The 56983-nt window shown below is 67.0% G+C and carries 51 protein-coding genes; 30 read left to right on the top strand and 21 right to left on the bottom strand.

Annotated features, from left to right (window positions below; translation table 11 throughout):
• The 8 genes from J7J50_RS17645 to J7J50_RS17680 form a co-directional block, all read left to right on the top strand.
• A partial coding sequence (locus J7J50_RS17645; RefSeq protein ID WP_215097528.1) for a hypothetical protein occupies positions 1–292 on the top strand: 292 nt, incomplete at its 5' end.
• A 31-nt stretch (positions 293–323) separates the two neighbouring features.
• Entirely contained in the window at positions 324–1934 is a 1611-nt protein-coding gene (locus J7J50_RS17650; protein ID WP_215057694.1) for a carboxyl transferase domain-containing protein, read from the top strand.
• Positions 1935–1969: 35 nt separating this feature from the next.
• Entirely contained in the window at positions 1970–3661 is a 1692-nt protein-coding gene (locus J7J50_RS17655) for a molecular chaperone HscC (RefSeq protein WP_215057695.1), read from the top strand.
• Positions 3658–4476 (top strand): J domain-containing protein, encoded by an 819-nt coding sequence (locus J7J50_RS17660; RefSeq protein ID WP_215057696.1) that lies wholly within the window; start codon positions 3658–3660, stop codon positions 4474–4476. Before J7J50_RS17655 ends, J7J50_RS17660 begins: the two co-directional genes overlap by 4 nt.
• A complete protein-coding gene (locus J7J50_RS17665) occupies positions 4473–6014 on the top strand; it encodes a J domain-containing protein (protein WP_215057697.1) in 1542 nt (513 codons plus the stop codon). Before J7J50_RS17660 ends, J7J50_RS17665 begins: the two co-directional genes overlap by 4 nt.
• A gap of 279 nt (positions 6015–6293) precedes the next feature.
• Positions 6294–6920, top strand: coding sequence for a polymer-forming cytoskeletal protein (locus tag J7J50_RS17670; protein ID WP_215057698.1), 627 nt, complete (start codon positions 6294–6296; stop codon positions 6918–6920).
• Positions 6917–7291, top strand: a complete 375-nt coding sequence (locus J7J50_RS17675; protein WP_215057699.1) for a hypothetical protein — start codon at positions 6917–6919, stop codon at positions 7289–7291. The genes J7J50_RS17670 and J7J50_RS17675 overlap by 4 nt, the downstream gene beginning before the upstream one ends.
• A gap of 40 nt (positions 7292–7331) precedes the next feature.
• Positions 7332–7871, top strand: coding sequence for a hypothetical protein (locus tag J7J50_RS17680; RefSeq protein WP_215057700.1), 540 nt, complete (start codon positions 7332–7334; stop codon positions 7869–7871).
• Between the two features lie 78 nt (positions 7872–7949).
• Here the strand turns inward: J7J50_RS17680 and J7J50_RS17685 are convergent, their stop codons facing one another.
• Genes J7J50_RS17685 through J7J50_RS17695 form a run of 3 tightly spaced genes read right to left on the bottom strand, consistent with a single transcriptional unit; the run spans position 7950 to position 10405 of the window.
• Positions 7950–8192, bottom strand: coding sequence for a DUF6587 family protein (locus J7J50_RS17685; protein ID WP_215057701.1), 243 nt, complete (start codon positions 8190–8192; stop codon positions 7950–7952).
• A 3-nt stretch (positions 8193–8195) separates the two neighbouring features.
• The gene (locus J7J50_RS17690; RefSeq protein WP_215057741.1) at positions 8196–10097 is read right to left on the bottom strand and encodes a ferrous iron transporter B; all 1902 of its coding nucleotides are present in this window, start codon (positions 10095–10097) and stop codon (positions 8196–8198) included.
• A 59-nt stretch (positions 10098–10156) separates the two neighbouring features.
• Entirely contained in the window at positions 10157–10405 is a 249-nt protein-coding gene (locus J7J50_RS17695; RefSeq protein ID WP_215057702.1) for a FeoA family protein, read from the bottom strand.
• Between the two features lie 129 nt (positions 10406–10534).
• On the opposite strand from J7J50_RS17695, the gene J7J50_RS17700 reads away from it, so the two are divergent.
• From J7J50_RS17700 to J7J50_RS17740, 9 genes are all read left to right on the top strand, one after another.
• Positions 10535–11317: an enoyl-CoA hydratase-related protein gene (locus J7J50_RS17700; protein ID WP_215057742.1), complete on the top strand. Its 783-nt coding sequence runs from the start codon at positions 10535–10537 to the stop codon at positions 11315–11317.
• Positions 11318–11513: 196 nt separating this feature from the next.
• Positions 11514–11903, top strand: a complete 390-nt coding sequence (locus J7J50_RS17705) for a VOC family protein (RefSeq protein WP_215057703.1) — start codon at positions 11514–11516, stop codon at positions 11901–11903.
• Positions 11904–12132: 229 nt separating this feature from the next.
• Positions 12133–14151, top strand: a complete 2019-nt coding sequence (locus J7J50_RS17710; protein WP_215057704.1) for an acetyl/propionyl/methylcrotonyl-CoA carboxylase subunit alpha — start codon at positions 12133–12135, stop codon at positions 14149–14151.
• 835 nt (positions 14152–14986) lie between these two features.
• Positions 14987–15727 (top strand): hypothetical protein, encoded by a 741-nt coding sequence (locus J7J50_RS17715; protein WP_215057705.1) that lies wholly within the window; start codon positions 14987–14989, stop codon positions 15725–15727.
• An 82-nt stretch (positions 15728–15809) separates the two neighbouring features.
• A complete protein-coding gene (locus tag J7J50_RS17720; protein ID WP_215057706.1) occupies positions 15810–16517 on the top strand; it encodes a hypothetical protein in 708 nt (235 codons plus the stop codon).
• Between the two features lie 9 nt (positions 16518–16526).
• Positions 16527–17186: a hypothetical protein gene (locus J7J50_RS17725; protein WP_215057707.1), complete on the top strand. Its 660-nt coding sequence runs from the start codon at positions 16527–16529 to the stop codon at positions 17184–17186.
• Positions 17183–18082: a hydroxymethylglutaryl-CoA lyase gene (locus J7J50_RS17730; RefSeq protein ID WP_215057708.1), complete on the top strand. Its 900-nt coding sequence runs from the start codon at positions 17183–17185 to the stop codon at positions 18080–18082. Before J7J50_RS17725 ends, J7J50_RS17730 begins: the two co-directional genes overlap by 4 nt.
• Positions 18079–20637, top strand: a complete 2559-nt coding sequence (locus tag J7J50_RS17735; protein ID WP_215057709.1) for an EAL domain-containing protein — start codon at positions 18079–18081, stop codon at positions 20635–20637. Before J7J50_RS17730 ends, J7J50_RS17735 begins: the two co-directional genes overlap by 4 nt.
• Positions 20638–20712: 75 nt before the next feature.
• Positions 20713–21045 (top strand): hypothetical protein, encoded by a 333-nt coding sequence (locus J7J50_RS17740; protein ID WP_215057710.1) that lies wholly within the window; start codon positions 20713–20715, stop codon positions 21043–21045.
• 28 nt (positions 21046–21073) lie between these two features.
• Here the strand turns inward: J7J50_RS17740 and J7J50_RS17745 are convergent, their stop codons facing one another.
• From J7J50_RS17745 to J7J50_RS17765, 5 genes are all read right to left on the bottom strand, one after another.
• On the bottom strand, positions 21074–21307 hold the full coding sequence (locus J7J50_RS17745; RefSeq protein ID WP_251044441.1) for a hypothetical protein: 234 nt from the start codon (positions 21305–21307) through the stop codon (positions 21074–21076).
• Entirely contained in the window at positions 21304–29892 is an 8589-nt protein-coding gene (locus tag J7J50_RS17750; protein WP_215057744.1) for a glucoamylase family protein, read from the bottom strand. The genes J7J50_RS17745 and J7J50_RS17750 overlap by 4 nt, the downstream gene beginning before the upstream one ends.
• A 294-nt stretch (positions 29893–30186) precedes the next feature.
• Positions 30187–30735: a fasciclin domain-containing protein gene (locus J7J50_RS17755; protein WP_215057711.1), complete on the bottom strand. Its 549-nt coding sequence runs from the start codon at positions 30733–30735 to the stop codon at positions 30187–30189.
• Positions 30736–30897: 162 nt separating this feature from the next.
• Positions 30898–31506, bottom strand: coding sequence for an NAD(P)H-dependent oxidoreductase (locus J7J50_RS17760; protein WP_215057712.1), 609 nt, complete (start codon positions 31504–31506; stop codon positions 30898–30900).
• A 218-nt stretch (positions 31507–31724) separates the two neighbouring features.
• Positions 31725–31925, bottom strand: a complete 201-nt coding sequence (locus tag J7J50_RS17765) for a hypothetical protein (RefSeq protein ID WP_215057713.1) — start codon at positions 31923–31925, stop codon at positions 31725–31727.
• A gap of 105 nt (positions 31926–32030) precedes the next feature.
• On the opposite strand from J7J50_RS17765, the gene gcvA reads away from it, so the two are divergent.
• Complete coding sequence (gcvA, locus tag J7J50_RS17770) at positions 32031–32954, top strand: transcriptional regulator GcvA (RefSeq protein ID WP_215057714.1); 924 nt, start codon at positions 32031–32033, stop codon at positions 32952–32954.
• Positions 32955–33145: 191 nt separating this feature from the next.
• Here gcvA and J7J50_RS17775 read toward each other — a convergent pair whose 3' ends face one another.
• The 6 genes from J7J50_RS17775 to J7J50_RS17800 all read right to left on the bottom strand — a co-directional run bounded on the left by J7J50_RS17775 (position 33146) and on the right by J7J50_RS17800 (position 37695).
• Positions 33146–33433: a hypothetical protein gene (locus tag J7J50_RS17775; protein WP_215057715.1), complete on the bottom strand. Its 288-nt coding sequence runs from the start codon at positions 33431–33433 to the stop codon at positions 33146–33148.
• Positions 33434–33547: 114 nt separating this feature from the next.
• Complete coding sequence (locus J7J50_RS17780; RefSeq protein ID WP_215057716.1) at positions 33548–34690, bottom strand: putative glycoside hydrolase; 1143 nt, start codon at positions 34688–34690, stop codon at positions 33548–33550.
• 160 nt (positions 34691–34850) lie between these two features.
• Positions 34851–35360, bottom strand: coding sequence for an Ohr family peroxiredoxin (locus J7J50_RS17785; RefSeq protein ID WP_215057717.1), 510 nt, complete (start codon positions 35358–35360; stop codon positions 34851–34853).
• Positions 35361–35456: 96 nt separating this feature from the next.
• Entirely contained in the window at positions 35457–36227 is a 771-nt protein-coding gene (locus tag J7J50_RS17790) for an SDR family oxidoreductase (RefSeq protein ID WP_215057718.1), read from the bottom strand.
• A gap of 167 nt (positions 36228–36394) precedes the next feature.
• Entirely contained in the window at positions 36395–37429 is a 1035-nt protein-coding gene (locus tag J7J50_RS17795; protein ID WP_251044445.1) for a LysR family transcriptional regulator, read from the bottom strand.
• Positions 37430–37434: 5 nt separating this feature from the next.
• Entirely contained in the window at positions 37435–37695 is a 261-nt protein-coding gene (locus tag J7J50_RS17800) for a sigma factor-like helix-turn-helix DNA-binding protein (protein WP_215057719.1), read from the bottom strand.
• Between the two features lie 182 nt (positions 37696–37877).
• Between J7J50_RS17800 and J7J50_RS17805 the strand changes: the two genes are divergently transcribed.
• From J7J50_RS17805 to J7J50_RS17820, 4 genes are all read left to right on the top strand, one after another.
• The gene (locus tag J7J50_RS17805) at positions 37878–38357 is read left to right on the top strand and encodes a carboxymuconolactone decarboxylase family protein (protein WP_215057720.1); all 480 of its coding nucleotides are present in this window, start codon (positions 37878–37880) and stop codon (positions 38355–38357) included.
• Positions 38358–38459: 102 nt separating this feature from the next.
• Complete coding sequence (locus J7J50_RS17810) at positions 38460–38876, top strand: cupin domain-containing protein (protein WP_215057721.1); 417 nt, start codon at positions 38460–38462, stop codon at positions 38874–38876.
• Positions 38877–38963: 87 nt separating this feature from the next.
• A complete protein-coding gene (locus tag J7J50_RS17815; RefSeq protein WP_215057722.1) occupies positions 38964–39854 on the top strand; it encodes an RNA polymerase sigma-70 factor in 891 nt (296 codons plus the stop codon).
• A gap of 171 nt (positions 39855–40025) precedes the next feature.
• Complete coding sequence (locus J7J50_RS17820) at positions 40026–41084, top strand: alpha/beta hydrolase (RefSeq protein ID WP_215057723.1); 1059 nt, start codon at positions 40026–40028, stop codon at positions 41082–41084.
• 23 nt (positions 41085–41107) lie between these two features.
• Here the strand turns inward: J7J50_RS17820 and J7J50_RS17825 are convergent, their stop codons facing one another.
• The gene (locus tag J7J50_RS17825; protein ID WP_215057724.1) at positions 41108–42034 is read right to left on the bottom strand and encodes a LysR family transcriptional regulator; all 927 of its coding nucleotides are present in this window, start codon (positions 42032–42034) and stop codon (positions 41108–41110) included.
• Positions 42035–42175: 141 nt separating this feature from the next.
• Here J7J50_RS17825 and J7J50_RS17830 point away from each other — a divergent pair, with 141 nt between their 5' ends.
• Both J7J50_RS17830 and J7J50_RS17835 read left to right on the top strand, forming a co-directional pair.
• Positions 42176–42574: a RidA family protein gene (locus tag J7J50_RS17830; protein ID WP_215057725.1), complete on the top strand. Its 399-nt coding sequence runs from the start codon at positions 42176–42178 to the stop codon at positions 42572–42574.
• Between the two features lie 556 nt (positions 42575–43130).
• Positions 43131–43808 carry a class I SAM-dependent methyltransferase gene (locus J7J50_RS17835; RefSeq protein WP_215057726.1) on the top strand — a complete coding sequence of 226 codons (678 nt, stop codon included), beginning with the start codon at positions 43131–43133 and terminating at the stop codon, positions 43806–43808.
• A gap of 117 nt (positions 43809–43925) precedes the next feature.
• Here the strand turns inward: J7J50_RS17835 and J7J50_RS17840 are convergent, their stop codons facing one another.
• Together J7J50_RS17840 and J7J50_RS17845 are read right to left on the bottom strand one after the other, a co-directional pair.
• Complete coding sequence (locus tag J7J50_RS17840) at positions 43926–46796, bottom strand: type 2 lanthipeptide synthetase LanM family protein (RefSeq protein ID WP_215057727.1); 2871 nt, start codon at positions 46794–46796, stop codon at positions 43926–43928.
• Positions 46797–46904: 108 nt separating this feature from the next.
• The gene (locus tag J7J50_RS17845) at positions 46905–47090 is read right to left on the bottom strand and encodes a DUF6229 family protein (RefSeq protein WP_057942542.1); all 186 of its coding nucleotides are present in this window, start codon (positions 47088–47090) and stop codon (positions 46905–46907) included.
• 386 nt (positions 47091–47476) lie between these two features.
• Between J7J50_RS17845 and J7J50_RS17850 the strand changes: the two genes are divergently transcribed.
• On the top strand, positions 47477–49489 hold the full coding sequence (locus J7J50_RS17850; protein WP_215057728.1) for a DUF262 domain-containing protein: 2013 nt from the start codon (positions 47477–47479) through the stop codon (positions 49487–49489).
• Positions 49490–49638: 149 nt separating this feature from the next.
• Here J7J50_RS17850 and J7J50_RS17855 read toward each other — a convergent pair whose 3' ends face one another.
• The 4 genes from J7J50_RS17855 to J7J50_RS17870 form a co-directional block, all read right to left on the bottom strand.
• Positions 49639–50094, bottom strand: coding sequence for a hypothetical protein (locus J7J50_RS17855; RefSeq protein WP_215057729.1), 456 nt, complete (start codon positions 50092–50094; stop codon positions 49639–49641).
• Positions 50095–50334: 240 nt separating this feature from the next.
• Positions 50335–51744 (bottom strand): hypothetical protein, encoded by a 1410-nt coding sequence (locus J7J50_RS17860; protein WP_215057730.1) that lies wholly within the window; start codon positions 51742–51744, stop codon positions 50335–50337.
• A gap of 164 nt (positions 51745–51908) precedes the next feature.
• Entirely contained in the window at positions 51909–52127 is a 219-nt protein-coding gene (locus J7J50_RS17865) for a DUF4287 domain-containing protein (RefSeq protein ID WP_215057731.1), read from the bottom strand.
• Positions 52128–52218: 91 nt separating this feature from the next.
• The gene (locus J7J50_RS17870) at positions 52219–53238 is read right to left on the bottom strand and encodes a hypothetical protein (protein WP_215057732.1); all 1020 of its coding nucleotides are present in this window, start codon (positions 53236–53238) and stop codon (positions 52219–52221) included.
• 194 nt (positions 53239–53432) lie between these two features.
• Here J7J50_RS17870 and J7J50_RS17875 point away from each other — a divergent pair, with 194 nt between their 5' ends.
• From J7J50_RS17875 to J7J50_RS17895, 5 genes are all read left to right on the top strand, one after another.
• Complete coding sequence (locus tag J7J50_RS17875) at positions 53433–54044, top strand: hypothetical protein (protein WP_215057733.1); 612 nt, start codon at positions 53433–53435, stop codon at positions 54042–54044.
• Positions 54045–54157: 113 nt separating this feature from the next.
• Positions 54158–54640, top strand: a complete 483-nt coding sequence (locus tag J7J50_RS17880) for a GNAT family N-acetyltransferase (protein WP_215057734.1) — start codon at positions 54158–54160, stop codon at positions 54638–54640.
• 178 nt (positions 54641–54818) lie between these two features.
• The gene (locus J7J50_RS17885; RefSeq protein WP_215057735.1) at positions 54819–55589 is read left to right on the top strand and encodes an SDR family NAD(P)-dependent oxidoreductase; all 771 of its coding nucleotides are present in this window, start codon (positions 54819–54821) and stop codon (positions 55587–55589) included.
• A gap of 144 nt (positions 55590–55733) precedes the next feature.
• Positions 55734–56300, top strand: coding sequence for an elongation factor P-like protein YeiP (gene yeiP / locus J7J50_RS17890; protein WP_215057736.1), 567 nt, complete (start codon positions 55734–55736; stop codon positions 56298–56300).
• Between the two features lie 165 nt (positions 56301–56465).
• Complete coding sequence (locus J7J50_RS17895; RefSeq protein ID WP_215057737.1) at positions 56466–56927, top strand: GNAT family N-acetyltransferase; 462 nt, start codon at positions 56466–56468, stop codon at positions 56925–56927.
• The last annotated feature ends 56 nt before the right edge of the window (positions 56928–56983 follow it).

Genomic DNA, 56983 nt, shown 5'->3' on the forward strand with positions numbered 1-56983 from the left:
CCCCCTCCCGCTTGCGGGAGAGGGCCGGGGTGAGGGCGCCCGCAATCTCAGCGCGATGACAGCTTCGTCGCGGCTCAATGCCCTCGCCCTCACCCTAGCCCTCTCCCGCAAGCGGGAGAGGGAACGGTTGCGAAAGCCCCTGAGTTGCCGCGCCATCGATGTTTATCGGCGCCACGACACCCGGATTTCATCGCAATCGCTCAAACAATGCCGGTTTTGTGCGCATACGCCTGCGTTCGTTGCCACACCGCCGCCAAAAGTGATTGGCCGCTCCCGGCGCTTTATGCTTTGATGCCGCGTCCAAGCCTCCGGCCGTCCCAGCAATGCCCGCGATCACTTCCCAGCTCGACCCGCGTTCGCAAGATTTCCGCGACAACCTCGCCTATCACCAGGCCCTGGTCGAAGAACTCGACGCGCGCCTGGCGCGCGCAGCGCACGGCGGCGGCGACAAGGCCCGGGCCAAGCACACCGAGCGCGGCAAACTGCTGGCACGCGACCGCATCGCCGCCCTGCTCGACCCGGGCTCGCCGTTCCTGGAAATCGCCCCGCTCGCCGCCGAAGGCATGTACGACGACGCCGCGCCGGGCGCCGGCATGGTCGCCGGCATCGGCCGCGTGCAGGGCCTGGAAGTGGTGATCGTCGCCAACGACGCCACCGTCAAGGGCGGCACCTACTTCCCGATGACGGTCAAGAAGCATCTGCGCGCGCAGGAAATCGCCCGCGAGAACCGCCTGCCGTGCATCTACCTGGTCGATTCGGGCGGCGCGTTCCTGCCGCTGCAGGACGAAGTCTTCCCCGACCGCGAACACTTCGGCCGCATCTTCTACAACCAGGCCCGGCTGAGCGCGGAAAACATTCCGCAGATCGCCGTGGTCATGGGCAGCTGCACCGCCGGCGGCGCCTACGTGCCGGCGATGTGCGACGAATCGATCATCGTCAAGGAACAAGGCACGATCTTCCTCGGCGGCCCGCCGCTGGTGAAGGCCGCCACCGGCGAAGTCGTCGACGCCGAAGCGCTCGGCGGCGCCGAAGTGCACACCACCGTGTCCGGCGTGGCCGATCACTTCGCCGAAGACGACCGCCACGCGCTGCAGATCGCGCGCGAGATCGTCGGCAACCTCAATCGCCGCAAGGTGCTGCCGGTCGCCGCGCAGCCCTCGCGCGAGCCGCTATACGCGGCCAACGAGCTGTACGGCATCGTGCCCAAGGACACGCGCCGCCCGTTCGATATCCGCGAAGTCATCGCCCGCATCGTCGACGGCAGCGATCTGCAGGAATTCAAGGCGCGCTACGCCAAGACCCTGATCACCGGCTTCGCCCACGTGCACGGCTATCCGGTCGGCATCGTCGCCAACAACGGCATCCTATTCGCCGAGAGCGCGCTCAAGGGCGCGCACTTCATCGAGCTGTGCAACCAGCGCGGCATTCCGCTGGTGTTCCTGCAGAACATCACCGGCTTCATGGTCGGCAAGAAGTACGAGAACGCCGGCATCGCCAAGGACGGGGCCAAGATGGTCACCGCGGTGGCCTGCTCGCACGTGCCCAAGTTCACCGTGGTCATCGGCGGCAGCTTCGGCGCCGGCAACTACGCCATGTGCGGCCGCGCCTACGGCGCGCGCTTCCTGTGGATGTGGCCGAACGCGCGCATCAGCGTGATGGGCGGCGAACAGGCCGCCTCCGTGCTCGCCACCGTGCGCCGCGACGGCATCGAGGCCGCCGGCAAGGTGTGGACGCCGGAGGAAGAAGAAACCTTCAAGGCGCCGATCCGCGATCAGTACGAAAGCCAGGGCAATCCGTACTACGCCAGCGCGCGGCTGTGGGACGACGGCATCATCGACCCGGCCGACACCCGCCGCGTGCTCGGCCTGGCGCTGTCGGCCAGCCTCAACGCGCCGATCGAGGAGAGAACCCGCTTCGGCGTGTTCCGCATGTAAGCTTTCGGCCAACCGCAACGGATTGTCGTTACGCCATGATCGTCGGCATCGACCTCGGCACCACCCATTCGCTGATCGGCGTCTACGGCGCCGACGGTCCGCGCCTGATCCGCAATGCCCTGGGCGAATCGCTGACGCCGTCGGTGGTCAGCGTCGGCGACGACGAACGCGTCATCGTCGGCCGCGCCGCGCGCGAGCGGCTGGTCTCGCATCCGCAGCGCAGCGTCGCCGCGTTCAAGCGCTGGATGGGCAGCGAGCGCATCACCGCGCTGGGCTCGCACCGGTTCCGGCCCGAGGAACTGTCGGCGCTGATCCTCAAATCGCTGATCGCCGACGCGGAAGCCGACCTGGGCGAAAAAGTCCTCGAAGCGGTGATCAGCGTGCCGGCGTATTTCTCCGACAGCCAGCGCAAGGCCACGCGCATCGCCGGCGAGCTGGCCGGGATCAAGGTCGAGCGCCTGATCAACGAACCCACCGCCGCGGCGCTGGCCTACGGCCTGCAGCAACGCGACGGCGGCGGCCGTTATCTGGTATTCGATCTGGGCGGCGGCACCTTCGACGTGTCGATCCTGGAATTGTTCGAAGGCGTGATGGAAGTGCACGCCAGCGCCGGCGACAACTTTCTCGGCGGCGAGGATTTCTCCGCGGCCTTGCTCAATGCGTTCTTGCACGAACACTCGCTCAGCGCCAGCCAATTGTCGCTGGGCGAGCTGGCGACCCTGGAACGCCGCATCGAATTGTTCAAGCACGAGCTGGCGCGCGGCGGCGAAATCGCCCTGGAACTGCCGCTGGCCGGACACAACCGCGCCTGGCGCCTGGACGAAGCCGGCTTCGCCCAGTTGTGCGAACCGCTGGTGCAGCGCCTGCGCGCGCCGCTGGAACGGGCGATGCGCGACGCCAAGCTCAGCCCGGGCCAGCTCAACGAAATCGTCCTGGTCGGCGGCGCCTCGCGCATGCCGCTGTGCGCGCGGCTGGTCTCGCGCATGTTCGGCCGTCTGCCGCTGCGCCACGTCAATCCGGACGAAGCCATCGGCTTCGGCGCCTGCGTCGCCGCCGGGATGAAGGCGCGCGATCAGTCGCTGGAAGAAATCATCCTCACCGACGTGTGCCCGCACACCTTGGGCGTCAACACCAGCCGCGAATCGCAGCACGGCTACACCAGCGGCGTGTTCTCGCCGATCATCCACCGCAACAGCACCGTGCCGGTGAGCCGGGTCGAGCGCTACTACCCCACCCAGGACCAGCAGCGCGCGGTCGAGATCGAGATCTACCAGGGCGAAAGCCCGCGCGTGGAAAACAACGTGCGTCTGGGGATGATCTCGATCGACCTGCCGCCCAAGCGCCGCGACGAAAATCCGATCGATGTGCGTTTCACCTACGACATCAACGGCCTGCTCCAAGTCGAAGCGGTCGCGCTGTCGACCGGGCTCAAGCGCGAAGTGGTGCTGGAAAAGAATCCCGGCGTCATGACCCAGGAGCAGATCCGCGAACGCCTGGCCGCGCTATCCGTGATCAAGGTGCATCCGCGCGAGCAGCAGGAGAACATCGTCCTGGTCGCGCGCGCCGAGCGCCTGTACGAAGAACTGCTGTGGGCACGCGAAGACCTGCAGGGCGCGCTGGTGCGGTTCCGCGGCGTCCTCGATCTGCAGGACCGCGATGTGATCGCCGAACACCGCGGCGAGTTCGCGCGCTTTCTCGACGCGATCGAAGCCCAAGGCTATACGTGAATCCGTTCGCGCGGCTGGGCCTGTCCGAGGACGCGGACCGGGCGCAGATCAAGCGCGCCTACGCGCGCGAGCTGCGGCTGGCGCGGCCCGACGAAGACCCGCAGGCGTTCCAGCAGTTGCATGAGGCGTATCTGCGATGCCTGGAACTGGCGACGCCGGAGAATGCCGGCGACTTCAACGAAGCCGACGCGCCGGCCGCCGCTTTCAACGAGGTATCGCTGCAATTCGACGCGCCGGCGCTGCAGCCGCTGGACGCGATCGATCCCCAATGGCCGGCGGCGTCGCCATCGACGCTGTGGCGCTACAGCCATCGCAGCGAAACCCACGAGCCGCCGTGCTGGCCGGCGCCTGCGATCGACATCGCGCAGGCGCCGCCCGAAGACGAGGCCGCCTTCGACCTCGATCAATTCACCCGCGAGCTGTTCCGCTACCAGGCCAGGCATTCGCCCGAGCAGTTGGATGCATGGCTGCGCGCGCATCCGGCGCTGTACAACCTCGAACGCAAGGAAGCGGTGGGCCGGTACGTGCTGGAGTTTCTCTGCGATGGGCCGACCTTGTACATGCGGCCGCTGGAAGTGATCCTGCGCTTCTTCGAACTGGACGGTCTGCACCCCGGCCGTCCGTGGATACACGCTGCCGTCGATGAATTGCGCGAACGCGCGCGTTCGACCGGCACCGACTTCAGCGAACTGCGCTTCGCACAACCCGCTCCCCAGCGCAGCAGCGAAGAACCGCCGTGGATGTGGCTGCTGGTGCTGCTGTTCGTGTGCACGACGGTGATGCGGGCATTCAAGGGCTTCAACTCCTCGTTATGAGCGCATTCGAACGGCTGGGCCTGAAACCAACGCAGGACGAGCGCGAGATCAAGCGGGCCTATGCGCGCGAGCTCAGGCGCACGCGTCCGGACGAAGACCCGGCCGGATTCCAGGCGCTCAACGAGGCCTATCGGCAGTGTCTGGCTTATGCCGAGTATCAGCGCGAGCAGGCTTCGCTCGACGATGAGCCCGAGGCGAGCGGCGGCGACGAATTCGCCGCGCCCGCGGACGAAAGCGGCGACGACGTCGATGCCGAATGGCCGTCGCGGGGCGATGACGCATCGCAGGCTGAATCCACCGCGCGATACCGACCGGCCGCCGCGGCGTCCGAGCCGGCCGGGCAAAGCTCGCTTTCCTTCGACCTGCACGCCTTCCTGGACGAACTGCTGCAACGCGCGCGCACGCAATCGCCGGCCGAACTCAAGCGTTGGTTGCTCGACCTGGAGCCGCTGTATTCGCTCGACCTCACCCGCGCGCTGCGCGGCCCGGTCGCGCAAGCCGCGAGCCAGGCCGAGCCGGCGTTGTCGCCGCAGGCGTTGGCGACGGTGTTCGACTTCTTCACGCTCAACGTGGTGGGCCCGAACGACGGCTGGCTGCTGGAACAGGCGCATCAAGCGCAGCATCGCGCCGAATCCACGCGTGCGTTCGAACTAGCGCTGGCGAAGTTGCGGTCGCCGCAGGCGCGGCCGGTCGATCGCTTGCTGCTGCGCGAATTGCTGGAACCTGAGCAACTGGGCCGGCGTCTGATCATCGCGCTGATCGCCGGTTTGCCGACGCGATTGATTGAGATGGCAAGTACGCTGCGGCAGCTCGATCCGCAACTGGCGGCGCAGCGGCTGAACCTGGGCACCGTCGAATTCTGGCATCAGATCTGCGATCGCGGCCGGCTGCATTGGCGTCGCGCCTTCGTGGTCCTGGCGCGCATCGTGTTGTACCCGTCGCTGCTGCTGGGCGCGATCGCGGCACTGGGGCAACGCACCGACGTACTCGGCGCCCTGCCCAGTATCTGGTGGGTCGCCGCCGCGTCATGGCTGTCGGTAACCGTAGTGCAAGCGTGGGCGCACCGTCGGGCGCTACGGCCCAGGCCGGCCAGTCGCGAGCCGCCCTTGCCGATCGATCCGGACGGGCCGTTATGGCTGTTCGGCGCGCTGACCGTCGTGGCGCTGTTTCTGATGCCGATCGCCAGCGAGTTCGCCTTGCTGATCGTGTCGGTGATGGGTTTGATCTGGCTGATCGCGCGCGGCCGGCGGCTGATGGGGCGTACCTTCGTCGCCATGCTATCTGGCGCACTCGCTGCGTCCTGTCTGCCTTCCTGCCTCGATGCCCTGCTCGGTGTACGCGGCGACACCGATCCGCCGGCCGCGTGGATGCCGTTCTTCGTGCTGATCGGCGTGGCCACGCCGGTGCTGCAGGATCTGCACCACGCTCGGCGTCATCGCATCAGCCTGCGGGCCGCGCGTGAACAGGCCGCATGGCTGTGGCCGGCGATGATCGCGGCAATGGCGGCCTTGGTGGTGAGCGCCTGGGTGACGAACTGAGGCGTTGCTCGCTTCGATCACATCGCCCCACCCCATTCATCGTCCTGAAAGACTTCTGAATTATTTTTGCCATCGGGGAAGCGTTGCGCTTGCATGAATGCGCGCCGGATCAGGCGGTTTCTCAATCGCGCCGCTGCCTGCGAAAACTGAACTGGAGTCGCCTTTTCCTGTAACTCGGATTGGTGAGATGCATCACAGTGGGCGCTTCGTATCAGCGTGTTAGGCTCCAAAGTTCACGCGTGTCATCACCTGATCCCCCGACCTGAGGAACACCGCGTCATGGCAATCTTCAACCAGCCCACCCCGCCCAAGCGCGACAATCCGGTTCCGCCGTTGCAGCCGGAAACCGCGCTCAAGCGTGAGCCCGATACCGCAAACGAATTCTCCTTCGGCCAGCCGTCCACGCCGGCGCCGGCTCCGATCGCCGCGCCCGCCCCGACCCCGGCCCCCGCGCCGCGTCAGGCCGAGCAGCCGGTGGTCAAGGAATCGCTGATCGCCTCGGACCTGTCGATCGAAGGCAAGATCCACGGCGCCGGCCACATCCGCATCGCCGGCCGCTTCAAGGGCGACGTGCAGGTCGACGGCGATCTCACCGTCGAGCTCGGCGCCAAGCTCAACGGCGGCGTGCGCGCGCGCAAGGTCGTCATCGCCGGCGAGCTGGAAGGCAACATCGAAGCCGCGCAGCGAGTGGAACTGCTGGAAAGCGGCGTGATGATCGGCGACGTCAAGGCCGGCGTGGTCACCGTCGCCGCCGGCGCGCGCGTTCGCGGCCAGGTCGAGTTCGGTTGGGAAGACAGCGGCAAGTCGGTCGCCCGCAACGACGCCGGCAAGTCCGACCGCAACGCCGACAAGAGCGACAAGGGCGACAAGAACGGCGCCAAGACGGAGACCGGCGCCGACTCATGAGCGCTGTTCGCCAGGGCATGCCCGGGGCGACACGCGTCTGTCCGCACTGCAAGGCGACGATTCTCGAAACCGCGAGCGTCTGCCCTGCGTGCCGGCATCATCTGCGATTCGATTCCGACGCAAACGCGCAAGCGGCGAAACGATTTTCGCCGCTGCACGTGGAAGGCACCATTCGCCACCCACCCGGCGACGGTGCCTGGGAATACTCGATGGTCTTGTCGATCAAGAACGATCGTGGCGAGGAAATCACCCGTCAGGTCGTCGGCGTGGGCGCGTTGTTCCCCGGAGATGAGCGCACTTTCACTCTCTCGGTCGAAGCGTTCGAAGCGGTCGGTTACAAGGCCGCGAACAAGGGCCGGTTGCGCCGCTGAGCGGCGGCGCGCCGGTATCAGAAGGAAAGGACCCCCCTCGATGTCGGAACCCGCTTCGTTGTATGCGCGCTTCACCCTGAGCCACGAGCAGTACGAGGCTTTCATGAATTCCACGCCGGCGCGTCCGGCGTCGTTCGGCGATTGGCAATCCTGGTTCGACCGCCAGCCCATGGCCGGCGATAACCGCGTGCCCGCGGCGATCCTGGGCGACCTGGACGCGGCCCGCGTGGCCGACGTCATCAAGGCCTGGCGCGAGGACGACTGGACCGGCACGCCGCCGGTGGAATACGACGAAATCAAGCGCACCTTGCGCATCGCCATGCTGCAGGCCTCGGAGAATTTCCACGAGATGCTGCGGCTGCTGACGCCGTTGCGCGGCGCCAGCGGCTACAACGATCCGGACGCGGACGATTTCATCGTGATCTTCGATTTCCTCTGGGACGAGGGCGACATCAGCGCGTATCTACAACTGCGCGACGGCGCCAGCCGCTTCGTCCAGGACTGCCCGCCCGCGCACCTGCAGGAAGCCGGCGGTTATCTGCGCGCGGCGCTGAGCTACATGCGCGATCGCACCGGCTGAGCCGCGCGGCTCACTGATCAAACGTTGCTGCCGGCCCGCATCGCGTCCGCCCGACGCGGCGCGCGCGTTATCGCAGCCTCAATCCGAAGGCCCGCAGTTGTCGCATCCGGCGCAGTTCGGCCCGGACGCGCTCGGCGCCGGCGCGATGCGCTTGCCGAGACTGCGCATCCACCGCGGGCGTCCCTCGCGCACCAACGGCAAGGCGCAGGCGATGCGCAGGCGGCGCACGCCGCCGGGGAACTGCTTGCGCGCGACAACCACCGCGCTGATCAGCACCGCGATCGCCACCACCACGTACTGCGCGAACAGTCCGGCGCTCATCGCTCACCCCGCTCCCAGCGCGACCGCGACCTGATAGGTCAGCAGCGAGGCCAGATAGGCCAATGCGAACAGATATCCGGCGCTGATCGCCACCTGCTTCCACGAACCGGTTTCGCGCTTGATCGTGGCCAGGGTGGAGATGCACTGCGGCGCGTAGATGAACCACACCAGCAGCGACAACGCCGTCGCCAGCGACCAACTGTCGGTGATGATCGGCGTGAGCGCCTGCGCGGCGGCATCGTCGTCGGCGGCCGACAGCGCGTACACCGTCGCCAGCGAGGACACCGCCACTTCGCGCGCGGCCAGCCCCGGAATCAGGGCGATGCAGATCTGCCAGTTGAAGCCGATCGGCGCGAACACCGCGGTCAAGGCGTGGCCGATGCGTCCGGCGAAGCTGTAGTCGATCGCCGGCATGGTCGCGCCGTCCGGCGGGCCGGGGAACGACAGCAGGAACCACAGCAGCACCGTCAGCGACAGGATGATGCCGCCGACCCGGCGCAGGAAGATCCACGCGCGCTCCCACAAACCGATCAGCAGATCGCGCGGATGCGGAATGCGGTACGACGGCAGCTCCAGCAGCAGGGCGTGCTCGCTCTTGTCGCGACGCCATTTCTTCATCACCCACGACACCACCAGGGCGCTGAGGATGCCGGCCATGTACAGGCCGAACAGCACCAGCCCCTGCAGGTTCAACACGCCCCAGATTTTCTGTTGCGGAATGAACGCGCCGATCAGCAGCGCATACACCGGCAGGCGCGCCGAGCAGGTCATCAGCGGCGCGACGATGATGGTGGCGAGGCGGTCGCGCGGGTCCTGGATCGAACGCGTGGCCATGATCCCGGGAATCGCGCAGGCGAAACTCGACAGCAGCGGAATGAACGAGCGGCCCGACAGACCGGCGCCGGCCATCATCCGGTCGAGCAGGAACGCCGCGCGCGGCAGATAACCGGATTCTTCCAGCGCCAGGATGAAGGCGAACAGGATCAGGATCTGCGGCAGGAACACGATCACCCCGCCCAGGCCGGCGATGATGCCGTCCACCAGCAGGCTGCGCACCGGCCCTTCCGACAGACTGCGCAAGGTGTCCTGCGAGAGCCATCCGCGCAGCGGGCCGTCCATCGACATCAGCGTGTTGACGCTGCCGCCGACCCAGGCGGTGCCGGCCTCGATCGCGTCCATCAAAGGCGTCGCCCAGGCGTACACGGCCTGGAAGATCAGGAACATCACCAGCGCCAGCGACAGCAAGCCGAGCACCGGATGCAGCAGCCAGCGATCGAGCGCGTCGTCGATCTTGGCGGTGCGGGTCGGCATGCTCACCGTCAATTCCAGCAGGCGCCGGGTTTCGGCGTGCAGATCGGCGCCTTCGGGCAGATGCGCGCGCGGCTCGTGCGGTTCGCGCGGCGCGACCGCGATGCGGTCGAGCATCGCCACCAGATCGCGCGCGCCATGACGCTTGACCGCCACCGTCGGCACCACCGGCACGCCCAGTTCGCGCTCCAGCGCGACCAGGTCGATGTCGATGCCGCGGCGCTTGGCCGCATCCATCATGTTGACCGCGATCACCATCGGCCGGCCGAGTTCGCGCAGTTCCAGGGCGAAGCGCAGGTGCAGGCGCAGATTGGTCGCATCGACCACGCACAGCAGCACGTCGGGCGCGCGTTCGCCGGGATAGAAGCCGCGCAGCACGTCGCGCGTCACCGCTTCGTCCAGGCTGGCGGCGCTGAGGCTATAGGCACCGGGCAGATCCAGCACCGCGTAGTGGCGGCCCGAAGGCGCGTGCAGGCGGCCTTCCTTGCGCTCGACGGTGACGCCGGCGTAGTTGGCGACCTTCTGCCGGCTGCCGGTCAGCAGGTTGAACAACGCGGTCTTGCCGCAGTTCGGATTGCCGACCAGGGCCACGCGCATGGCCTGCGCGGTGTCGTCGTGCGGCGCGGCGACGGCGGATGCGACGGGCGCGGCGGCGCTCATGCCGGATTCTCCAGCACGCTGACCCGCACCCGCGCGGCTTCGCTGCGGCGCAGCGCGAAACGGGTGTAGCCGATCTGCACCAGCAGCGGCTCGGCGGCGACCGGTCCGGCGGCCATCACTTCGACCCGCTCGCCGCTGACGAAACCCAATTCGCGCAGGCGTCTGGCAATGGTGTCGTTGGGCGTGTGGTCATCGACGGATTCGACCGTGGCCGCGGTGCGGCGCGGCAGTTCGGACAGCTTCAAGAGGTGGCTTCCACGGAGGGTGGCGTCCCAAATGGGAATTGTTCTCATTCTAGCACCGACCGCCGTACAGGGGCGGATGCGGCAAGCTGAACGGTATCATTCGCCAACTCCCACAAACTCCCCATGCCGATGAGCCACCCGCTGCTGAGCCTGCGCGAGGGCCCTGTCGCCCGCCTGCGCCTGAATCGTCCCGAGCTGCACAACGCGTTCGACGCCATCCTGATCGCGGCCCTGACCGGCGCGCTGGAGTCGGTCGGCGCCGACGACGGCGTGCGGGTGGTGGTGATCGAAGGCGAAGGCGCTTCGTTCTCGGCCGGCGCCGACCTCAACTGGATGCGCGGCATGGCCGCGGCCGGCGAAGCGGAAAACCGCGAGGACGCGCTGGCCCTGGCCCGGCTGATGCGCACCCTCAACGAACTGCCCAAGCCGACCCTGGCCCGGATCCAGGGCGCGGCCTTCGGCGGCGGCGTCGGCCTGGTCGCCTGCTGCGACATCGCCATCGCCGCGCCGCAGGCCAAGTTCGGCCTGACCGAAAGCAAGCTCGGCCTGCTGCCGGCGGTGATCTCGCCGTATGTGATCGAAGCCATCGGCGCGCGCCAGTCGCGGCGCTGGTTCGCCAGCGCGGAGATCTTCGACGCCGCCGCCGCGCTGCGCATCGGCCTGCTGCACGAGGTGGTCGCGGCCGATCAGCTCGACGCGGCGATCGACCAGCAGATCGCGCTGCTGCTCAAGGCCGGCCCGCACGCGGCCGCGCAGGCCAAGGCGCTGGTGCGCCGGGTCGCCGGCGAACGCGACGGCGCCCGCCTGGACGCCGACAACGCGGCCTTGATCGCGGGACTGCGAGTATCGGCTGAAGGTCAGGAAGGGCTGTCCGCGTTCCTGGATAAGCGCAAGCCAAACTGGATCGCGTAAATCAGGCCCGTCGCTCCGGCAGAAACCGTAATCGACCGGCCCCGGCGACACCGCGCAAACCCAGCCCCTTCATCCCGGCAGAATCCCTAACCTGCCTGCCTCAGTAACGAAGCCACGCGCCCGCCTCGACGCCCCCCCCACGTCCCGAACCCAACCTCACCGCCCCTCTGCCCCCGCTTCCGCCCTGGAGCCCGCCATGTTCGATCACATGGGTTTCGCCGTTTCCGACCTGCGACGCAGCCACGACTTCTACCTGCGCGCGCTGGCGCCGCTGGGCTACGGCCTGGTGATGTCGCTCGGCAAGGAACAGACCGGCGGCTACGAAGGCCACGCCTTCGGCCCGCAGCACGAGCCCGCGTTCTGGATCGGCACCGGCGAGCGCACCTCGGCCGGCCTGCACGTGGCGCTGAAGGCGAAATCGCGCGAGCAGGTCGATGCCTTCCACGCCGCCGCGCTGGCCGCCGGCGGGCGCGACAACGGCGCGCCGGGCATTCGCCCGCACTACTCGCCCGATTACTACGGCGCGTTCGTGATCGATCCCGACGGCAACAACATCGAAGCGGTCTGCCGCATACCGGCGCAGTGAGCCGCCGCGGCGCCGTCAACACTTCGGCGTATGGGCGAGCGCCGGCACCACCAGATCACGCAAACGCGCGCAGCGTCGCGCTACGTCGCGGTTTCGCCCGGCCGATCAGGCGACACGGCGCCCGCTAATCGGCGAAAATCCCCGCATCGCGTCGGCTGGCCGGCGTAGTCACCGGTTCCGACCGTCTTTCTTTCCATGCGCACACGCGCCCCGACTTGCGATGCACGCCATGTTCGAAAAGATCCTGATCGCCAACCGCGGCGAAATCGCCTGTCGCGTCATCCGCACCTGCCGCAAGCTCGGCATCCGCACCGTCGCGGTGTATTCCGACGCCGATGCCGACGCCCAGCACGTGCGCCAGGCCGATGAGGCCTATCCGATCGGCGGCCCGCGTCCGGCCGACAGCTATCTGCGCGGCGACGCGATCATCGAAGTGGCGCGCCGCTGCGGCGCGCAGGCGATCCATCCGGGTTATGGCTTCCTCAGCGAGAACGCGGATTTCGCCGACGCGGTCGAAGCCGCCGGCATCGCCTTCATCGGCCCGAAAGCCGCGTCGATGCGCAAGATGGGCAGCAAGGCCGGCGCGAAGGAACTGATGCAGGCCGCCGGCGTGCCGGTGGTGCCGGGCTACACCGGCGAAGACCAGGACCCCGCGCATCTGCATCGCCAGGCCGACGCCATCGGCTATCCGCTGATGATCAAGGCCGCGCACGGCGGCGGCGGCAAGGGCATGCGCATCGTGCGCGACAGCGGCGAATTCCTGGCCAACCTGGAAAGCTGCCAGCGCGAAGCGCGCAACGCGTTCGGCCGCGACCGCGTGCTGCTGGAGCGTTACGTCGAACGCCCGCGCCATATCGAAATCCAGATTTTCGGCGACAGTGCCGGCCAGGTGATCCACCTCAACGAGCGCGAGTGCTCGGCGCAGCGCCGTTATCAGAAGGTGCTGGAAGAATCGCCGTCGGTGTTCCTGACGCCGCAGTTGCGCGCGCAGATGGGCGCGGCCGCGGTGCAGGCCGGGCAAGCGATCGACTACGTCAACGCCGGCACGGTCGAGTTCATCGTCGGCCAGGACGGCGGGTTCTACTTCATGGAGATCAACACGCGCCTGCAGGTCGAGCATCCGGTGACCGAGCTGGTGACGGGATTGGATCTGGTCGAGTGGCAGTTGCGCGTCGCCGCGAACGAACCGCTGCCGCTGGGCCAGGACGCGATCGTGCAGCGCGGCCACGCCATCGAAGTGCGTTTGTACGCGGAAGATCCGGAAGCCGGCTTCCTGCCGGGTTCGGGCAAGCTCGAACGCTTGCGCCTGCCGCGCGCCGATGCGCATGTACGGCTGGATTCGGGCGTGATCGAAGGCGATACCGTCACCATCTTCTACGACCCGATGATCGCGAAGATGATCGTGTTCGACAGCGACCGTCCGCGCGCGCTGGCGCGGCTGCGCGGCGCGCTGGCCGCGTGCGAGATCGTCGGGCCCAAGTCCAACATCGAATTCCTCGAACGCCTCGCCCGTCATCCGGCGGTGGTCGGCGGCACCATCGACACCGGCTACCTGGATCGTCATCTGGACGAATTCATGCCGGCGGCGAATCCGGACGAAGCCGGCGACCTCGACTTGCTGATCGGCGCGACCGTGGCCGAGCTGCTGAGCCAGGAACAGCGCACCCGCGAAGCCGCGGCTGCGTCGAACGATTCCAGCTCGCCGTGGGCGATCGCCGATGGCTGGCGGCTGGGCCACGGCGGCCGCCGCAGCCTCGCCTTCCTGCGTCGCGACCAGCGCCTGGAACTGCAGGCGCACGGCAGCGGCGGCGATTACCGCATCGAAATTCCCGCCAACGACGCGGCCGCCTACGACGTGCAGGGCGCGCGCATGGACGGCGGCGAACTGAGCCTGCGCATCGACGGCCGCGCGCGCCGCCTGAGCACGCTCGGCGACGGCCATCGCGTGGTGATGCACGACGGCGAGCGCCGCCTGCGCCTGGAAGCGGTGCCGATGTACCACCACCAGTCCAGCGCCGCCGCCGGCTCGGGCAACAACGTCAACGCACCGATGCCCGGCCGCGTGGTCGTGGTCAAGGCCGCGCCCGGCGACAGCGTCGAAGCCGGCCAGGAGGTGATGGTGATCGAGGCGATGAAGATGGAGCTGAGCCTGAAGGCGCCGCGCGCGGGGAAGATCGCCGAAGTGCGTGCGGTCGCGGGGGATTTCGTCGAGGCCGATGCGGTGTTGGTGACGTTGGAGACGATTTGATTCGGTACACCGGCGAAGTACGCGCGTCCTCGCCTCGCGTTTCCCTCAAGGCCGTCGTTGGATGAGGTGACGGCGCTGCGCCGACCAAATACGCGCGTCCTTTCCTACCGTCATTCCCGCGAACGCGGGAATCCAGGGCCTTTCGTGCGAGGACGTTTGAAGTCGCTGGATTCCCGCGTTCGCGGGAATGACGTTCTGGAAGGATGACGCTGAAGTCTCTAGATTCCCGCTTTCGCGGGAATGACGTTCTTGAAATATGACGCTGAAGTCTCTGGATTCCCGCTTTCGCGGGAATGACGGACTGGAGGGATGACGCTGAATCCTCTGGATTCCCGCGTTCGCTGGAATGACGTTCTTGAAATATGGTGCTGAAGTCTCTGGATTCCCGCCTTCGCGGAAATAGCGACCCGGGATGCGGTGAAGACTCTGCACACCGTCCAAGTCCGCACGCCCTTACCTACCGTCATTCCCGCGAACGCGGGAATCCAGGGCCTTTCGTGCGAGAACCTTTGAAGTCACTGGATTCCCGCGTTCGCGGGAATGACGGTCTGGAAGGATGACGCTGAAGTCTCTGGATTCCCGCCTTCGCGGGAATGACGGACTGGAGGGATGACGCTAAAGACTCTGGATTCCCACCTTCGCGGGAATGACGACTGGAGGGAAACCGGGAATAACACCCTTGAAAGACCCACGAACACCCGCCCACTTGACCGCAACCCCCATCCGCGCCGAATAATGGTGCCGCAAACGCGTCAATCCCGGCTGGGAGCGCCGGATTCATCGGCCGCCGTACCACGGCGGCCCCTGGTCTGTGTGTTCTATGGAGGGAAGTCCCATGCGTTTACCCATGCTGTCGTCGCGGGTACGAAAGCTGTTCGCGGCCGGCCTCACGCTGGCCTTGCTGAGCGGGTGCAGCGTCACCAGCTTCGAATCGCCGCCGAGCGGCACCCAGGTCGCCTGCGATCCGCGTCTGGTCGGGCAATGGCGCAGCCGTCAACTCGACGACACCGACCGGATCAGCATCCTGCCGAAGGATTGCGGATTGATCGACCGCAACACCGGCGAGTGCCCTTCCGACCTGATCGGCTACCGCTTTACGTATCTGCCCGATGCCACTGGCGGGTACATCGTCGCGACCGACGCCACGCTGGCGACTCAACCTGCCACCTGCCAGGGCATGCATAGGGAAGACTCCGATGACGACAGCGATTCGCATCGGGGTCGTTACATGCTCCTGCGCTATGTCGTCACCCCGGATCGGATCGCGATCCACAGCGTCGATACGCTGCGAATGGCGAGGCTGATCGCCGCGGGCACGGTCCCCGGCACCGTCAAGAACACCGACAACCACGCCGAACACCCCGACATCACCTCGGTCAAGCAACTCGACGCCGCGCTGCGCGAAACCAAGGCGAAGTACGACGAGCCGCAGATCGACGCATCGGTGAAAGGCAGCAGCCCGCAGATCGATGCGCTGCTGGCTTCGCGCAAGGATCTGTTCTTCGCCAAGCCGGGCATCGTCCTGCGCCGCGACGGCAAAGCCGCGACAAAACCCTCGCCCCGCTCGAACCGCTGACACGGCTCACCGGACGGGCGTGCGCGGATCGCAACGATTCGCGCAACGCCGCGATCCCATCGGCGATCGCGATGCGGCTTGAATGCGCGTCGCCCGTCGCCATCCATTCGCAGAGATTCCCACCATGCCGGCGCACTTCCATTCCACCGTCTGGCGCGCACTGGCCGCGGCCATCGCCCTGTCCGTCTCGCTGGCCGGTTGCCTGATCGTCGAAAACCCGCCGTCGGCGGGCCTGCCCTGCGACCGCGCCCTGGTCGGCGACTGGGGCCTGATCGAGGGCGAGGCCATCCTCGACTCATCCGGCCGCGCCGCGGACGATGACTTCACCGACGACGACGAACGCCGTCTGCGCATCGATGCCCAATGCCGCGCCCACCTGCCGGCCAAGTACGAGCCGCGTCAGGTCCAACTCGGCGTGTACAAGGCCAACGGCCATCGCTACCTGGCGCTGCCCCTGGCCGACGTGGCGGTGCTTCTGACCGGCAAGAAGGGCGCGCAGGAAGTGGCCAGCGACGCTCTCAGGGCGAAGTATCCGCACACCGTAAGCCTGATGCGTTATGAGACCGAGCCCGGGTTCGTGACCCTTGACCTGGGCAATCCCGATCAGCTCAGGCAAGTGGTCGCCGAGCGCAACGCCCGCAACGGCCTCTCCGGCCCGGACGCACCCGACTTCCTGACCGGCGAGCGCCGCGCGATCGCCAGGCAGCTGCGTGAACATCCGCAGCTGTTCGAGGCGCCCGATCGCAGTACCCTTTATCGTTTCAAGCGTATACCCCCCGCCGCGCACTGAGAGGCCGCCATGACCCCGCCCGATCCGTGCTTCCGCGCCGCCGCTCGCCCCGCCGGGGCCGCGCCGACTGGCCGCCGCCGCGGCTGGACGAACGCGGTGATCGCCGCGGCCGTCCTCGCCGGCCTCGGCGGCTGCGTCGCCTTCGAACACTCGCCGGTCGAATCGCCGACCTGCGACCCCGACCTGCCCGGCACCTGGAACCTCAAGGCCCAGGGCGTCGCCAAGACCCTGCGCATCGACGCGCGCTGCCACACCGAAGACTGGCCGGGCCTGCACGAGCATCCCACGGCGCTGGATCTGACCGGCTTCAGCCTGGGCCGCGACCGCTACATCGTGCTGTCGCCGGCCGACGCCCAGCGCGCGATCGGCGCGCAGGGCGAATCGCTGGTCAAGGCCGCGCCGCCCGGCTCGGTATTCGTGATCCTGTACCGTGTCGAAAACGGCCGGGCCAGTGCCTGGCTGCCCGATTCGCAACGCGTGCTGGCCGCGATCGCCACCGGCGAACTCAACGGGCGCAAACTCGACGAGAAATTCCCCCTGGTGCAGGGCTCGGCCCAGGCCATCCGCGATACCCTCTCGCAACGCGGCGCCCTGCTGTACAACACCGAAGCGAACAAGGCGATGGTGCTCGAACGCGTCCTCGCCCCGGCCTCAAAGGATTCCCCATGACCCAACCCGTTTCCGTACGCATCGTCGAAGTCGGTCCGCGCGACGGACTGCAGAACGAGAAATCGCAGATCGCCACCGCCGACAAGATCGCCCTGATCGATCGCCTGTCGGCCACCGGCCTGCGCAGCATCGAAGCGACCAGTTTCGTCAGCCCCAAGTGGGTGCCGCAACTGGCCGACGCGGCCGAAGTGTTCACCGGCATCCATCGCCGCGCCGGCGTGCATTACCCGGTGCTGGTGCCCAACGAACAAGGCTACGAACGCGCGCGCGCCGTCGGGGTGGAGGAAATCGCGGTGTTCACCGCGGCCTCGGAAGCGTTCAACCTCAAGAACATCAACGCCAGCATCGACGAATCGCTGCAGCGCTTCGCGCCGGTGATGGCGCGAGCCAAGGCCGACGGCGTGGCGGTGCGCGGCTATGTCTCCACCGTGCTCGGCTGCCCGTATCAGGGCGAAGTGCCGGTCAGCGACGTGGTGCGCGTGGCCAAGGCCCTGCACGCGATGGGCTGCTACGAAATCTCCCTGGGCGACACCATCGGCGTCGGCACGCCGGGCAAGGCGCGGGCGATGTTCAAGGCGGTCGCCGCGGAAGTGCCGCTACAGGCGCTGGCGGTGCATTTCCACGACACCTACGGCCAGGCCTTGTCGAACATCCTGGCCTGCCTGGAAGAAGGCGTGGCGGTGGTCGATTCGGCCGTGTCCGGCACCGGCGGCTGTCCTTACGCCAAGGGCGCCAGCGGCAACGTCGCCAGCGAGGACGTGGTCTACATGCTGCACGGCCTGGGCATCGAGACCGGCGTGAATCTCGACGCCCTCGCCGACACCGGTCGCTGGCTGGCCGGGCTGCTGGGCCGCGAGACCGGCAGCAAGGTCGGCAAGGCGCTGGCGGCGGCGTGAATTCCGACGCGCCCGCCGACGGTCCTCCCGCATCGCCCGCCGCGCAGGCGGCGACGACGGCGGACACCATCGCGGCGCTGCAACGCGCGCTGCAAGATCCGTCCCTGCCCGCGCCGCTGCGCGCGACTTTGGACGACGCGCTCGCCGCGCTGCAGCGCGAACCGGCCTCGCTGCACCGCGCCGCGTTCGATGCGATTCCCGACCTGGTCACCGTGCTGGAAGAAGACGGCACCGTGGTCGAGATCAACCGCCACGGCATGGGCGCGCACCGCCGTCTGCGCGAAGAGATCATCGGCCAGCCGATCCACGTGCTCAATCCGGAACTGCCGCGCGATCACATGGCGCCGGTGTGGGAAAGCCTGAACCGCGGCGAGAGCTACATCATCGAGGTCACCAACAAGCGCGGCGACGGCACCCGCTTCCCGGTCGAAGTGCATTCGGCCAGTTTCGAATTCGAAGGCAAGCGGCGCATCATCGCGGTCGCCCGCGACCTGAGCAATCGCGCCGAGACCGAGCTGCGTTTCCGCGAACTGGTCGAGACCATCGACCGCGGCGTGATCGTGCAGGACAAGGCGCTGCGCATCATCTACGCCAACAGCGCGGCGATGCGCCTGCTGTCGCTGCACAACGGCCAGAGCATCGCCGACGAACTGCGCAGCGGCCACTGGTTGGTGGTCGATGAGCGCGGCCGCGAACTCAAGCCCGAGCACTACCCCTCGCAACTCGCCCTGACCACCGGACGCATCGTCGAAAGCACCCTGCTCGGCCTGTACCACCGCGACCGCCGCGAGCTGATCTGGCTGTCGGTGACCGCGGTCCCGCATTTCCCGCCCGGCGGCGACCGCCCACATCAGGTGTTCGCGCTGTTCTCCAACGTCACCGAGCTCAAGCGCGACAGCGCCCTGTTCGACCGCGCCCAGGCCCTGGCCCACATCGGCGGCTGGGAATGGGACGCCGGCCGCGACCTGCTGTATCTGACCCAGGAGGCCGAACGCATCCTCGGCCGCGAGAGCACGCCGACGCGGATCGAAGAACTGCTCGAATGCCTGCAGCCTCTGGATCGACATCGCTTGCGCAACGCGCTCGAACGCACTCTCGCCGGCGGCCGCGGCATCGACCTGGAACTGCAGGGCCTGCGTCCCGACGGCAGCGGCTTCTGGGTGCGCGCGATCGCCGACGCCGGCGTCGGCGACGTGGTGCGGCAGGTGCTGACCGGAACCTTCCAGGACATCACCGAACGCAAGCACGAAGAAGAACACCTGCGCATCCAGGCGCGCAGCGATCCCTTGACCGGCCTGCTCAACCGCGACGCGGTGCAGGCCGAACTCGAACGCCGCCTGGACACGTTTCCGCATTCGCCGCTGGCGGTGCTGTACATCGATCTGGACCGCTTCAAGGTGGTCAACGACGTGCTCGGCCATGCCGCCGGCGATCGCCTGCTGGCTTCGGCCGCGCGCCGCATCCGCCACGCGGTCGGCGATCAGGCCCAGATCGCGCGCTTCGGCGGCGACGAATTCCTGGTGGTGTGCTCGCTCGACAGCGATCCGAACCGCGGCGAACGCCTGGCCGACGCGATCCTGGACATCTTCGGCGACAGCTTCCGCGTGGACGGGGAAGAATTCAGCATCACCGCCAGCATCGGCATCAGCCAGGCGCCGCTCGACGGCCGCACCGCGCAGCAGCTGATCCAGAGCGCCGACGTGGCCATGTACGACAGCAAGCGCCGCGGCCGCAACAGCTGGCAGGCGTTCACGCCGGAACTGGCCGAGCAGCAATTGCACCGCCTGCAGTTGGAAACCCATCTGCGCCGCGCCGTGCACAACGACGAATTCCATCTGGTCTATCAACCGCAGGTGGACCTCAACGACGGCCGCGTGATCGCGGTCGAAGCGCTGATCCGCTGGCGCAACCGCTCGCTCGGCGAGATGCGCCCGGACCGTTTCATCGATCACGCCGAAACCACCGGCGACATCGTCGGCATCGGCGGCTGGGTGCTGCACGAAGCCTGCCGGCAGTTGCGGCAATGGCGCGACGACGGCCTGAAGATCGAACGCGTCGCGGTCAACGTTTCCTATCGCCAATTCCTCGGCGACGATCTTGCCAGCAACGTCGCCGCCGCGCTGGCCGAATACGGCCTCACCGGCACCGCGCTGGAACTGGAATTCACCGAACGGGTGCTGATCGAAGACGCGCCCGACACCGTGCGCACCTTCGCGCGATTGCGCGAGTTGGGCGTGAGCCTGTCGATCGACGATTTCGGCGAAGGCTACAGCGCGCTCAACTACCTGCGCCGCCTGCCGATCCACGGCCTCAAGCTCAGCCAATTGTTCGTGCAGGGCGTGCCGGACAATCAGTCCGACGTCGCGGTGTGTCAGGCGGTGACCGGCATCGCCCGCAGCCTGGGCCTGGGACTGGTCGCCGAGGGCGTGGAGACCGAACGCCAGCGCGCGTTCCTGCGCGAGCTGGGCGTGGCCATCGGCCAGGGCTTCCTGTTCGCGCCGGGCCTGATGCCCGACGATCTGCGCGACTACTGCCGGGCGCAGCAGCCGAATTGAGCGCGCGCACACTGATGGCTTCGTGCGCTTCTCGCCAAGCGCCATGATCGCGACAGCGGACAATGGAGTGACCGAATGACTCAGCAACAACCGCCCGCTCTGGCCGCGTCGATGCCGTCGTCCAAATCGTGGATCATCCCGTTCGCACTCGCGCTGGCTTTCTGGTGCGCGGCCTTGACCTTCTACTACCTGGCGAACCGCAGCAATTGCTTCGCCGCGCTACTGCTGCTGATCGCCGGCGTGTTGCTGTTCTGCCTGCCCGCGGCGATCTGCGCGATCGTCTCGATCTATCGCCGGCCGCTGACGATCCTGGGCCTGGCCTTGAGCGGCGCGGCGCTCGCGGCCGCGGCTCAGTATCTGGTCTCGGCCATCGACAAGTGCTATTGCGGCTGCGGCTATCCGGGATAAAGCGCGATCGTCGAACAACGCCCGCCGCTCATTCGTCCGGAAGATGCCGCCGGCCCGGATCGCAGTGATTCAAGGTCAGCATGCGCGCGATGCGTTCTTCCGCATAACGGCGGTCTTCCGGATTCAGGCCCTCGACGATCGGCTCGACCAAGGCCTTGAACTGCGGCCAGAACTGCGCCTCGCTGCGCAGGCTCGCGCGCCAGTGCGGCAGCATCCGCTCCAGGCGGGCGAGCTCGATGTCCAGTTGCAGGCGCGAGCTCATCGCGGCGCTCCCGGCCATTCCACCTCGACCCGGTGCAGGTTGCCGTCGTCGATCAGCGCGAAGCTGAGCCCGTCCTGCGCGACCTCGTCCAGACTCAGGCGACCGCCGCCCTGCCCGCCTTCGGTCGGCGATTGCCGCACGCGGATCTGATAGCGCGTATCGCCGAAACGATAGTGCAACTGGTACTCCGGCCAATCGGCCGGAATGCACGGCGCGATGCGCATGCGGTCGCCCTCGCGATGCAGGCCCAGCAGGGATTCGGTAAGCAGTCGGTACATCCAGCCGGCCGAACCGGTGTACCAGGTCCAGCCGCCGCGGCCCACGTGCGGCGCCACGCCGTAGACATCCGCGGCCAGCACGTAGGGCTCGACCTTGTAACGCGCGGCCGATTCCGCGTCGCTGCTGTGATGGATCGGATTGATCATCCGCGCCAGTTCCCAGGCGCGCGCGCCGTCGCCCAACTCGGCGAAGGCCATCGCCGCCCACACCGCCGCGTGGGTGTACTGGCCGCCGTTCTCGCGCACGCCGGGGACATAGCCGCGGATGTAACCGGGATCTTTCTCGGTGCGGTCGAACGGCGGATCGAGCAATTGGATCAGGCCCGCGTCGCGCCGCACCAGATGGCGGTCGAGCGAGTCCATCGCCTGCCGCGCGCGCGCCGGATCGGCCACGCCCGACAGCACCGACCAGCTTTGCGAGATCGAATCGATCCGGCATTCGTCGCTTTCGTGCGAACCCAGCGGCGTGCCGTCGTCGAACCACGCGCGCCGGTACCACTCGCCGTCCCAGGCCTGGGCTTGCAGGTTCTCGCGCAGCTGTTGCGCCGATTGCGCGCAATAGTCGGCGAAGGCCTCGTCGCCGCGCGCCCGCGCGATCGGGCCGAAGCGGTTCAAGGCATCGAACAGGAAGAAGCCCAGCCAAACGCTTTCGCCGCGGCCGGCCTCGCCGACCCGGTTCATGCCGTCGTTCCAGTCGCCGCTGCCGATCAAGGGCAGCCCGCGCTCGCCCAGCAACTGCGCGCCGCGCTGCAACGCCAGCACGCAGTGATCGTAGAACGGTTGCCGGCGATCGCTGCTCCACAGGCGATCGTAATAGGATTCCTCATCGGCATTGAGCGGGCGGCCTTCGACGAAGCTGACCGGTTCGTCGAGCACGCTCACATCGCCGGTGACCTGCAGATAACGGCACGCCGCCACCGGAAGCCACAGGAAATCGTCCGAACAGCGCGTGCGCACGCCGCGATTCAAGGGCGGATGCCACCAGTGCATCGCATCGCCCTGCGGGAACTGATGCGCCGCGCTCAGCAGCAGATGCTCGCGGCTCAGCGCCGGCATCGCATGCACCGTGGCCATGGTGTCCTGCAATTGATCGCGGAAGCCGAACGCGCCGCCGGATTGGTAGTAACCGCTGCGCGCCACGTAGCGGCAGGCCAGCGCCTGATACGGCAGCCAACCGTTGACCAATGCGTCGACACCGGGCTCCGGCGTCTCGACGCGGATCGCGCTCAAGGTGCGGGTCCAGTGCATGCGCACCGCGTCGAGCGCATCGTGCGCGGTCGCCAGGCCCTTGCTGCGTTGCGCCAGTTGCGCCGCGCCGCCGGCATCGTCGGCGGCGCCGAGGCGGAACACGATTTCCATGCTCTCCTGCGACGCCAGCGCCACCGGCACCTGGATCGCCGCGCACGGGTCCATGCCGACGCCCAGGCGCCCGGACAAACGCTGATTGAGCAACGCCGCCGGATGGCCCAGATCGCCGTTGCGGCCGATGAATTCGCCGCGGTCGGCGGTGAAGCTGCAACCGTCGGCATCGGTATCGAAGAACGCCACGCGGCCTTCGAACTCGGTGTTGTACGGATTGCGCGCGGTCAGGGCGCCGCTGGCCGGATCGACTTCGCTGACCACGTGCATCTGCGAACGGCTGCGGATGTCGCCCAGCACCCATTCGACATACCCCACCGCCGACAAGCGCCGCGCGCGGCCGGAGCGATTGCGCAGGCGCAGCACCGAATACTTCACCGCATCTTCAAGACCGACATAGACCCACAGCTCGCTGGCGATGCCGTCTTCGACATGCTCGTAGACGCTGTAACCGAAGCCGTGGCGGGTGCGGTAGGCGCCGCGTCCGCGGCACGGCAGCGGCATCGGCGACCATACCCGGCCGCTGTCTTCGTCGCGCAGATAGAACGCTTCGCCGCCGGTGTCGGCGACCGGATCGTTATGCCACGGCGTCAGCCGGTACTCGTGCGCGTTCTCGAACCAGGTGTAGCCCGGCGCGCTTTCGCTGACCACCGTGCCCAGGCGCGCGTTGGCCATCACGTTCGACCACGGCGCCGGCGTCGGCGCGCCCTCTCTCAGCACGATCACGTACTCGCGCGCGTCGGCGGCGAAGGCGCCGGTGCCGTTGTCGAAATTCACCGCCTCGGCCACGGCCTCGAACGGCCAGGTGTCGTCGTCGCCGGGTTGCGGCGGCGGCAGGCCGAGCAACGGCGACGCCTCGATCGATACCGGCGCAGAAACGGCCGCCGGTTCGGCCAGCAACGGCGCGCCGTCGGGCCACAGCAAGGCCTGCGCGCGTTCGGGCGGCGTGTGCCGGCTCACCTGCGCGGCCAGGGTGCCGCGTCGATCGCTGATGATCACCCGCGCCACCGACTGCAACAAAATGCGGTCTTCCTGCGACATCTGCTGGATCGGCCGCACGAAGATGCCGCCGGGGCGATCGAGCACGCTGCCTTCCGGCCCGGCCGACACCAACCCCAGAATCTGCTCCTGCAACTGCTGGCGATAGCCGCTTTGCTCTTCGTTCCAGATCACCAGATCGACGTTGAGCCCTTTCAGGCGCCAGTAGGCGTGCGCCTGCACCATCTGCCGCACCAGCTCGATGTTGGCGGACTCGGCGATCTGCAGCAGCACGATCGGGAAATCGCCCGAGATCGAATGCCCCCACAGCCCCGACTGGCCGCGCCGGTTCTGCAACAGCACCGCCTGCTCGGCGCGCAGGTACGGATGCGCGTACACCATCGAGCCGGCCAGGCGTTCGTACAATTGCGCATCGGCCTGCGAGGCGTTGATCTGGCGGCGCACGACCTGGCTGTGGGTCCAGGCCAGATCGAATACGCGATCGGCCAGGCGCCGGTCGCGATAGCGGTCGATCAGCGTGGCGCAGCCGGCGCGATCGCCGCCGACGCCGGTGACCATGTCGATGATCGCGGTCTGGTCCGGCGCCAGCACGATCCGGGTGCGGATCGCGACGATCGGATCGAGCACCGACCCGGCCGAATCCGACAGCTTGTCGTCGCCGGTCATCGCCCGCGGCGTGCGCGGCGTATTGCCGCGGCCGAGGAAGCGGGCGCGATCGGTCTCGTAGGAAATCTGGCTGATGTCGGCATCGTGCACGGCCACCAGATGGAACATCCACGGCGGAATCTCATCGCTTGAGCGCGGACGGCGCGTGCACAGCAGCGCCTGCTTGTCGCGTTCGATCCGGGTCTGCACGAACAGATTGCTGAAGGCCGGATGCAGTTCGTCGGACAAGGCCGAGGCCAGCACCACTTCGGCGTAGGTGGTGATCTCGATGGTGCGCGTGCGGCGCGAGCGATTGCTCACGCGCAGGCGTCGCAGCTCGATGTCGTCCTCGGCCGAGATCGCGATCTCCAGATGCGTCTCGTAGCGGTGCTTGCGCCCGCGGAACTCGGCCTTGGCGTCGGAGAAGATCGCCTCGTAATGCTCCATCGGCACGCAGGTCGGTTGATGCGTGGCCGACCAGAACTCGCCGCTGTCGACATCGCGCAGATAACAGAACGCGCCCCAATGATCGCGGGTGGCGTCTTCGCGCCAACGCGTCACGGCCATGTCGCCCAATCGGCTGTAGCCGCCGCCGGCGCTGCTCAACAGGCCGTGATAGCGGCCGTTGGACAACAGTTGCACCGCCGGTCGCGCGGTGGCCGGATTGCGGAACACCCGCAACTGCGTTTCGGTGGCCGGCGGCGGCGCGCGGCCGCCGCTGGCTTCGGCCTCGTGCGGATGGAACACGCCGGTGCGCGGAATGCGTTCTTGCAGCAGCAACAAGGTCGCCTGGAATTCAGCGTCGGCGACGAAGCGCTTCTGCATCGGCTGATCGCGCAGCAGGTAATCCAGCGACAGCAGGCCCATGCCCTGGTGATGGGCCATGAACGAGCGCACCACCGCGTGGGTCTGGCCGCGCGGCACTCGCGCCGGGGTGTAGTCGATCGCCTCGTACAGGCCGAATTCGCCGGCGAAACCCAGTTCGGTCAGGCGTTGCAGGTTCTGGCACGCGGCTTCGGGCATCACCATCAGCGCCATCGTGCTGGCGTAGGGCGCGATCACCAGATCCTGGCCGAGCCCGCGCTTGAGCCCCAGCCCCGGCACGCCGAACGCGCGGTACTGGTAGTTCATGCGCGTGTCGACGGTGTTGTAGCCGGATTCGGAAATGCCCCAGGGCACGTCGCGTTGCCGGCCGTAATGAATCTGCGCCAGCACCGCGTGCTGCGAGGTCTGATCCAGCAAGGTGTCGGGATAGCTCGGCATCACCAACTGCGGCATCAGGTACTCGAACATCGAGCCGCTCCACGACAGCAAGGTCGCGCCGCTGTCGATCTCGGTCAGCAGCCGGCCCAGCGAGAACCAGGTCTCCTGCGGCAACTGGCCCTGGGCGATGGCGACGAAGCTGCACAGGCGCGCTTCGGAAGCCAGCAGATCGTAGAAGCCGGCGTCCAGACGGCGTTCTTCCACGTTGTAGCCGATCGAAAGCAGATGGCGGGCGCGGTCGTAGAGGAACTCGTATTCCATCAACGACAGCTGGCCGGCGATATGCGCCAAGCGTTCCAGCTCGTGAACGCGCCGGCGCGCGCGGTCGCGAAGGCCCTCGTCGTCGTCGGGGCGCTTGGCCAGATCGCGCAGGCTGGGCATGGTTGCGGAAGCGCGCGACTGCGCCGGCAGGAATTCCTCGAACTCCTGCAGCGCGCCGCGACAGGTTTCGCTCAGAGCGCGCGGCCAGCGCGGCGCGGCATCCGCGTCGGCGCCGTCCGCGACCGGCCAGGCCGATTCGATCGCTTGCGCCAACCGCGACAGTTCCGCCAGACAGCGCTCGATCTCGCGCGGCGCTTGCGGCGGTGCCGACAAGATCGCGTCGATCTGCTCGCGGAACGCCGCCACCGCCTGGCTCTGCGCGACGGTCTTCACCGGCGCGCGCGCGTCGCGCAGATTCTCCTCGAGCACGCCGCAGGTATCGGCCAGCCCCTGGAACAGCGTCGGCGTGATCAGCGGCTCGTCGGCCAGCGCCAGCAGGCCCTGGCGCAAGGTCAACAGATGCGCGGCCAGATTGCCGCTGTCCACCGAGGAGATGTAGCGCGGCGGCAACGGCAGCAAGGTCGCGGTGTCGTACCAATTGTAGAAATGGCCGCGATGGCGCGGCAAGCTCTCCAGGGTGGCCAGGGCCAGACGGGTGCGTTCGATCAGCGCGCCGGCCTGCACATAGCCCAGGTCGTAAGCGCTCAGATTGGCGAGCAGCGACAGGCCGATATTGGTCGGCGAGGTGCGCCGCGCCACCACCGGCGTCGGGTGTTCCTGGAAATTATCCGGCGGCAGCCAGTGATCCTCCTCGCGGATATGCACCTCGAAGAACGCCCAGGTGCGCCGCGCCAACCGGCCGAGGAAACGCAATTGCGTGTGCGACAGACCCGCGCGCCGCTGCTTGGGCGGCCGTCCCAGCCACGCCATCAGGCCCGGCGCGATCAACCACGACGCCAACAAGGGCGCGGCGATCCACAGCGAAGCCGGCTGCACGCGCGCCAGCATCACCGCCACCGCGACGGCGAACACCGGCGCGAACCACATGTCGCGCAGCTCCGCGCCGACGCGATCGCCGAGACTGCGCTCGACCTCGCTGGACGGATTCCATTGCAGCAGGCGGCGATGGCTGACCGTCATCCGCCACAAGGTGCGGGCGATCGCGCCGAGACTGAAGAAGGCTTCGAACGGCAGGCATGCCAAGGTCACCCAGGCGCGCTGCAACTCGCGCGCCAGCGAACTTCCGACCTGTACCAGATGAGTTTCCAGCGCCATGTCCACCGGCCGCCGGGTCAGTTCCCAGCCGGCCAGCACCAGCATCGGCGCAAGCCATAGCGCCAGCAGCCACAAGGTCCAGGCCAGCGGCTGCGGCAGGGTCGCCCAGCCCCACACCAGCAGCGCCAGCGCCGCCGGCGCCACCAGACTGCGGCGCAGATTGTCCAGCAGCTTGCCGCGCGACAGCCACGACAGCGGATTGCGCTCGAAGCCGCCGTGCATGCGCGGCACCCACGGCAGCAGCCACGGCAACAACTGCCAGTCGCCGCGGATCCAGCGATAGCGGCGCTTGACGTCGGCGGCGTAGCGCGAGGGATAGTCCTCGAACAGGCGCACGTCGCTGATCAAGCCGGCGCGCGCGTAACAACCTTCCAGCAAGTCGTGACTGAGCACGCGGTTGTCGGGCAGGCGGTCGGCCAGCGCGTGCTCGAACGCGTCCACGTCGTAGATGCCCTTGCCGACGAAGGAGCCTTCCGCGAACAGGTCCTGGTAAACGTCGGACACGGTGCGGGTGTAGGGATCGATGCCGGCCTCGCTGCCGAACATGCGCGCGTAGCGCGAGCCGCGCCGCTCGCTCATGCCGCTGCCGACGCTGGGCTGCAGGATGCCGTAGCCGCGGGTGACGCGCTTGCGGCGTTCGTCGAAGCGCGCCTGGTTCAGCGGATGCGCCAGGGTAGCGATGAACTCGCGCGCGGCATCGCGCGGCAAGCGCGTGTCGGTGTCCAGGGTGATGACGTAGCGCACGTTGGCCAGCGCGTCGGTGTTGCCGGTGACCTGCGAGAACGCCTCGTGCGAGCCGCCGCGCAACAACCGATTGAGCGCGGCCAGCTTGCCGCGCTTGCGTTCCAGGCCCATCCATTTGCGTTCCTGCGCGTTCCAAACGCGCGGGCGATGGAACAGGAAGAACAGATCGCCGCGCTCGCCGGCATAGCGGCCGTTGAGGCGTTCGATCTGCCGCGCCGCATGCGCCACCCGCGCGTCGTCGCCGGGCAGCGTCTGCTGATCGGCGTCGAGAAAATCCGTCAGCAAGGCGAAATGCAGGTAGGGGTCGCGATTGGCCAGGAAACGCACCTCCAGGCCCTCGACCAACCGGTCGATCGCGTCGACATCGCCGAGCATGGTCGGCACCACCACCAGGCTGCGCGCGTTCGAAGGCAATCCCTTGGAATAATCCAGGCGCGGCAGCGGCTTGGGCGCGATCAGCACGGTCGCCAGCCAGTTGACCAGATGGATGCCCAGCTCGCTGAACGCCAGGAACGCCAGCGCCGCGAGCGACACCTGCGCGGCCGCGCTCAAGGATTCGCCGCGCACCTGCCACAGCAGGCCGCAGGCGCAGCCGGTCGCCACCATCGCGATCGGCAGCAGATACGCCAGCAACGGCACCCGCCGCCGGCTCAGGCCCACCGGCGTGCGCGCGCGGCCGGAGTCGGCCAGCGCGCTCTTGATGCGCTCGGCGCCGTCGTCGATCAGGTAATAGCCCACGTGCGCCTTGCTGCCGCGCGCCTCGCCGGCTTCGCGCGCCAGATTCAGCACGACGCGGGCAACGTCCACCTCATCGGCGCCGCTACGGCGCGCGAGCTTCTCCACCACGTGCCGGTACATGTCGCGGGTGTTGAAATCCATCAGCGCGTAAACGCCGAGCGGATCTTCGCGCAGGGTCTGATCGACCAGGCTCATGGTCTCGACGAATTCGCGCCAATCCATATTCGCCAGGAAACGCAGGCTGCCGATGCTGTTGCTGATCGACACCTGATCGGAGGCCTGCTGCTGGCTTTCGGCGCGCACCAGTTCTTCCACGCTGCGGCCGCTGTCGGTCAGCCACTGGTCGATCCAGCTGATCGGCATCGCCAGCGCGGCGCTACGGCCTTGCAATCCGCGCACCAGCTCGGCGACGAACGCGCCGGTCATCGGCGGATTCGAACGCGCCATGTCGGCCACGATCAACACCACGTCCTTTGGGTTCTGGTCGGCGGTTTCGTTGAGCGCGTGAGACCATTCCGCGGCGCGGCGATGATCCAGGCCGTCGCGCATCACCCGCACCGCCATGCGCCGCAGATTCTCGATCAGCGCCAGACGCAGCATGATCGGGATCGCCCACAGTTCGCCCAGTTTCAGCGGCGTCACCGATTGATACGCGGCGGCGAAGCGGGTCATGGTTTCGGCGTCGATGCGGCCGTCGCCGTGCGCGATCGCTTCCATCGCCAGATCGTAGACGCGCGGCAGGCCGGCCGAGGCGCCTTCGCTCAGGGTCGGCAGTTCGCGGCTGTAGCCCTTGGGCAGATGGCGGCGCGCGGTGCGGATCTGCTCTTCGATCAGATAATAGTTATCGAGCAACCACTCGCCCGCCGGCGTGATGCGCACCTCGTCCTGCACCATCTGGGTGAGCAAGGTGCTGGCGTCGTCGAGAACGCCTTCGTTGTCCTTGAGCCGCGCCAGCAGCAGGTTCGAGCCCGCCGCGGCCTGCACGCGATGCGCCTGCGCCAGCGACTTGCCGTGCAGTTCCATCTGCTCGGCGCTGAGCAGCCGCGATCGCAGCGGCTCCTCGGCCAGCCACGGCCTGCCCTTCGCCCTTCGGCCCCATCGCCACAAGCGACGGTGCAGCCGCAACCATTGACTCAGCATTCTCCAGACATGCGCCATACGCTTTCCAAGAGATCGGCCGTCAGGACGGGCCCGACTTGAACCATTCGACGGATGGATGAGCCCTGGCCTGCGGACTCGAGATATTTTTGAACCCAGCCTCGCTATCGCCGGGTGAAGGGCGCGTCGGACGCGCTCCGGCGATGGGAGGAGCCCGCGCTAGTTGGCGGGCAGATTGACCCGGTCGATGCCGTGAATCACCGCATTGCTCGAATAGATATTGGGCAGGACCACTTTGCCGACGCCGAAGCTGACCTGTTTGTCGAGCGACCGGATCGCGACGTTGCGACCGTTTACTGTCTTCAGCGCGTCCCAGCGCTCGAACTCGACCACGGTCTTACGTTTCGGAATCAGGTGACCGTTGAGAAGATCGTTCAAACGCGCCTTGTTTTCGGGTAGAAACAAGTTTTCCAGCGTGCTCTCGGGCAGTTCGCCGAACGCCGCGTCGGTGGGAATGAACGCGGTGAACGGGCCGTTTCCGTCAAGGAATTCGGTCATGCCGGCGCGTTCCACCGCTTCGCAGAAAATCGCGAACGAGCCTTCGTCCGCGGCGACTTCGAGCAGCTTCTTCGGCGCCGTCTCCGCCATCGCGAGAGGGGAAGAAGCGGCGCTCGCGCCGGCCGCGGTGGTGGTGCTGGTCATTTGGGTTCGCCTTAAGTACGGCCCACGCAGCGCGGGCCGATCAACGGTCTGGGCCGTATCTCCCATGGAGACTGGGAGTTCCAGGCTGCTACGGCCGGGCGATGAAGATCGCCGCGGCCGATTTGCGCCGCGACATTGCGTCGTGGTGTCCGTCTACAGTGCGCCGCGTGGTGTTAGCTAACCGTGATCTGGCGCGATCGACCGCGCTCGCGAGGCGACGATTGCCGATCAGGCCGCCGCGGACCGCCGCGACGGATCGAACAATCGCAAGCCGATGGCGTGCGCGGCTTGCAGATGCGAGGCCGCGTCATTTTGCGAATCGAGCAGCAGTTCCGAAGTCTCCACGCTGGCGCCGCAGTAATCGAAGATACCGTGATCGATCTGGGTCTTCATCGCGTCCAGGTAGCCGCGCCGGGTGTAGGTGCGCAGGTCGGCGCCACCGACACCGACCAGATGCACATGCCGGCCGCGCAGCCGTTTCACCAATGCCGTGTCGGCATCGGAGTCGTAAGCCCACCCATTTGTGAAGACGCGGTCGATCCAGCCTTTGAGCAAGCCCGGCATCGACCACCAGAACACCGGATACACCAGCACCAGCGCATCGGCGCGATCGATCCGCGCCTGCTCGGCGAGGACATCGGCCGGCGGCGGCGCAAGGCGGCGATGCACGGCGACATCGGCGAGACCGAAGCGCGGATCGAACCCTTCCGCGGCGAGGTCGGCGATTTCGAAGCTGTGCGCCGGGTCGCCGTGCGCGATGCCCTCGCCGATCCGCGCGGCGACGGCGTGGCTGAGCGATTGCGGGTCGGGATGGGCGAGTACGATCAGCGCGTGCATGAGGCGCTCCCAATCGGGCGAAGATGTCGACCGCGGCGTTGCGCCGGATCTTCGGCCTTGGATGGAACCATGCAACCAACCAGATAAGCTGACATCGATTTACTCCGGAACATGCGCGAACGCGATGTCGGAATCATCCGCGTCCGGCCCGCGGCTGATAAACCAATTGTTTTCAATGCATCGACAAGCGCGGTTTGAAGATCGACCGCGGCCGGATTTCAATCGTTGCGCACGCTCGCGGACAACACCGGCCACGAGCCATCCCCCCACGTGTCCTCGTTTGGCAGTTCCCCGGACAGCCCGCGCTCCGCCACCGAGCCATCGGGATCGACCAGATCGAGCACGCCGGGCGCGGCGAAAAACCGGTTGCGAGAAGATGCACATGGGACATCCTGATGTCCGGCGTCGATACCGCGCATGGTAGATCACCCGTTCCGCGGCGGCGACACCAAGGCGCGCGGCCGTTGACCGGGTGCGCAAAAGCGGTGATTCTCGCCGCATTGTCAAAGTTGGCTTGAAGATCGATGAACCGGATGCTGCCGGGCACGCGCGCGCTGCGAACCTTCGAGGCGGCCGCGCGGCATTTGAACTTCACCCGCGCCGCGGACGAAGTCGGGCTGACCCCGGCGGCGGTCAGCCACCAGATCAAGGAGATCGAGGATCAACTCGGCCTCGTGCTGTTCACCCGCACCAGCCGCAGCATCCAGCTCACCGCGGCCGGCGCGGAACTGTTCCAGGCCGCCGCGACCGCGCTCGGCACGCTGCAGCGCGCCGTCGGCCGCGCCCGGCGCATGGCGCGCGAGCGCAGCGGCCTGCGCATTTCGACCAGCGCGCGCTTCGCCAGCAACTGGCTGCTGCCCAGGCTCCCGCGGTTCCGCGTCGCGCATCCGCAATTGGAATTGGACTTCGACGTCAGCGATGAGCTGCGCGATTTCGACGTGGACGATATCGACGCGGCGATCCGCTTCGGCACCGGCCGCTATCCGCGCACACGCTCGCAGCGGCTGTTCGACACCCGCATCGTCGCCGTGTGCAGCCCTGCCCTGTTGCAAACCGGGCCGCGACTCGAACAGCCGCGCGACCTGCTTCAGCACACCTTGTGCCATGTGGACTGGAAGACCGACGGCATGGTCTGGCCGACCTGGCGCATGTGGATGGCCGCGGCCGGCATCGAGGATTTCGACGACAGCCGTTGTCTGGCGTTCGCGGATTCGGCGCATGTCGTGCAAGCGGTCATCGACGGCGGCGCGGTCGGTTTGGCCGACCTGGAGATGATCGGCGCCGATCTCGCCCAGGGGCGGCTGGTGCGCGTATTCGATATCGATGTCCAGGTTGCGCCCGAATACGCTTATCACTTCGTATATCCGGACAACAGTCACGACGATCCGCGCATCCTCGCGTTCAGCGAATGGCTGCTTGGCCAGACCGGCTTGCCGGCGGCGCCTTGAGCGAGACCACGCGGCCGGTGCGCTGCGTCATCGCAAACAACCGCAGGAAGCCACGTCCTTTGCGTTCGACTTTCGGTTGCCAGGGACCGGGCCAAGGCAAGGCATTACTCTCCGCGGCATGAATCGCGATGGCGTCGCGACAGCGTACCCGTGCGTCGCGAAGGCCTCCAGTGGCCGCATCTTTGCGTTGCTCAGAGTTCCTGCGCCGTCGCTTCGCGCGCGCAGCAGTAGATGCTGAAGCCGGTGTCCATGCCCTTGGTGTAGACCAGATTGCCGTACTTGAGATAGTTGTGGTCCGGACAGGTGTAAGTGAACTTGGCCAGGATCAGCCGATCGCTGTCTTTCAGGTAACGGGTGGAATTGAGGTCCTTCAACTTGCAACCCGGATACAGGCGATCGATGTCGGCCGAAACGGTCCCGCGCCCCACCGAACACGCGCTCACAAGGCTCAGCGCCAACAGCGCGACCATCCGTCTCATGCGATTCCCCTGATGATTCCGGGTGCGCGGGCAGCCGGCCGGTGCGCAGTTTAGCGCCGGCCGAAGGACTTCGCGGCGGTCGGATCGATTCGCGGCGTTACGCTCGCGCGACGCTCAGGGCAAGACGGTCGCGGTCTTCGCGTTGGAATCCACCACCACCGAGCCGCGCGCGAACCGCCGCGTCCACACGCCCGGGGATTGCTGCGCCGCCGCCGACGACGGCGCGCCCAGGTCGAAGGTCCACGCGCCGTTGTACGGGTCCTGGCCGGTATCCGGGCCGCCGCCGGTGGCATAGGCGTAGCCGCCGCCGGCCGCGCCGGGATCGTGCCAGAGCAGGAACGAGGCGCTGGTGTAGCGCATCTTGTCGGCGGCCTGCCAACCACCGGCATGCGGGAACGCGTAGAAGCCGACTCCGGCCTGGGCGATGTCGCGATGAAGCGAAGCCATCCAGGCCCAATCGGCGCCGCCGAGCAAGCCCTTGTCGATGTCGTCTTCACCGGGCGCATCGCCGCTGGGCCACGATTCGTAATGTTCGCGGGCGTAGGCACCGGCGAGTTTCGCCCAGCGCACTTGCGTAGCCCGGTCGGAATTCCATGCCGAGGCGACGTTGGGCATCAGCGCGATGCCGGCCGCCTTCAACTGCGGCGAAACGTTTTTGAGGAACGATTCGACCGCCTGCGTCCAGGCCAGATCGGTCGCGTACTTGGACGGAATCGCCGACCAACTCGAACGAAAGCTCTCGCCCATGTTGACGTCGTCGGCGAACACGCCATGGAAGCCGCCGGTCTTCGCGTAGTCGATGGCGCGCCGCGCCCATTCGTCCTGATAGGCCTTGTTGCCGACGTCGTACAGATGCAGGTCGCCGCCCCAGAAGGTGATCGGTCGGCCGGCGCGATCCTTGACGATCCAGTCCGGATGATTGGCCTTGACCCAGCGATACGACAGGCCGGACGGCCACGGTTCCTCGGCCGGCGGCAGGTCGTAGGCGCCGGCCGTATCGAAATACATGTACAGGCGCATGCCTGGATTGGCGGCCTTGAGCCGCGGGATATCGACGTGCACTCGCATGTAGTTCTGGATGACCATCCACGAGTAAGCGCCGGTGTGTTGCGTGATCAACGGCACTTCGGCGTAGTCGAGGTACAGCTGGCCGTTGTGCGGCGCGCTCGACGCCGTCGCCGGCAACAACAGGGCCAGAGCCAGTCCGGCGAAGATCGCGCGCGCCCGGACGCGCGATGCGGATGCGGAATTCGACATGGCGGCTCCTGCTATCGACGGCCGGCATGGGCCCGACGGAGCCACAGATATCACGGCCATCGGTCGCGACCTGCGCCTGGGATCACACATCCGGCGCGACATGACAGCCGTAATGGTTTCGCGCTATCGAGCCTTGCGCGCGGCTGAAACGTGGAGTCGGTCAGCAGCGATCGCCGTCGTGCGCGACCACCACTACATGATCGATGCCGTGGCGGAACATCTTCGCGTAAGGACAGATCCGTTCGGTGTCGCGCACCAGTTCGGCCGCGACCGCGCGCTCCATGCCGGGTAGATCGACGCGGATTTCCGCCGACAGCACGAACAATCCATCCATCGGATCGCGCGCGAACGTCACCGCGGCATCCACCGTCACCTGCCTCAGCGCCAGCCCCGAGCGATTCGCGAGCAGCACCAGCGCGCCGTGGAAACAGGCGGCATACGCGGCCGCCAGCAGTTGTTCCGGATTGCTGCCGCCGCCCGGCCCGCCCAGTTCGACCGGCATTCGCAGATTCACCTCGAGCGCGCCGTCGTCCGAACGCGCCACGCCCGACGCGCGCCCGTGCATGGCCTCGCCGCCGCTTACCCGCACCCGGCCGGTGTACAGCGCGCGGGCCTGTTCGCCGTGGTACTTGTCGAGAAAAATCGGCGGCGGCGGTCGCAACGGACTCATGGGCGTACTGGCGTCGTCCCGGTGTGGATCGCAGGGTCGGCGTTGCCGCCATGCAGTGGGCGGCTGATTCGCCGAGGTGAACCGACGACGCCGCGCTCAGGCGTGCGGCGCCTTGGGGGCGAACTGCGATTGCTGCAGCCAGCGCTCGAAGTTCAACGCGCCCTGCCACGCCGCGCCGACCGGCACCAGCGTGTCGTTCTGCAATCGCGCACCGAAGTACAGCGCGTTCGGATCGCTGACGACTTCGCGCGAATCCTGCACGGCGCGCATGAATCGCCGCGCCAGAGCGGCCATCGGCTCGCGCTGCGGCCCGGCGATCTCGACGATGCCGTTGGCCGGCGGCTGCACGGCCAGGCGCGCGACCGCGTTGGCGACATCCTCCGAAGCGATCGGCTGCACCAGCGCCGGCGGCAACCGCACCGTCTGGCCGTCGGTGCCGGCCTGGATGATGCCGGGCAGGAATTCGTAGAACTGCGTGGAATGCACGATGGTGTAAGGAATCGCCGATTCGCGGATCAACTGCTCCTGGGCGATCTTGGCGCGGAAGTAGCCCGATGCCGACAGCTTGTCGGTTCCCACCACCGACAAGGCCAGATGGTGGCTCACGCCGGCGCGCGCTTCCGCGCTCAGCAGGTTGTGTCCGGCGGTGCGGAAGAAATCCATGACCGCGGCGTCTTCGAACGACGGCGAATTGGCCAGATCCACGACCGTGTCGGTGCCGGCCATGGCCGCGTCCAGGCCTTCGCCGGTGAGGACGTTGACCCCGGTCGAAGGCGCGGCGGCGACGACTTCATGGCCCTGGCCGCGCAGTTGCGCGACCACCTTGCTGCCGATCAGCCCGGTACCGCCGATGACGACGAACTTCATGTTGCACCTCTGCGCCTGATGAAGGGGGATCGTTGTTCCCGGCTCGGAAACAACGGATAACGACAAGCGATGCTAGGCGCCGGGCATCGATCGCAATAGGCCTGCGCGCGGATGCGCGATGTTTCCCGGCATGCACCAATGCCCGCTGGGCGGCAACGGCGGCCATATCAAGCCGCCGCGTCGGTGCGCAAGTCGAAGGCCGGCGCGACCGGCGGCGGCGCATCCAACTCGGTATCGAGATTCAACGCCCGCACCTGCGCGGTGATGAAATCGATGAACACGCGGATGCGCTTGGGCAGCTGGCGCCGGCTCAGATAGCACAGGTAGTGGCCGCGGTCGTCGGGCGCGAACGGATTCAGGCAAGACAGCAGCGCGCCCGAGCGCAAGGCCGCGCTGACCTGGTACGCCGGCATCTGCGCCAGCCCCTGGCCGGCGGATACCGCTTGCAGCAGCAGATCGTCGTCGTTGAACACCAACTCCCCCGGCGGCGTGACCGACTGGGCGACGCCGTCCACTTTGAAGTCCCAGCCGCGCAGGCGCCCGTTCGGCAGCCGCCGGTGGATGCAGGCGTGCGCCTGCAACTCGCCGATCGACGCCGGCAGGCCGCGCCGGCGCGCGTAATCGGGCGAGGCGCACACCAGCATGCGCATCGGGATCAGCTGCTTGGCGATCACCTGGCTGTCGTCCATGCGGCCGTCGCGGAACGCGACATCGACGCGATCGACGGCGAGATCGGCCAGCCGTTCTTCCAAGGTCAGTTCGATGCCGATCCCGGGATAGCGCAAGCGGAACTCGGCCAGCAGCGGCGCGACGACGTTGCGGCCGAAGCCGTGCGTCGAGCTGATGCGCAACTGCCCGCGCGGCGGGCCTTCGCGCAGGTCGCGCATTTCGTCCAGGGCCTGGGTGATCCGCTCCACGCCGGGACGGCAGTTCTCGAAGAACAGTTCGCCCTCGCTGGTGAGCGATGTCGAGCGCGTCGTGCGCAGGAACAGCCGCGCGCCCAACTGCCCTTCCAGTTTCTGCACGCTGCGGCTCACCGCCGAGCGGCCGACGCCCAGGCGATCGGCCGCGCGCGCGAAGCTGCCCTCGGTGGCCACGGTGATGAAGGCCACCACGCCGGCATAGCTGGCCGAGAAGCTGCACGGCAGCGCGTCGTGGCCGTCGATCGGAGTCTGCGTCGTCGCGTTCATCGCCAGATTCATGGTCCTCACGCCTCGTCCTGCCCGCACCGGTGCCGCGACGCCAGCGCATGAGCGCGAGCGTGTTCGACCTGCTGGCGGCACAGCTCCGCCGGTTGGCCGATCATGCGGGCGATGTCGGCGTAGCTGGTCTCGAAGATCACATGCAGCACGAACGCCGCCTGCGCCTCCGGCGCCAGCGCCTGCAGCGCGCGCAGGAAATCCAGCCAGACCCGCTCGGCTTGCGACGGCGCCGGATCGCCGGGCCGGTGATGAAAAATGATGGTCATGCTCCAAGGTCGGCGCAGCGCATCGGCTTGTGACACGCCGGCCGCACTGGTGCCCGGCGCTCAACACCGCGCGTCCGTGCGCGTGCCTACCGGGCCGCGGCCGCGCTGCCTAGGCTGGATCGGCAACCCGGCTCATCCCCGGTCGCTCTCCCCCGTCGATACCCACCCAAGGACGCTTCGCCATGAGTCAAGGCCTGGATTACCAGCAGCAATCCCCGGAACTGTTCAAGAAGCTCATCGAGTTCAGCATGCTCACGGACAAGTCCTCGATCGAGCGGCCCATCCACGATCTGGTCTCGATCCGCGCCTCGCAGATCAACGGCTGCGCGTTCTGCGTGGACATGCACATCAAGCAGGCCACCTTGCACGGCGAGCGCCCGCTGCGCCTGCATCACCTCGCCACCTGGCGCGAATCGACCTTGTTCGCCCCGCGCGAACGCGCCGCGCTGGCGTGGACGGAAGTGCTGACCCAGATTCCGGCACAGGGCGTGTCGGACGAAATCTACGAACGCGTGCGCACGCAGTTGTCGGAGAAGGAAATGTCCGACCTGAGTTTCGTGGTCATGAACATCAACGCCTGGAATCGCGTCAACGTCGGTTTCCAGACCGTTCCGGGCAGCCTGGACAAGGCCTTCGGACTGGACAAGGCCAATCTGGCCTGAGTCCGCCGCGTTCGCCGCCGCGGCCACGCGCCGTGGCGGCGAACGGTGTTCCCGTATTCGCCATCATCGCTCCGCCGCGAGCGCCGTCACATCGAGGTTCCCATGCGCATCCGCCATTCGCTCGCCCTGCTGTCGCTGCTCGCCCCCGCGGCCGCATCGGCCCACGGTCCCGCCGCCGCGGGCGCCGCGCCGCCGCCTTCGGTCACCACCGTCATGTCCCATCCGCTGTCCGGCTACCCGGGTAAGGAAGCGTTGATGATCACCGTCGAATACCCGCCCGGCGGCGCCGATCCGGTGCATCGCCACGACGCGGACGCGTTCGTCTATGTGCTGGAAGGTTCCATCGTGATGGGCGTGGCCGGCGGCAAGGAAGTCACCCTGAGCGCGGGCCAGAGTTTCTACGAAGGCCCGAAGGACATCCACACCGTCGGCCGCAACGCCAGCGGCGACAAGCCGGCCAAGTTCGTGGTGGTGCTGCTGAAGGACGTGGACAAGCCGGCGCTGATCCCGGTTCCGTGATCGCGGGCCGGCGCCGGCGCGGGGCGGCCGGGGCGGCCGTCGAACGCGGCATGTCACAATCGGGCCTGCTGTCCCGACATGATAGGCATGGAAGGCGCGACTCGACTGTTCACCCAACTGCAACCACGCTTGCGTGGCATTGCCTACCGCATGCTCGGCTCGGTGGCCGAAGCCGAGGATGTGGTGCAAGACGTCTGGCTGGCCTGGCATAAGGCCGATCCGGAGCGCATCGAGGATGCGCAAGCCTGGCTGGTGACCACCACCACCCGGCGCTCGATCGACCGCCTGCGCCTGGCCCGTACCGGCCGCGAGCACTACGTCGGCATCTGGCTGCCCGAGCCGATCCTCACCGACGCCAGCGAGGCCACGCCCGAGCAACTGCAGGAAGCCGCGAGCGACTTGTCGATCGCGTTCCTGATGGTGCTGGAACGGCTCGCGCCGGAAGCGCGCGCGGCGTTCCTGTTGCGCGAGGTGTTCGATGCCGACTACGGCGACATCGCGCGCACCCTGGACAAGAGCGAAGCCGCCTGCCGCCAGATCGTGCATCGGGCCAAGACCCAGTTGCGCGAGGAGCGGCCGCGTTACGTGGTGTCGGCGCAGGCGCATCAGCGCCTGATGCTTCGCTTCGCGCAGGCGCTGTCCAGCGGCGATTTCGACGGCATGAAACAGATGATGGCCGAGTCGGCGACCCTGGTCGGCGACGGCGGCGGCATCGTCACCAGTTTCGCCGAGCCGATGGTCGGCGGGCCGCGCATCGCCCAGCTGCTGTACGCCGCGCGCCTGCGCTACAAGCACGATCTGCGCAACGTGCCGGCCTCGATCAACGGCCGCCTGGGCCTGTTGCGCTACGTCGGCGCGGAACTGGAATCGGTGCAGTCCTTCGACACCGACGGCGAGCGCATCGTGCGCGTTTACATCCAGCGCAATCCGGACAAGCTGCGGCGCATCGCCGCGGCTCAGGTGGCGCTGCTGAGCTAACGCCGCGGCGGCGATTTGTATCTCAATGTATCCGGACGCATCGCCCGCGCATTCGCATACGAATCGGCGACCGCGCCGACACCCGGCGGATACGCCGCCGGCGCGTAATGGACGCCATCCCGCCACGCCGCCGCATCCGCCGGCGGATCGGCCTTCATCAGGAGACAGTCCATGAACACCGGTCCTTCCGCCCCGCCGACCAACCCCCTGCGTCGCCGCCTGCTGGGCGGCGCGGCGCTCGCCTTCGCCGCCGGCCCGCTGGGCGCGATCGGGTCGGTGCTCGCCGCGCCCGCGTCGGTGCGCGCGGCGCCCGCGACTGCCGCGGGCAAGCCGGCGTGGGGAGCGCTGCGGCAGATCGACGCCGGCGTGCTGCGCGTGAGCTACGCGCAGATGGGCCCGGAGGATGGTCCGCCGGTACTGCTGCTGCACGGCTGGCCCTACGACATCCACACCTACGCCGAAGTCGCGCCACTGCTGGCGGCGAAGGGTTACCGCGTCATCGTCCCGTACCTGCGCGGCTACGGCTCGACCGCCTTCCTGTCCGCCGACACGCCGCGCAACGGGCAACAGGCCGCGCTCGCCACCGATGCGATCGCGCTGCTGGACGCGCTGCATATCGACAAGGCGATCTTCGCCGGCTGCGACTGGGGCGCGCGCACGGCCGACATCATGGCCGCGCTGTGGCCGCAACGCTGCCAGGGCCTGGTCTCGGTCAGCGGTTACCTGATCGGCAGTCAGCAAGCCAATCAGGCGCCGCTGTCGCCGCAAGCCGAGCTGCAGTGGTGGTATCAGTTCTATTTCGCCACCGAGCGCGGCCGCCTGGGCTATGAGCGCAACCGCAGCGAATTCTCGCGACTGATCTGGCAACTGGCCTCGCCGCAGTGGCGTTTCGACGATGCCACCTTCCTGCGCAGCGCGGCCTCGTTCGACAATCCCGATCACGTGGCCGTGGTCATTCACAACTACCGCTGGCGCCTGGGTCTGGCCGAAGGCGAAAAGCGCTTCGACGACATCGAAGCGCGGCTGGCGCGGATGCCCGACATCGGCGTTGCCACCATCACCCTGGAAGGCGACGCCAACGGCGCGCCGCACCCGCCCAGCAGCGCCTATGCGAATAAATTCACCGGCAAGTACGCGCACCGGCCGATCAGCGGCGGCATCGGCCACAATCTGCCGCAGGAAGCGCCAGCCGCGTTCGCGCAGGCGGTGGTGGACGTCGCCGCGTTCTGACTCAGGCCGAGGGCGCCGACGCCTCAGCGCTCGCGCGGATCGATGACCGGCGCGTGCTGCGCCATCACCTCGACGATCCAGTCGATGAACACACGCAGCTTGGCGCTGACATGCCGGTTCGGCGGAAACGCCAGATACAACGGCATCGGATCGAAGCGCCAATCCTCGAACACTGGAATCAGTTCGCCTGCGGCGCGGTGCGCCTTGGCCATGTAGTCCGGCAGCCACAGCACGCCCAGGCCGGCCAGACCGGCGGCCAGATAAGCGTTGCCGTCATCGACCGCGAACACGTAGCGGCCTTGCACGCTGACGCTCTCGCCATCGCGATGCATGGCGTACGGAAACGGTTTGCCGGTGCGCGACCACAGGAAACCGACGATGCGGTGATGGCTGTCTTCCAGTTCGCGCGGATGCGCCGGCCTGCCCTCGCGCTGCAGGTAATCCGGCGCGGCGTAGGCGCCCAGTCGCAGATCGCCGACGTGGCGCGCCATCAGCGATTGATCGGTGAGCTTGCCGCCGCGCACGACGCAGTCCACGTTCTCGCCGATCAAATCGACCATGCGGTCGCTGACGCCCAGGTCGATCTGGATATCGGGATAGCGCGCATGAAACTCCGGCAACGCCGGCACCAGGATCGTCCGCGCCAGCGGACTGGGCACGTCCACCCGCAGCTTGCCGCGCACCGAAGCCGAAGCGCTGGACAGGCTGGTTTCGGCATCGTCCATATCGGCCAGCAACCGCACCACGCGCTCGTAATAGACGGCGCCGTCGGCGGTGACGTTGACCTTGCGCGTGGTGCGGTTGAGCAGCTTCACCCGCAACCGCGCCTCCAACTGCTGCACCAACTGGGTCACGCTGGTCTTGCTCATGTGCAGCGTGTCGGCCGCCTTGGTGAAGCTGCCGGTTTCGACCACGCGCGCGAACGCCTGCATCGCATCAATACGGTCCATCACCGCTCCAGGCGCTCGAAGATTGTTTGGATTCTACAAACAGTGATGGGTGGGCGCGCGCGTTTATCCGCGCGCCGGCCCGCTCTACAGTCCTGGCATCGTCAACAACGGGCCGGCCGCGGCCCATGGATCGAGGTGTGCATGAGCAAGCGCGACGTGGTTTTTCCGAGCGGGCGGCAAGCCCTGTACGAACGCAATCGCTATTCCCCGGCGATCCGCTCGAACGGCTTCCTGTTCGTATCCGGGCAAGTCGGCAGCCGCGAAGACGGCTCGCCCGAGCCGGATCTGCAGGCGCAGGTGCGGCTCGCGTTCGAAAATCTGAACGCGATTTTGAAAGCGGCGGGCTGCAGCTTCGAGGATGTGATCGACGCGACCGTGTTCATCGTCGATCCCGAATCGAAGTTCGACACGATCTGGAAGGTCCTGCCCGAGTATTGGGGCGACGCGCCGTACCCGACCCTGACCGGCATCGGCGTGACCTGGCTGTATGGGTTCGATTTCGAGATCAAGGTGATCGCCAGACTGCCGCAGGGCGAGTGATCGCGGCCGGGGCCGGGCTGGAAGGGGCTCCGTCCGCGCGGGATGAACCCATGGCGATAATTCGCGGCACTTCCCTGTCACTATCCTAAACCAGTCCGGGCTTGTGGCAAGCCCCCCGCCGTGATGCTCAATCGCCCACCGGACTCAAGCAACGAGGAGGTGCGCAATGAGACTGCCGCTATCGACATACACGTCGCGCCGGAACGGTGAGTGGGCGATCGGAACGCGGCCATGACGGCGCATGCGGTGGTGAAGGTAGTGCAGCCGATGCTTACTATCGCGAAAGCCGCCGCCAAACCTGTCAATAAAACCGCATCCGCATCTGCTCTCTCTCGCTCTCCTCTCCTTCTCGCTCTCCCTCTCCCGCTTGCGGGAGAGGGCCGGGGTGAGGGTGTGAGCGCCATAGGCGCGAATGCTCTTGAGTTCCGCGACGGCTGCGGCCCCTCACCCCACCCCCTCTCCCGCAAGCGGGAGAGGGGCTCAATCATCGCGCGTGTTTTCAGATGTAGCCCTTGCAGTAGCATGAACCGCCCGAACCCCACGCTGGAGCCCGGTTGTGTCGTCGTTCTCCGATCCGCAAGCGGTTGCCCGTTACGCGCAAGGCCCCGTCAGGCAGGTGCCGGGCTTTCATGCCCTGCAACAGATGACCGAGCTGCTGTTGGCCGAAACCGTTCCCGATGACGGCCACGTCCTCGTTCTGGGCGCCGGAGGCGGCCTGGAGTTGAAGGTCTTCGCACAAGCGCACCCGCAATGGCGGCTGGTCGGCGTGGACCCTTCGGCGGAGATGCTGAAACTCGCCGACGCCACCCTGGGCCCGCTCGCGACACAGGTCCAACTGGTCGAAGGCTATATCGACACCGCGCCGTCGGGCCCCTTCGACGGCGCCACCTGCCTGCTGACCCTGCACTTCCTGCCCAGCCATGAGCGCCTGCACACGCTGCGCGAACTCAGGCGGCGCCTGAAACCCGGCGCGCCGCTGATCGTCGCCCATCACAGCGTTCCGCAAGCCGAAGACCAGAGACTGCGCTGGCTCCATCGTTACGCCGCCTTCGCGGCGGCGTCCGGCGTGCCCACGGTGGATGCGGCCAACGCCGTCGCCGCGATCAATAGCCGCCTGCCGCTGCTCTCGCCTGAGCAAGACGCAGCTTTACTGGAGGAAGCTGGCTTCGAGCGGATCGAACTGTTCTATGCCGGGTTTACCTTCAAGGGCTGGGTCGCCTGCAACCCTGTCTGATATCGCCCGGGAGCGTCTACGAGCTTCCTTAGAGCCCCCTTGCCCGTCATTCCCGCGAACGCGGGAACGACGAGCAAAAAAACAGCGGCTCCGCACCGAAGCAGAGACTCTCAGGTTTCAAGAGACCGCCAGCGCCTCTGCGTCCGCCGACGTGCGCGTCTTCAAACCGGTCTGCCGCTTGCATTCCAGCAACAACGGCGAAGCCAGATCGCACTCAGGATGCATGCGGTTGAGCCCGTGAATCGCCCCGGCCAGACCGGTCATCAGTCCCGGCGTGAACGCCTGCTTGGTGATGCCGCCGACGATGCCGTGTTCCTCGATCGCCGAAACGACTTGCGCGGTGGCGTCGTCGCGATCGATGGCGCTGGCGTCCGGATCGAGCAAGGACGCGCGCACCAGCAGCTCCCACAGCGAGAAATCGCCGTGACACAGCGTGTGGGTGAAGCCCCACTGCCCGCGCGCCGCCGCCACCGCGCGGCGCATGTCGCGCAGATCGCGCGCATCGCCGCTGCGCGCGTACAGATCCGCCGCGGCCAGGCCGATGCCGACGCCGCCGTTGCACCAGGTCGGAAAGTTCACCGTGTCCTGCATGCGCACATCGCGCCAGTTGCCGATCGAAGCGTCGAACAACGAATCCTGGAAGGCGAACGCGGCATCGGCGAGTTCGTTCCAAGCCTTGCGTTCGGATTCGCTGCCGGCGTCGCTGCGCGCCAGACGCGCCAAGGCCCAGCCGATACCGTAGCCGCCGTGGGCGAAGCCGCCGATCGGATCGGCCAGTTCCAGCGTCTGCCAATAGGTTCCGCGCTCATCGCTGCGCACCGCCGATTGCAGGCGCGCCGCGGCGCGCGCGGCCAGCGTCAGCCAACGCCGGTCGCCGGTGGCTTCGGCGAGGCCCAGCATCGGCGCGACCGCGCCGCAACTGCCGTCGGTGATATCCAGGCTGCGATCGTCGTCGAAGCCTTTTTGCTCCAGCGCCTGCGCGCAGGCGCTGGCATTGGCCAGCAATTGCGGCCGCCCGAGCAGATCGTGCAGCACCAGCCAGGCCCAGATGCGGCTGCCGTCGCCGGTGAAGCCGCCCACCGTCGCCGGCGCCGGCTCGGCCTCGACCAGACTCTGCAACGCGACCAGGGCGCCTTCCAGAGCCTCATCCACGCCCGCCACCGGATCGGCGCGGCCGTTAGCCACTTCATGCCGATACCCGGCCAAGGCCACGGCAACACCGCCGAGGCCGAAATAGGTGTCGCCGCCCAAGGGCTGCACATGCCAGCCCTGGCTGCCGAAGCTCTCCGGCGTGATCCAGGTGGTCGAACCGTCTTCGCCGTGCACCGCCAGTTTCAACAGCCGCTCGGTCGTATCCGCGGCGAGCTTGCGCCTGCGTTCGTCGAGCCGGTCGCGATGCGGGTGACGAGCGTAGTGCGAACGGCTGTCGCGTTCGCTCGGGCCGTCGGCGCCGCTGTTGAGTTGGGTGACGACCAGCGAACTGCGGATCGTCATTTCCTCCAGCTCGATCCGCATCGCGCGCCAATTGGCGAAGGTCTGCGCGATGCGTTCGGGCGACAGCGACAGCGCGAATATCGGAATGTCGCCATAACGCAGATCGTGGATTTCGCCCGCGATTTCCTCCTCCGTGAACGCCACCGCGCCGACGCTGCTGGAGAACAGCTTGCGCGCGCGTTCGATCGACTTGGCTTCGTCGTACAGCGACGCCGGATGCCAGAGCATGCGGCCGATTTCCACGTAAATCTGCGTCGCGCGGCGGACCTCGCGCGCGCGGCAGCCTTCGAACGCGCTCAGCAGCGGCGCCAGCGCGCCGTCGGCATCGAGCCGGCGCAGCCGCCGCGAGGCATCGAGAAAGGCGTCGCTGATCTCGTCCCAATACCGCGACACATCCGGATTCGGGCTGGGATGGTTCTGCGACATCGCCATTTCCGCTTCGACGATCTTCACCCGCGCATCGGTGGTGCCGTCGCCGGCGATGACCGGCACCTGCAACTGCGGCTGCTCGCCCGGCAATGCGCCGGCGGCGGACAAGTCCGCGCGGCCGAAACCCAGCACCGGCGAACGGAACGGCACGATGCCGGTGCGCAGCACCGAGCTTTGAATCAGGGTCTGCGCTTGATCGTAGGCCTGGCCGTAACCCGACGGCGTCACCGGCAGCGCGGCGGCGAACAGGCTCTCGACATCGACCACCACCGGCACTGGACCGGCGGCGACCAGATTTTCCAGATGGATGTCGGTGCCGCCGAGCAGGCGCAGTATCGCCAGCCAATGGCCGAGGCCGCGATAAAAACCGCGCAATTCTTCATCGCCGTCGCAATAGCGATGTTCGATGAAAGCGGCCCAGCCGTAGTCGCCCTGGTCGAGCACCGCCGGCACGCGAATGCGTCCGTCGCCTTCGAAGACGTGTGCGAGGAAACCGTCGAGCACCGCGTCGATACGCAGCGAACGCGGCTTGTACATGACCTGCCCGGCCTCGAAACTCAGCCGCGCCACGGTCTGCCCGCCTTCGTGCAGATCGCCTTGGTCGAGCGTGATCGAGATCAAGCGGCCGGGCGCGGCGCCGAGCAAGCTCGCCAACTGCGCGCGGTCGGCGATCAAGCGCACGATCAGCGTTTCGATGGCGAGGCACTGCTGGCTCAGCGTGCGCTCCAGGCGCTCGCGCAGCGGCGGATAGCGGCCGTACAGAAGTTCGGAAAACTCCGGGCGCAAGGCCTTGGCGACGAATTGCGCGAAACGGCCCGGTTCATCCTCGGCGGTGAGTTCGCCGGCCAGCTTCGCCGCGTGCAGTTCCAGCAGCAGCACGCGATTGAGCTTGAGCCGCGCATTGGCGTACAGCGCCTGGGCGACGGCGGCGCGGATCAATTCTGATTCGTCCGCATCCAGGCCGCAGGCCAGCGTCGCGAGGCGGGCGTCGAAGGCCTCGCGCGCGGCGGCGGTGAAATGATCGGTGATCGGACCGAAGCCCTCGTGGATACGGCTTTCGGTCATTGCGATACCGGTATGGGTTCTGGCGGCGGCGCGAGGATGGCGCGCGCGGAGGGAGTAGCGACGACGCGCAACCCGTGCCGGGCTGCGCGTCGATGACGCGTGGCTAACTCAGATGCAGCAGTAGCAGCGGCCGTTGGGGCATGTAGAGACCGACGTGGAATGCGTTACCGGAGCCCGCATGGCATCGGTCACCGCGCTTTCGCCTTCCAGATACAGCGGACCCGCCGGATTCTCGTAGCCATCGACGCTGTCGGCGCCATTGAGCCAGCCCGAGACGATATCGTTGCTTTGCATTGCTAGTCCTCCTTGAGTACTGAATGTCGCCCAGCAGACGGCCGCTCCATGTGTCGAAACCCCGTCGCACCGGACATCGATTTCAACCTCGCGGCCTCTCCCTCGCAAACCGATTCGCATCGGCGGCGTGTTTCCAGAGATACCACTTTGGCACTCTAAGCAGAGCGCTGAGCTACTGTCAAATGTGCAGTGCAGCAGGGTTCTGTGGCGAGGGTTCTGTTTGATAGCAGGGCTTGGGCGGCGCACGGGCTATGCGGCATGGGGCGCGACTCAACTGCCGCTGCGGGTCGGAAAGGGACGCCACACGGCCAGTTCCATGCCCTCCGTACGCGAGACGCCCGGACCCGCCCGACCTACAATCACCGACACACGGACGGGGAACATTGATGAGCAATGCCGCAGAATTGAGCGCCCTTGAGAGCGTTCTCGAAGAAAAGCAGTTCGTTGTGCCGCATTACCAACGCGGTTATGCCTGGAAACAGGAACAGTGGTTGGCGCTATGGAATGACCTGGACAATCTGTACAGGCTCGGCGCGACCAGCCATTTTGTCGGCATGCTGATGCTGCGAACACAAGGCAGTCGTGCCGAAGTGGTGGACGGACAGCAACGACTGACGACCATGATGATTCTGGCGAACGCGCTACGGGAAGCCGCCGGCCAGAAGCCGGTCGCATACGCGTTGACGTTCCTGGAGAACGACGACATTCAGAATCATTTCGACTTCCATGCGCTCGGAAGAATCGGGGCGGCCAGCAGAATCTCTCCCGACCATGTATCCAGCTATGCCAAGAACGTCAAGAAGGCAACGCTGTTCTTCAAGGAACAGGCAAAGACGCTCGGGGCGCAGAACGCGTTGCATTACCTCAACGTTCTGTTGACCCGCTTCCAACTGTTCGTACTTGAAGTGTCGGACAGCTTCGACATCCATATCGCATTCGAGACACTGAACAACCGTGGACTCCAGCTGTCGAAAATGGAACTTCTGAAAAATCGGCTGATCTACCTGTGCTCCGTCCTTCCGGACGAAGACAAATTGACCGGCGCGAGGATCAAAGACGAGATCCACCGGGCGTGGCGCGGCATCTACATCGCGCTTGGACGCATAGCCGAAACCTCGATGGATGACGACACGTTCCTGGACGCCCACGCGACCGTCTTCTATGGCCGATTGCGCGAGAAGAACTGGCTGCGAAACAAGCTCTTCGATTCTGAGTTCACCACTCGGAATCCTTCCCTGCGACTGCAGGACATATACGATTACATCGGCAGCCTGGAAACCGCGGCGCTGTGGTGGTCGCACATTCATCAGCCACGTCACTTGCCCTCGGCTCAACAGAAGGCGCTGACCCAACTCAATCGGGCCCAGTTCTCGAACATAAAACCGTTGCTGCTCTCGGCCTTTATGCGAGCCGGGCTGGAACACCCGGGCGCCGTCATCGAACCGGCTGCACATGCCGAACTTTTCGCGCCGATCCTCAACCTGATGATCCAGGCCGAGCGATTCGGCGTGATCGTGTTCCGCCTTCTCGGCAATAAATCCACGTTGGGAAAGGCTTATCTCGACAGTTGTGCACAAGCGTTGTTGAAACCCGGCCGCAAGGACCCCAGCGATCTTCCGGGGCTATCGGCAATGGATTCCGCGCCGGCGATCGACTACATCGCAGACTATCTCCATGCGTGGGCGACGAACAAAAACACTAACGCGTCACGCCAGGACCCGCGCTTCGATTGGACCGGTGCATTCTCAAAATTCGACCTCGCAACGACACAGATCGAACAGCGATTCAGTCAGCACAACGGCGGGGGATACTACGGTTGGCAGTTCACCCGCCTGGCGCTCTTCAATTACGAGGAAGCCTTCCGCCGCAATGGGAACGCCCCCGTCAAGCTCTCGTGGGAGGACTTCAGTTTCGACGAGACGGTGGAGCACATTTTCCCGAAGGCCGCCGAAGCCAAGGACGACTGGAACCAGGCCATCCCTATCGACGGCCGCTTCAATCGCAATGACAAGCTGCGCAAAGCCTTGGGCAATTCCATCGGCAATCTGCTGTTTCTTTCGCGATCGGACAACTCATCCGCGTCCAACAACCCCTATGTCGGACCCACTGGCAAGAAAGAACGCTACGCAAAGAACGGCTATTCCGCCGCGCAGGTAGCTCGGGTATTCAAAAAGTGGGATACCCTGACCATCGCCGCTCGAGGCGTGGCCATCCTCAAAAAATGCGAAGAGCGCTGGGACTTCGAATTGGTGGAAAATTCCGATCGGTACATGAATTACTTGCCACTGGTCTTCGGTGCCCAACACGAGGCTATCTCCGATGGTAAGGCGGGACGACCGATCAGCGAACGCTCCCTCAAACCGCTGGTGGACGAACTGCTCGCCGACTTCCAGCGGTGAACCCGGAGGGGCCGCATCTGGCGGCCTTGTTCGTTCAAGGCTGCCATGCGCCAATGCGTAGTCGGACAAGCCATGGCTGCGCCCAAAGGATTGTATGCGCACCTCTTCTTACGCACACCCGCCAAATGTTTACCGCGTGGAGTCGCGCTTCAGCCAAAGTACGCCAGCACAATCAGGCGCTTTTTCGGAAACACCACCAGCACTTTCTCCGGGCCGTTGGCGTAGAAGTTGCCCGGCTCGCGAACGGCTCGTTCCAGCTCTTCGCGCAGCGCCCAGTCGGCCTCGGCGCAGTGCAGCCCCAGCGATAGCAGGCTCTGATCGTCGTTCAAGTCGGGGACATGCGGGGTCGGCTGCCATGGCTCGAAGGTGTGGTAGTAGTCGTGGGCCTTGCGCGAGTAACGCGCGTTGTCGAAGAAACGCAGGCCTTGTTCCGTTATCGCGTCCGCGGTGGCGCGATCCAGACGGAAGATGGCGACGCCGCAGCCTTCGCGCCAGCCGGATTCGCCTTCGATGAAGGTCGGGTAGGAAATGCCCAGCGGCTCGGGGATGACGCCGGCCATCCACCACGCTTCCAACAAGCACCAGGCGATATACAACGACAGCATGACGCATGCGATCGCGATGAGGACTCGTTCGCCTATGAAGACTCTCTCGATGCTGGTCACGATGCCGTTGCCTTGCGATGGGACATCGCGGCACGGTAGTTGGCGCTCGTGGGTTGGGTGAGAAGCGAGGGTGAAGCGACGTCAGGCGGGGACAACTGCGATACCGGCGGGGTTCCGGCTTGCGCCGGAACCCCGCGATGGCTGCGCTTTAACAGGACACGCCCGCGTCGGCCGATGCGCTCAATTACCGTCGCGATCGACCGTGCGCAGCGGCTCCTGCACGGGCGCGCTGACACGGTTCGCGCCGACGCGACCGGCGCGCGGTCCGGTGTCGGCGACCGGCGGCGGCGTGCGCAGGCTCTGGTAGTAGTTGCGGATGCCGGCGCTGAGTTGCAGCGAGTAGTCGGTGGTCATGTAGCGGTCGCCGGTCTGGGTTTCGATGTGGGCGCCGCCGGGGATGGGTTTGAAGAATTCGTCGAACTGCGCCATCGGGTAGACGCTGGGCTTGGCGGCGCTGAAAACGGCCATGACCATCGGTTGGCCGATCTTGCTCGCGGTGGGGCCGGCGTAGGTGCCGGCGCGGCCGTGGCAGGAGATGCACGACGACACCGGACTGTCGATGGGGCCGTTGAGGCGGCCGCCGAGGCCGTGGTGCATGACGTAGGCTCGGTTGCCGTAGTCCCAGCCGGTGCGTTCGACCAAGGACGAAGTGATGCGGGCCTGGGTCAGTGCGGTGTTGACGAAGACGCCGTCGCGATTGGCGTCGGTGCGCACGGGCAGATCGTCGCCCCAGCTCGCGCCGACCGGGATCATGCGATCCCACACGGTCGGGCCGGGCGCGCCGCCGTCGTAGATGAAGGTGCCGAACACCCAGCCGGTGGTGTCGGCCATGCGCGGGTCTTTGACGGCGACGTCGAGTTGCAACAGGCGCACGGTGCGATCCACGCGCGGCTTGTTGTAGTTGACGTCGGGGTAGATGTTCGCGGTCCAGGTCTTGGTCCGGCTCAGGTACGGGATCTGCGCGGTGCTGGCGTCGGTGAACAACAGTTTGCAGGCCACCGAGTTGTCCGCGAAAGTCGATTTCGACGGATCGGGACGGCCGTCGGCGGTGCGCCAGACCTTGCCCAGGCTGACCGCGCCGCGGTCGTTGTAGAAGCCGACCGCCCAGTTCTGCGCGCGCTCGGTCTGTTTGCGATGCAGGTCGAGCGGGCGCGCCATGCGTTCGCGGGTGAGGCCGCGGCGCCATTCGCGGCCGCCGCCGAACTGGGCGCCGTCGTCGTGCAGCCACGGCGCGTGATACCACTTGCGCACGCGGTTGTTCTGCACTTTGAAATCGACATCGACATTGCCTTCCAGGCAGTAGTCGAGGACCGAACGCAGGTATTCGGTGGGGAAGGCTTTGAAGTCGATCGCCATCCACGGGAAGGTGTCGTCGGCGAAGGTGGTCGGGTAATCCTGGCTGAGTTCGAAGACATCGCGCGCGCCTGGCGGCGGAGGATAGTGCGGGTCGTAGCTGGGAAAGCGCACGGTGCCGTCGGCGGCGGCCGGAGCGGCCGGCGTAGCGCCAGCGGCGCCCGCGGTTCGTTCCTGCGATACCGCCGTGGCCACCGTGGCCGCGATCAAACCCACTGCGATCAGCGCTGTTTTCATGATCCGCTCCCTGTTTCCCGTCCTTAACGCGGTGGCGGGGCGGAAGGGGCCATGGATTCGCAGGATGCGTGGACGGGCGCGCGAGTTGTGATCGTGGTCGCGGCCGGTCGCAGGATCGGCCGCGCGGGCTTACGGTGTGTTGTCGTGGCGTGCGCGGCGGCGGATCAGGACTTGTTCGCCTGGGCCAGGTGATAGGCCACCAGTGCGTTGGCGTGTCCGTGGCCCAGCTTGTGTTCGCTCTTGAGGTGGGCCACCAGTTCCATGTGCTTTCTGTCGCCCAGCGACTGGATCACCTTGAACCAGTGCGCGACCGGGTGACCGTAGGTCTTTTCGATCGAGGGGAAGTACGAGGCCGGGCCTTTTACTTTTGCGTCGTCCGCCATTGCGGGGTCTCCTTGGGTAACCGCCACGATGGCGGATCGAAGGTAGGCTTTATACCTTCTGGATCGAGTGAGCGTCGGTGGCGGTCGTACCTCACGCCCCGGTGCTCCCCGCCGCACCCAAGCCGTTCCACTGTTGCGGCCGCGGGGTCCAATCGCCCTGCCCCAGCACCGCTTCGAGCAGGTGTTGCACGGGGTAGCCCAGATGCTCGCCGGCGGCTTGACCGGCGTCGTCGCGATGGGCGGCCAGAACAAAGGGGACGAAGGCATCGTGGTCGCGCGCGGCCAAGCCGATCATTTTCTTGGCAAGATCGTAGGACAGCAGGTTGCCGTCGTCGGTACGGTGGAAGGCGGCGCCGGACCAGTATTCCTGGATGCGTTCGGGGGTCCAGAACGCGGCGTGTTTCTGCGCGATTTCCTTCGGGGTGTAGAGCGAGGCGCGCGGGTCGCCCAGGCGCGGGAACAGGCTGTGTTCGGTGTTGACCGCCATCCCTTCGTTGACCCAGGTCGGAATGGGCAGATGCGCGAGCAAGGCGTGGGTGAGTTCGTGGGCAATGGTGGGGTGCATGGCGTCGGCATCGTTTTCGCACAAGGCGAAATGGCCGTAGCCGGCGTTGACGAACATACCCGAGGACATCGCGTATTCGCCGCCTTCGGGATAGTAGTGGGCGATGTAGTCGTAGTACTGATCGTCTTCCATGAAGATCAGGCACACGTGCTTGCCGCCGCCGATGGGCTGCGCCAGCGGGCCCAGGTTGCGCACGATCCAGCGCCGCGCCGATTCGCAGAATTTCAGGAACGACTGGGCGTCGGCGGATTCCAATGCGGTCAGCAGCAAAAAGCGCTCGGATGAGAGCACGCGGTAGCCGGGGCCCAGCGATTGCGCCAGCGCTTGCAGCCAGCGATCGGCAGCCGCGGTCCAGAACGCATCGCGTTCGGCATCCGACCAGTCCGGGCGCTCGGCTTCGGCGATACGTTCCCAGTCCGGCAGCGGTTGGCGGGTATCGCCCCACCAGTGCATCGCGACTTCGGGCACCGGAACCGGGACGGACGGCGAGATTTGCGGCGATGGCGGCGAGGCCGTTTTGAACAGACTGCGCAGGCGGTCGAGCATGGAAGAGGGACCGAAGTGAAGTGGTTGGGAAGAGCTCGGAGGTGCGATCTCGCCCATTGTGTAGGGCGATGGGTATCGCGCGCCAGCGGCCGCGATCAACGCCATTGGAAACCCGCGGGCCGCGCGTTATAAAGACCCGCGGCCCGCCGACGCCATCGCTGGATTGTCGCGGCCGTGCACCTAGGGGGAGTTCGATGAATCTGGATACCCGATCGCGTGCGCCGCGCGCGCTCGCTTCGCCGGCGCGCGCGCCTCGGCCGCATGCGCTGCGCGTGTTCGCGTTTTGCTTGGTCATCGCGGCGGCGACGCTGTCCGCGCCGGCCTGGGCGGGCTTGCCCGAGTATCGGGTCTCGGTCGCCAACACCGACATCCTTCGCCATCAAGCCGATGCGGCGCCGATGCGTATCGGCCGCTTCACCGCCGCGCGCGGCGCCGACGATCAGGCCACGCAGGAAGCGGCCGAGGCGGCGGTGTATCTGCGCGATGCCTTGTCCGCCGAACTGCAGGCCGCCGGCCGGCTGAGCGCGCAGGCGACGATCGACATCGACGGCGATCTGCGCCGTTATCAGGTCGGCCCGGCGCCGTCGTCGGGCATCAACCGCGCCAGCGTCGTCCTGCACGTCAGCGTGCGCCGCGATGGCGCGGTCGCGATGCAACGCGATTTGAGCATCGAGCAAGTGTGGCCGCATGCGGGCACGCCGTGGATCGCGCGCTCGCTGACGTCCGACCGCTTGCTGACGGCGATGCAGAGCTTGTTGCGGCAGCTGTACTCGGACCCGCAGTTCAAACGCGTTACGGCGCGCTGAGCGGACATCGCGGCCGCCCCGGCGGCTTTCGTTCCCACATCGGCCGCGGCACGCTTCGCAAGCGCGGCGGTCTGAGCGAGGATGACAGCCTCGCGATCAGGAGATTCACCCTCATGGCCCTGCCTCCCGGTGTCGTACTGCGTCCGATCCAGGCCCGCGACGATGCCGCCGCAGCGGCGATCATCCGTCAGGTGATGAGCGAGTTCGGCGCCGGCGCGATCAGCGATCCGGAGGTCGATGCGATGCAGCGCGCCTACAGCCTGCCGCGCAGCGCCTACTTCGTGGTCGAACGCGAGGGCCGCCTCGGCGGCGGCGCCGGCGTCGGCCCGCTGCTGGGCGGCACCGACCGCGTCTGCGAGCTGCGCAAGTTCTATCTGCTGCCGTCGGTGCGCGGGCTGGGGCTGGGACAGGCGCTGCTGGATCGCTGCCTGCTGACCGCGCGCGGGTTCGGTTTCGACCAATGCTACGTCGAGGTGCTCGATCGCATGAGCGAGGCGCAGCGGGTGCTGGAGGCGAACAGTTTCCAACTGCTGCAAGCGCCGATGGGCTACGGCGGGTTGCGCGGCGTCAATACCTGGTATCTGCGCAGTTTGTAGCGCGCCTCGGGCTGGGCGCCCTGCCCCGGCCCATGGCTTTGGGGTCTGCCCGCCGACCTGGCCGGCCGCGCCCGGGCCCCGGGCGAGCGCCGGGAGCCCGCCCCCGACCCCGCCCGCGGTCCGGGCGACGATTGCCGCCGTCCTTTAGAATGGCGGTTTTCCGCCTTCAGGACCGCCCATGCAACTCGACAACGTCCGCGCCGTGATCACCGGCGGCGTCTCCGGCCTCGGCCTGGCCGTGGCCCAGCACCTGGTCGCCCGCGGCGGCAAGGTCGCGCTGTTCGACGTCAACGACGACAAGGCCGCGCAGGCCGTGGCCTCGCTCGGCGAGGACAAGGCCCGCTATTTCCGCACCGATGTCACCAACGAAGCCGGCGTCGCCGAGAACTTGAACGCGGCCAGGGACTTCCTGGGCGGCCTCAATGTCGCGATCAACTGCGCCGGCATCCTCGGCGCCGGCCGGGTCCTGGGCAAGGACGCGCCGATGGCGCTGTCGCAGTTCCAGACCACGGTGATGGTCAATCTGGTCGGCAGCTTCAACGTCGCCAAGGCGGCGGCGAATCTGATGCAGGGCAACGAAGCGGGCGAGGACGGCGAGCGCGGCGTGATCGTCAACACCGCCTCGGTGGCCGCCTACGAAGGCCAGATCGGCCAGGCCGCGTATTCCGCGTCGAAGGGCGGCGTGGTCGCGATGACCCTGCCGATGGCGCGCGAGCTGTCGCGCTTCGGCATCCGCGTGATGACCGTCGCGCCGGGCATCTTCTGGACGCCGATGGTCGATGGCATGCCCGAGTCGGTGCAGCAGTCGCTCAGTGCCTCGATCCCCTTCCCTTCGCGCCTGGGCCGTCCGGAAGAATTCGCCGATCTGGTCGCGTACATCCTCGGCAATCGCTATCTCAACGGCGAGACGATCCGCCTGGACGGCGCGACGCGGTTGGCGCCGAAGTAAGCGGCGGGAATCGGGAATGGGGAATCGGGAATCGCAAAAGCGATCCTGCCTTCGCTCCACGATTCCCGCGCCACCGCCTTTACGATTCCCGATTCCCGATTCCCGATTCCCGATTCCCCATTCCCCATTCCCGGCCACACACCAATGAAAGCCTACGACGTCAAAAAAGGTAACGTAATCGAACACAACAACACCGTGTACCAGGTGCGCGACATCGAACGCAGCTCGCCGCAAGGCCGCGGCGGCAACGTCAAGTTCCGCTTCACGATGTATTCGGTTCCCGGCGGCATCAAGTACGACCTCAGCGTCGGCGGCGACGACGAGCTCAAGGAAGTCGAACTCTCGCGCCGTCAGGTCACCTACTCGTACAAGGACGGCGACGCGTTCGTGTTCCTGGACGACGAGGACTACACGCCGTACACGCTCGACGCCGATGTCGTCGGCGACGCCGCCGGCTACATCGTCGATGACCTCAGCGGTTGCTATGTGCAGATCATCGACGACCAGCCGGTCGCGTTGCAGTTGCCGGCCAGCGTGACCTTGCAGGTCATCGAAACGCCGCCGGAACTCAAGGGCGGCACCGCGACCAAGCGTCCGAAGCCGGCCAAGCTGCAGACCGGTATCGAAATCATGGTGCCGGAGTACATCGGCAACGGCGAGCGCGTGCTGGTCAACACCGCCACCGGCGAATTCGCCGGCCGCGCCGACTGATCGATTCGCCCGGGCCCATGCGGCCCGGGTTCGGCGTGCGCCGGTGTCGACCGGCGCCGGCACGAGCGGCCGCTCTTCGACAACGCCTTCGCGCAAGGATGCGTAGCATGCGTCGCTTCAAACGCCGGTCCGCACGCGGGCCGGCGTGTTCGTGAAGGAGCCGCCATGACGCAACACGCATACGAATTCGCCCCCGCCACCGACGCCGACCTGCCGCGTCTGCTGCCGGTGCTGCGCGATTTTTATCGGGTCGAACATCTGCCCTGGAACGAGCCGGCGCTGCGGCGCGCGCTGGCGGCGCTGATCGCCGATCCCAACGCTGGCCGCTTGCGCTTGATCGTGCGCGACGGCGAGATCGCCGGTTACTTCGTGCTGGGGTTCTGTTTCAGCCTGGAATTCGGCGGGCGCTTCGGCTTGCTCGATGAGTTGTTCGTGCTGCCGGCGCATCGCGGCGGCGGATTGGCCAAACGCGCCTTGGCGGAGGTCGAAGCGCTGTGCCGCGCCGAAGGCCTGGATGCGCTGCGCCTTGAGGTCAACGACGACAACGCGCATGCGCGCGGCATCTACGAACGCGCGGGCTACATCGTGCATCCGCGGCGATTGATGACTTTGTGGCTGCGCGACTGATTCGGTTCGCGCATGCGCTGAACGCGCCGCACCCCGCATACATCCAGCGGCGTTCA

The sequence above is a fragment of the Lysobacter sp. ISL-50 genome, from assembly GCF_018612875.1.
In the GTDB taxonomy this organism is placed as follows: domain Bacteria; phylum Pseudomonadota; class Gammaproteobacteria; order Xanthomonadales; family Xanthomonadaceae; genus Lysobacter.

Excerpts from the sequence above, each read along its gene's own strand:
- J7J50_RS17675 (WP_215057699.1), top strand. The coding sequence starts at position 6,917 with ATGAGCGCTGTTCGCCAGGGCATGCCCGGGGCGACACGCGTCTGTCCG.
- J7J50_RS17665 (WP_215057697.1), top strand. The coding sequence starts at position 4,473 with ATGAGCGCATTCGAACGGCTGGGCCTGAAACCAACGCAGGACGAGCGC.
- J7J50_RS17785 (WP_215057717.1), bottom strand. The coding sequence starts at position 35,360 with ATGAGTCCGTTGCGACCGCCGCCGCCGATTTTTCTCGACAAGTACCAC.
- J7J50_RS17800 (WP_215057719.1), bottom strand. The coding sequence starts at position 37,695 with ATGACCATCATTTTTCATCACCGGCCCGGCGATCCGGCGCCGTCGCAA.
- J7J50_RS17870 (WP_215057732.1), bottom strand. The coding sequence starts at position 53,238 with ATGCTCGACCGCCTGCGCAGTCTGTTCAAAACGGCCTCGCCGCCATCG.
- J7J50_RS17745 (WP_251044441.1), bottom strand. The coding sequence starts at position 21,307 with ATGAGCTCGCGCCTGCAACTGGACATCGAGCTCGCCCGCCTGGAGCGG.
- J7J50_RS17775 (WP_215057715.1), bottom strand. The coding sequence starts at position 33,433 with ATGAGACGGATGGTCGCGCTGTTGGCGCTGAGCCTTGTGAGCGCGTGT.
- J7J50_RS17895 (WP_215057737.1), top strand. The coding sequence starts at position 56,466 with ATGACGCAACACGCATACGAATTCGCCCCCGCCACCGACGCCGACCTG.
- J7J50_RS17765 (WP_215057713.1), bottom strand. The coding sequence starts at position 31,925 with ATGCGCGGTATCGACGCCGGACATCAGGATGTCCCATGTGCATCTTCT.
- J7J50_RS17825 (WP_215057724.1), bottom strand. The coding sequence starts at position 42,034 with ATGGACCGTATTGATGCGATGCAGGCGTTCGCGCGCGTGGTCGAAACC.
- J7J50_RS17720 (WP_215057706.1), top strand. The coding sequence starts at position 15,810 with ATGCGCGTCGCCCGTCGCCATCCATTCGCAGAGATTCCCACCATGCCG.
- J7J50_RS17850 (WP_215057728.1), top strand. The coding sequence starts at position 47,477 with ATGAGCAATGCCGCAGAATTGAGCGCCCTTGAGAGCGTTCTCGAAGAA.
- J7J50_RS17670 (WP_215057698.1), top strand. The coding sequence starts at position 6,294 with ATGGCAATCTTCAACCAGCCCACCCCGCCCAAGCGCGACAATCCGGTT.
- J7J50_RS17715 (WP_215057705.1), top strand. The coding sequence starts at position 14,987 with ATGCGTTTACCCATGCTGTCGTCGCGGGTACGAAAGCTGTTCGCGGCC.
- J7J50_RS17690 (WP_215057741.1), bottom strand. The coding sequence starts at position 10,097 with ATGCGCGTGGCCCTGGTCGGCAATCCGAACTGCGGCAAGACCGCGTTG.
- J7J50_RS17885 (WP_215057735.1), top strand. The coding sequence starts at position 54,819 with ATGCAACTCGACAACGTCCGCGCCGTGATCACCGGCGGCGTCTCCGGC.
- J7J50_RS17780 (WP_215057716.1), bottom strand. The coding sequence starts at position 34,690 with ATGTCGAATTCCGCATCCGCATCGCGCGTCCGGGCGCGCGCGATCTTC.
- J7J50_RS17730 (WP_215057708.1), top strand. The coding sequence starts at position 17,183 with ATGACCCAACCCGTTTCCGTACGCATCGTCGAAGTCGGTCCGCGCGAC.
- J7J50_RS17685 (WP_215057701.1), bottom strand. The coding sequence starts at position 8,192 with ATGAGCGCCGGACTGTTCGCGCAGTACGTGGTGGTGGCGATCGCGGTG.
- J7J50_RS17740 (WP_215057710.1), top strand. The coding sequence starts at position 20,713 with ATGACTCAGCAACAACCGCCCGCTCTGGCCGCGTCGATGCCGTCGTCC.
- J7J50_RS17790 (WP_215057718.1), bottom strand. The coding sequence starts at position 36,227 with ATGAAGTTCGTCGTCATCGGCGGTACCGGGCTGATCGGCAGCAAGGTG.
- J7J50_RS17875 (WP_215057733.1), top strand. The coding sequence starts at position 53,433 with ATGAATCTGGATACCCGATCGCGTGCGCCGCGCGCGCTCGCTTCGCCG.
- J7J50_RS17840 (WP_215057727.1), bottom strand. The coding sequence starts at position 46,796 with ATGACCGAAAGCCGTATCCACGAGGGCTTCGGTCCGATCACCGATCAT.
- J7J50_RS17655 (WP_215057695.1), top strand. The coding sequence starts at position 1,970 with ATGATCGTCGGCATCGACCTCGGCACCACCCATTCGCTGATCGGCGTC.
- J7J50_RS17815 (WP_215057722.1), top strand. The coding sequence starts at position 38,964 with ATGGAAGGCGCGACTCGACTGTTCACCCAACTGCAACCACGCTTGCGT.
- J7J50_RS17880 (WP_215057734.1), top strand. The coding sequence starts at position 54,158 with ATGGCCCTGCCTCCCGGTGTCGTACTGCGTCCGATCCAGGCCCGCGAC.
- J7J50_RS17845 (WP_057942542.1), bottom strand. The coding sequence starts at position 47,090 with ATGCAAAGCAACGATATCGTCTCGGGCTGGCTCAATGGCGCCGACAGC.
- J7J50_RS17650 (WP_215057694.1), top strand. The coding sequence starts at position 324 with ATGCCCGCGATCACTTCCCAGCTCGACCCGCGTTCGCAAGATTTCCGC.
- J7J50_RS17855 (WP_215057729.1), bottom strand. The coding sequence starts at position 50,094 with ATGCTGTCGTTGTATATCGCCTGGTGCTTGTTGGAAGCGTGGTGGATG.
- J7J50_RS17795 (WP_251044445.1), bottom strand. The coding sequence starts at position 37,429 with ATGAATCTGGCGATGAACGCGACGACGCAGACTCCGATCGACGGCCAC.
- J7J50_RS17860 (WP_215057730.1), bottom strand. The coding sequence starts at position 51,744 with ATGAAAACAGCGCTGATCGCAGTGGGTTTGATCGCGGCCACGGTGGCC.
- J7J50_RS17755 (WP_215057711.1), bottom strand. The coding sequence starts at position 30,735 with ATGGGAGATACGGCCCAGACCGTTGATCGGCCCGCGCTGCGTGGGCCG.
- yeiP (WP_215057736.1), top strand. The coding sequence starts at position 55,734 with ATGAAAGCCTACGACGTCAAAAAAGGTAACGTAATCGAACACAACAAC.
- J7J50_RS17805 (WP_215057720.1), top strand. The coding sequence starts at position 37,878 with ATGAGTCAAGGCCTGGATTACCAGCAGCAATCCCCGGAACTGTTCAAG.
- J7J50_RS17810 (WP_215057721.1), top strand. The coding sequence starts at position 38,460 with ATGCGCATCCGCCATTCGCTCGCCCTGCTGTCGCTGCTCGCCCCCGCG.
- J7J50_RS17700 (WP_215057742.1), top strand. The coding sequence starts at position 10,535 with ATGAGCCACCCGCTGCTGAGCCTGCGCGAGGGCCCTGTCGCCCGCCTG.
- J7J50_RS17725 (WP_215057707.1), top strand. The coding sequence starts at position 16,527 with ATGACCCCGCCCGATCCGTGCTTCCGCGCCGCCGCTCGCCCCGCCGGG.
- J7J50_RS17830 (WP_215057725.1), top strand. The coding sequence starts at position 42,176 with ATGAGCAAGCGCGACGTGGTTTTTCCGAGCGGGCGGCAAGCCCTGTAC.
- J7J50_RS17710 (WP_215057704.1), top strand. The coding sequence starts at position 12,133 with ATGTTCGAAAAGATCCTGATCGCCAACCGCGGCGAAATCGCCTGTCGC.
- gcvA (WP_215057714.1), top strand. The coding sequence starts at position 32,031 with ATGAACCGGATGCTGCCGGGCACGCGCGCGCTGCGAACCTTCGAGGCG.
- J7J50_RS17760 (WP_215057712.1), bottom strand. The coding sequence starts at position 31,506 with ATGCACGCGCTGATCGTACTCGCCCATCCCGACCCGCAATCGCTCAGC.
- J7J50_RS17705 (WP_215057703.1), top strand. The coding sequence starts at position 11,514 with ATGTTCGATCACATGGGTTTCGCCGTTTCCGACCTGCGACGCAGCCAC.
- J7J50_RS17680 (WP_215057700.1), top strand. The coding sequence starts at position 7,332 with ATGTCGGAACCCGCTTCGTTGTATGCGCGCTTCACCCTGAGCCACGAG.
- J7J50_RS17820 (WP_215057723.1), top strand. The coding sequence starts at position 40,026 with ATGAACACCGGTCCTTCCGCCCCGCCGACCAACCCCCTGCGTCGCCGC.
- J7J50_RS17750 (WP_215057744.1), bottom strand. The coding sequence starts at position 29,892 with ATGGAACTGCACGGCAAGTCGCTGGCGCAGGCGCATCGCGTGCAGGCC.
- J7J50_RS17865 (WP_215057731.1), bottom strand. The coding sequence starts at position 52,127 with ATGGCGGACGACGCAAAAGTAAAAGGCCCGGCCTCGTACTTCCCCTCG.